The organism is Nonomuraea sp. NPDC049400 (assembly GCF_044466425.1).
Classification (GTDB): domain Bacteria; phylum Actinomycetota; class Actinomycetes; order Streptosporangiales; family Streptosporangiaceae; genus Nonomuraea.
The window spans coordinates 1-55,934 of sequence record NZ_JBITMP010000039.1 but is presented as its reverse complement, the minus strand read 5'-3'; the positions used below and the strand labels follow the sequence as shown (position 1 = coordinate 55,934).

Here is a 55,934-nt window from a genome sequence, read left to right as displayed (position 1 = left end):
GCGCGAGCCCGCCCGGCACCCCGTACGGCCTGGAGTCGGCGAGCCTGGGCGGCCGGTGCGGCCTGTCGAACCAGTCCGCCTCATCGGCGTCTATACGGCGGGCTCGGAACTCGCCGTCGCGCAGGAGAGCGTCATACACAGGATTGGCGGCCTCCAAGGTGGACGGGACCTCCGGAGAGGAGCCGTCCCGCGCGTTGACGGCACCGGTCTCGGCGGCGCGCTCGTAGTCGAGCCACCGCACCCCCTCCGCCACTTGGGGGTTGTAGTGCCCGTCTCGGACGCTCGGCTTGCGCTCGCGGAACACGGCCTGCCTCCTGTCATGCTCGACGACCGATCGTAGAGGCGTCACCGTGGCGGGGAGGGGAAGTCGGCAAGATTCTCCGCAAGAACCACCCGCCGTACCTGCAGAAACAGGGACAAGTAGGGCTCAGGCCACCTGCACCGTGATGGTGTGCCAGCCGGTCGCGCCGTCGGGCGCGGGCGGGGCCTCCTGCTCGGTCTGGGTACGCCCGGCGGCGTCGGTCGCCCGCACCTGGATCGTGTGCCGCCCCGGAGCGGCGTCCCAGTCGATCGACCACTGCCGCCAGGTGTCCGGCCCGGGCACCTCGGCGAGTCTCGCCTGCCGCCACTGTCCACCGTCGACCCGCACCTCCACGGCGTCCACGCCGATGTGCTGTGCCCACGCCACCCCGGCGATCGTGGTGCGCCCCGCCTTCAGGGAACCGCCCGGCTTGGGCACGTCGATCCGCGACTGGGTCTTGATGGGGCCCTTGGCCGCCCAGCCGCGCGGCGTCCAGTACGCCTCATCCCGGTCGAACCTGGTCACCTTGAGGTCCACGACCCACTTGGTGGCCGACACGTACCCGTACAGGCCGGGCACCACCTGGCGCACGGGGAAGCCGTGCGCCACGGGGAGCGCCTCGCCGTTCATCGCGATCGCGAACAGCGCCTCGCGGCCGTCCATGACCACGTCGACCGGGGTGCCGCAGGTGAAGCCGTCGGCCGAGGTGGACAGGAGCATGTCGGCGCCGGACTGGAGCCCGGCCTTGCGCAGCACCTCAGCCATGCGGACGCCGAGCCAGCGGGCGTTGCCGACGTACTCGCCGCCGACCTCGTTGGAGACGCAGGTGAGCGTGACGTCCGCCTCGGTGAGCGGCATCCCCAGCAGGTCTGCGTACGTGAGCTCCACCGGCCGGTCGACCATGCCGTGGATGCGCAGCTTCCAGTCGTCGGGGTTCACCTGGGGGACGATGAGCGCGGTGTCCACCCGGTAGAAGTCCCGATTTTTCGTGATGAACGATGACAAGCCGTTGATGCGGAGATCGGCGCCGGCCGGAATGGGCTTGGCCGGAGTCGCCGGCCTGGGCACGGCCAGGCTCACCCGCGCGGCATCCACCACCCGCCGATCCCCGAGCACCTGCCCGAGCACGGCGCTCCCGAACGCGACCGCCGCCCCTCCGGCGGCTCCCGTAAGCAACCGCCGCCGGTCGAACCCTCGCAGGTCCGCCCCGGCCAGCATCACCGCAGGCCGTTCCGCACCGGTCGCGCTGCTGTCGTCGCCGGTGGCGGGGGATGGCGAGGGCGAGGCGCCCGCCACTCGCCGTCTCAGCCACCAGAGCGTCCAGGCACCGGCCGCCGTCCCGAGGATGGTCGGCAGCGCGTCCGGCACTTCGGCGTCCGGCCGGGTCAGCACCGCCAGCAGGCCGATCGCCCCGAACGCGGCCAACCCCGCGAAGCCGTAGGCGAGCCTGCGCATGGTCAGCATCCCGATGAGGGGCGCGACCACGCCGAGCAGCACCAGCACCACGCCCACGATGAGGACCGTCTTGTCGCTCTCGCCGAACGTCCTGATCGCGAACTCCTTGACCGGAGCCGGCGCGAGATCGACCGTCACATCGCCCACGGCTACCACGGGAGACGTCTCGGGCCTGACGAACGCGGCCGCGAGCTGCGCGATCCCGAGGGCCACGCCCCCGGCCACCAGGCCGATCAGAGCCCGCGCCCAGGCGGGCGCCACCGAGTTACTCTGCACGATTCGACGCTACGCCGCCCGGCCCCGCGCGGTTCTTACGCGGTGGTTACGAGCTGAGCAGCTCCCGCACGAGGGGCGCCAGCGCACGGAAGGCCCGCCCCCGGTGGCTGATCTCGTCCTTCTCCTCCGGCGACATCTCGGCCGTCGTGCGCTCCTCGCCGTCAGGAACGAAGATCGGGTCGTATCCGAACCCGTTGGACCCCCGCGGCGAGGTGACGAGGTGGCCCGGCAGCGTGCCCTCCACCACCCGGGTCTCCCCCGACGGCAGCGCCAGCGCGGCGGCGCAGGCGAAGTGGGCGCTCAGCTTGCCGGCGGGCACGTCGGACACCTGAGCGAGCAGCAGGTCGAGGTTGGCCTGGTCGTCGCCGTGCCGCCCCGACCAGCGGGCGGAGAAGACGCCCGGCATGCCGCCCAGCACGTCGACGCAGAGCCCCGAGTCGTCCGCGACCGCGGGCAGCCCCGAGCCCTGGGCGACGGCGTGCGCCTTGAGCAGCGCGTTTTCCTCGAAGGTGAGCCCGGTCTCGGCGACCTCGCCGATCGAGGGGAACTCCTCGAGCCCCACGATGTCGAACCCGGCCAGGATGCGGCGCAGCTCCGCGATCTTGCCCGCGTTGCGGGTGGCGAGCACAATCTTCATGAGCCCAGGGCCTCCTGCTGGATCAGCGTGAGCTCCTCGCAGCCGGTCACGGCCAGGTCGAGGAGCTGGTCGAGGGCCGAGCGGTCGAACGGGGTGCCCTCGGCGGTCCCCTGCACCTCGACGAAGCTGCCCTCTCCGGTCATCACGACATTCATGTCGGTCTCCGCGGCCACGTCCTCGGTGTAGCAGAGGTCGAGCATCGGCACGGAGCCGACCACGCCGACGGAGACGGCGGCGACCGAGCCGATCAGCGGGTCGCCCGGGCACATCCGGCGCTCGCGCATCCAGGCGACGGCGTCGGCGAGCGCGACGTAGGCGCCGGTGATCGCGGCGGTCCTGGTGCCGCCGTCGGCCTGCAGCACGTCGCAGTCGAGCAGGATGGAGTTTTCCCCCAGCGCCTTGTAATCGACGCAGGCCCGCAGCGAACGCCCGATCAACCGGGAAATCTCGTGAGTCCTGCCGCCGATTTTGCCGCGGACCGATTCTCGATCGTTGCGAGTATTGGTCGCCCTGGGCAGCATGGCGTATTCGGCCGTAACCCAGCCCTGGCCGCTGCCTCTGCGCCACCGGGGCACGCTGTCCTGGACCGAGGCCGCGCACAACACCCGCGTGTTGCCGAATTCGACCAGCACCGACCCTTCGGCATGAGCCAGCCAATGCCTGGTGATGGTAATCGGGCGGAGCTGGTCAGGGTTGCGGCCATCCTGTCTGGACATGCAGATCACCCTATCTCCGCGCCACGACACTCTTGACCAAATGTGTCCGCCACATGGATCCTTACGCAATGACAACGGGGGTGTTGCGAAACCCTGACTTCCTCCGGTTCCTCAGTTCGCATGTAGCGGACGAACTCGGGGCGAATATCTCACGAGTGGCGCTCCCGCTGGTGGCCGTGCTCGCGCTGCACGCCGGCCCGGCGGAGGTCGGCGCGCTGTCAGCGCTGCAGACGGCGGCGTTCCTGCTGATCGGCCTGCCCGCGGGGGTGTGGGTCGACAGGATGCGCAAGCGCCGCGTGATGATGGCCACCGACTTCGCCAGATTCCTGCTGATCGGCAGCATCCCGCTGGTGGCCCAGCTGGGGCTGCTGTCGATCGGCATGATGTTCGTGGTCGCGCTGCTGGCGGGCGCGAGCCAGGTCTTCAACGACGTGGCCGACCAGACGTACCTGCCGGAGCTGGTCGGCACCGGGCAGCTCAGCGACGGCAACTCGAAGCTGGAGGTCGTCCGCTCGGGGGCGTTCCTTGCGGGGCCGGGCATCGGGGGCGCGCTGGTGCAGCTGTTCGGGGCGCCGTCCACGCTGGCCGCCACCGCGCTCGGCTCGCTCTCCTCGGTGCTCCTCCTGGGCTTGATCAAGGCGCCCGACAAGCCTCCCGCGGTCACCGAGCGCACCTCGCTGATGCGCGGCATCAGAGAAGGCCTCGCGTACGTGTGGCGGGACGGGCTGATGCGTATGTTCGTGGCCTCCACGGCGGCCGTCAACCTGTCCACCAGCGCCGTGCTCGGCCTGTCGGTCTTATTCCTGGCCGACGAGGTCGCGCTGCCCCCCGGCGTCGTCGGCGTGCTGCTCATGACCGGCGGCATCGGCGGCCTGATCGGCGGCTTGACCGGCGGCTGGCTGTCCAGGCGGTACGGCACGGCCAGGATGACCTGGCTGGCCGTCAGCGTGGCCTCGCCCTTCGGCCTCCTGTTACCCATGACGCAGGCCGACTGGCGAGTGGTGTGCTTCGCGACCACCTCGATGGCGCTCTCCTGGAGCGCGGCACTGACGAACGTGGGCCAGATCACCTACCGGCAGACCGTGACCCCCGAGCACCTTCTGGGCCGGGTCAACGCGTCGGTGAGGTTCATGGTCTGGGGAATCATGCCGCTGGGCGCGCTGCTCGGCGGGCTCCTCGCCCAGCAGATCGGCGTGCGTGAGGCCCTGTGGGCGATCATGACGGTCAGGCTGCTGGCGTTCCTCCCGCTGCTGTTCTCCCCGCTCCCCCGAATGCGGGACTTCAACGAGCTTCAGGCCAGGTCGTAGACCGCGCCGCTGCGGGCCAGCTCGATCGGGCCCGTGAAGCCTCCTCCCGCCGCCTGCTGCAGCACCGTGCCCTGGTCGTTCCACGGGACGAGGTGGGTGAGCACGAGCCGGCCGACGCCGGCCTTGGCGGCGTGCTCGGCGGCCTGGCGACCGGTCAGGTGCAGGTCGGGAGGCAGGTCGGGGCCCTCGACGAACGACGCCTCGCACAGCATCAGGTCGGCGCCCGCGGCCAGCTTCACCAGCTCGCCGGACTCGCCGGTGTCACCGGAGTACGCCACGGACCTGCCGCCGTGGGACACGCGGAAGCCGTACGCCTCGACCGGGTGGTTGACCAGCCCCGCGGTCAGCGTGAACGGGCCGATCTCGAAGGAGCCCGGAGCCAGCGGCACGAACTCGAAGGCGGTCTCCATGCCCGGCTCGTCCGGCATCCCGTAAGCGGCCGAGAGCCGGCGCGGCGCGTCGGCAGGCGCGTAGACGGGCACCAGGGGGTACGGCGCCTCGGGCCCGTACGTGCGGACCACGTGGTAGCCGCACAGGTCGAGACAGTGGTCGGCGTGCAGATGGGACAGGCAGACCGCGTCCACGTCGTACAGGCCGATGTGGCGTTGGAGCGCACCGAGCGACCCGCTGCCGAAGTCGAGCAACATCCTGAACCCCTCCGCCTCGAGGAGGTAGCAGGACGCGGGGCTGTCGGGCCCGGGGAAGCTGCCCGAGCACCCGACGATGGTCACCTTCATGTGGGCTCCTTTTCCGCGTCACGGCCGTTAGAGGTAGTACCCCCCACTGGTGCGACTTCGACCGCGTCGATCTCCGGGCCCAGGAAACGCCGCCCGAGCCGGGCGAAGAGCAGGGAGTCGCCGGTGGCCAGGAAGCGGTGCCGGGGGGTGGCTTCGCCTCCCGCCGCCAGATCGCGGTCGTGCAGGATCCGGTAGACGTCCTTGGCCGTCTCCTCGGCGCTGGAGACCAGCGTGACCCCGTCACCCACGACGTAGGAGATCGCGCCGGTGAGCAGCGGGTAGTGGGTGCAGCCGAGGATGAGGGTGTCGCAGCCCGCGGCCCTGATGGGCTCCAGGTACTCGCGCACGACCTCGATGAGCTCGTCGCTCATCGTCTCCCCTCGTTCGACGTACTCCACCAGGCGTGGGGCGGCCACGGCGGTGAGGAGCACGTCGGGCGCCGCGGCGAAGGCGTCGTGGTAGGCCATGGAGTCGATGGTGGCCCTGGTGGCGATCACGCCGACCCTGCCGGTGCGGGTGGCTCGCACCGCGCGCCTGGTGGCGGGCTGGATCACCTCCACGACAGGCACGTCGTAGCGCTCGCGCGCGTCGCGCAGCACGGCCGAGCTGGCGCTGTTGCACGCGATCACGAGCATCTTGACGCCGTGCTCGACGAGGTGGTCCATCACCTCCAGGGCATAGGCGCGCAGCTCCGCGATGCGTTTCGGCCCGTACGGCTGGCGGGCCGTGTCGGCCACGTACGTGATCGACTCGTAGGGCAACTGGTCGATGATCGCGCGAGCGACCGTCAGGCCGCCGACCCCGCTGTCGAAGATCCCAATACTCGTGTCCGGCACGCTCTAGAGGGTAGGCGACCTGGGCGATCAACTCTGCGTAAGAATCCTCACATTCGTGGTCGTCAGCCTCTCCCGACCCGGGCCAGCTGGCGCGACTGGGCCACGAGACGGCCGGCGGAGTCGCGTACCTCGACGTCCTCGTCGAACCAGCCGTCCGAGATCAGCCGGCCGCTGCCGAGCAGCGTGAGCCAGCCGGGCGCGGGCAGCGCGCGCAGGTGCCAGGTGAGCTCCACGGTCGGCGCCCAGCCCCGCGCGCCCGCGGAGAACACCACGGGCGGCAGCGCGTCGACGGCGAGCGCCAGCACGTACGGGTCCGGATCCTGGGGTTCGGCCATCCTGAAGTACGCCCGCGACTCCGGTCTGCCGGTCGGCTCGCCCTTCAGCCAGCCGATGGTGGGCGGGTCGAAAAGCAGCTCCATCTGGGCGTTCAGGGTCATGCCCGACTCGGGCTTGGGGGCAGGGAGCTTGACGCACTCGTCACGGCTCGGCATGTCGTCCGCCGGCCTCTCGTAGACCGGCTCGGCCTCGTTCAGCGTGGCCGTCGTGATCAGGCCCTCGATGTGCGCCACGCCGTCCTGCACGAGCGTGGCCCTGGCGAACGCGGCCGTCCTGCCTGCCTTGAGCGGCTCGATCCTGACCTGGGCGGGGCCTGCGATCGGCGCTTTGAGGAACTGCGCGGTCGTGCTCACCGGGTGCTCGAACGGCGAGGCGTCCACCGCCGCGCGGAGCATCACGGCCATCAGGTAGCCGCCGTTGAGCGGTCCGCCGATCGCGTACCCGGGATCGAGACACACGTCGTATGTGCCCTCATCGACCTTGATCGCCTGCGTCGCCTCGTCGAACTTGGTCATCCACGCCTGCCTCAAGTCCAGAACACTATTCTGGCGGCATACTCTAGTGCATCCCCTTATCAGCGCGCCTACCTGCGAAAACGTGATTCGGCTGAGAAAGTTCGATCATGTCGAGTGTCACCGAACTCATCGGTCAGTCCGTTTGGGACTCCAATGGGGTGTGGGTCGGCCACGTGGTGGACATCCGCGTGGTCAAACACAAAGGGGAGCTGCAGCAGAGCCACACCGTCTACGGACTCGTCGTCTCGAGCCTGCGCGCGCCGCTGCTGCTCGGTCTCACCCGCGAGCGCGAGGACCGCCCGGAATGGCTCTCCCGGATTTTGTCCCGCCTGGCCTATGCGGGCTGCACGTTCGTGCCGTGGTCGGCCATCGCGGAGTACGGCGGCGGCGAGGTGCACATCAGCACGCTGAGAAAGGAGCTCACCCGGGTCTGAATATCACTTCAGCACATTGCAAGCGCCCGTCTAGCAACATCAGCTAACTTCTTTGGGGTCCAATGTCCACATTGTGAGTTGAGTGATGTCTGCGAATAATCCCCCCTACGGCCAGGATCCTGACCGGACCACGGCGTACAACTGGAACCAGGGGCAGCAGCCGGAGAACCCCCCGCTGAACTCCGGCCAGCCGTACCCGCCGCAGCAGCAGCCCTACGGCCAGCAGGACACGTACGGGCAGCAGGCGTCCCACGGCCAGCAGCAGCAGCCGTACGGCCCCCAGTCGGCCTACGGGCAGCAGCCTTCCTACGGCGCCCCTTACGGCCAGCAGGGCCAGCAGAATTGGCAGCAGGGCCAGCAGCAGGCGCAGGGTGGCTGGCAGCAACAGCAACCGCAGCAGGGTTGGCAGCAAGAACAGCAAGGTTGGCAGCAGGGCCAGGGCTGGCAGCAGGAGCAGCAGGGTTGGCAGCAGGACCAGCACGCCCAGGGCGGCTGGCAGCAGCAGGGGCCCGAGGGCTTCGGCCCCGCGGAGCCGGCCAAGAAGGGCCGTAAGACGTGGATCATCGCCGCCGCCGCGGCGCTCGCGGTGATCCTGCTCGGCGGCGGCGCGGTGTGGGCAGTGGGAGCCATCGGCGGGGGCGGCACGCAGCCGAACGAGGTCCTGCCCGCCAACTCGATCGCCTACGTCCGGCTCGACATGGACCCGGCAGCGAACCAGAAGGTGGCGCTGTTCGAGCTGGCCAGGAAGTTCACGGTCACCAAGGACTCCTTCACCGGCGAGGACCCGCGCAAGGCGGTGTTCGACATGTTCAACAAGGGCAACGACGCCAAGCTCGACTTCGCCAGGGACGTCGACCCCTGGCTGGGCAGCAGGGTCGGCTTCGCGGCCGTGCCGTCAGGCAAGGAGGAGCCCGACTTCGCGCTGGCCATCCAGGTCGAGGACGAGGCGCAGGCCAAGGCCGGCATCGCCAAGCTGATGAAGGGCGACAAGTACGGCATCGCCTTCCGCGAGGACTACGCGCTGATCAGCTCCACCCAGCAGCTGGCCGACAAGTTCGCGCAGGCCGACACCAGCCTGGCTGACAACACCGAGTTCAACGACGACATGGGCGCGATCGGCGAGCAGGGCGTGCTGTCGTTCTGGGCCAGCATGGGCGGGCTCATGGAGCTGGCCAAGAAGGAGATCCCGGCCGAGCAGGCCGCCGCCGTCGAGCAGATCAAGAACGCCAGGTTCGCCGGCGCGCTGCGCTTCGACAGCGCGTACGTCGAGCTCGCCGGTCTCGTGCGGGGCATGAAGGGCACGGCGCCCGAGGGTGACCTGCCCAAGGCCGAGCTGGGCACGCTGCCCGCCAGCACGGCGGGCGCCCTGTCGGTCTCCGGTCTCGACCAGATCGTCACCAAGCAGTGGGCCGAGCTCCAGAAGCAGGCCGCGGCGACCGGCGGCGCGCAGGTCCAGCAGTTCATCCAGCAGGCTCAGAGCCAGCTCGGCCTGCAGCTGCCCGGCGATCTCGCCACGGTCCTGGGCAAGAACTTCACGATCGCGGTGGACAGCCAGGGCCTGAACAGCAACCAGATCAAGGGCGGCGTGCGCGTCGTCACCGACCCGGCCAAGGCGCAGGCCATCGTCGACAAGGTCCAGCAGGCGATGTCCCAGGGCCAGGGCGGGCCGCAGATCGCCAAGGTCAAGGGCGACGGCGTCTTCACGGTCGCGACGACGGACGAGTACGCCAAGCAGCTGGCGGGTGAGGGCACGCTCGGCGACTCGGAGACGTTCCAGACGGCGGTCGCCAACGCCGATGACGCCAACTACGCGATCTTCGTGGACCTGGACAAGGTCGAGAACCTCTACCTCAAGTCCATGCAGGGCGACGACAAGGCCAACGCGCAGGCGCTGCGGGCCATCGGGATGAGCGGCAGCGTGACCGACACCGAGTCGACGTTCTCGCTGCGGGTCCTGTTCAACTGACGCAGAAGACGAAGAAGGCGGCCGGTCGTCGGACCGGCCGCCTTCTTCGTTGCCTCAGGCCCAGAGCTGGCCCTCAGGCCCAGAGCTGGCCTTCGAGGCGCTCTTCCGCCTCCTCCAGGGTGCCCTCGTAGGCACCCGTGGACAGGTATTTCCAGCCGCCGTCGGCCACCACGAACACGATGTCGGCGCGCTCGCCCGCCTTGACCGCCTTCTTGGCCACCCCCAGCGCCGCGTGCAGCGCCGCGCCGGTCGAGACCCCGGCGAAGATGCCCTCTGCGGCGAGCAGCTCACGCGTGCGCCGCAGCGCGTCGGCCGAGCCCACGGAGAAGCGGGTGGTCAGCACGGACTCGTCGTAGAGCTCGGGGATGAAGCCCTCGTCCACGTTGCGCAGCCCGTACACGAGCTCGCCGTAACGCGGCTCGGCCGCGACGATCTGCACGCCCGGCACCCGCTCGCGCAGGAACCGCCCGACCCCCATCAGCGTCCCCGTGGTGCCGAGCCCGGCCACGAAGTGGGTGACGGCAGGCAGGTCCTCGAGGATCTCCGGGCCGGTGGTCTCGTAGTGTGAGCGCCAGTTGGCCGGGTTTCCGTACTGGTAGAGCATCACCCAGGAGGGATTCTGGGCCGACAGCTCCTTGGCCACGCGTACGGCCTCGTTGGAACCGCCCGCGGCCGGCGAGGAGATGATCTCCGCGCCCCACATGCGCAGCAGCTGGCGGCGCTCCTCCGAGGTGTTCTCCGGCATCACGCAGATCAGCTTGTAGCCCTTGAGCTTGGCCGACATCGCGAGCGAGATGCCGGTGTTGCCGCTGGTGGGCTCGAGGATCGTGCAGCCCGGCGTGAGCCTGCCGTCCTTCTCGGCCTCCTGGATCATCCAGAGGGCGGGCCTGTCCTTGATCGACCCGGTCGGGTTGTGGTCCTCGAGCTTGGCCCAGATCCGCACGTCGGCGGAGGGCGACAGCCGCGGCAGACCGACGAGCGGCGTGCGGCCGACCGAGTCGATCAGCGAGTCGAAGCGCATGTCACCCGCCGGCGACGGCAGGCAGCACGGTCACCGTGTCGCCGTCGGACAGCGGCGTGCCGAGGCCGCCCAGGAAGCGCACGTCCTCGTCGTTCAGGTAGACGTTGACGAAGCGGCGCAGGCTGCCCTCGTCGACCAGGCGGTCCTTGATGCCGGGGTGGCGCGACTCAAGATTGCTGATCAGCTCTTCGAGGGTGGCGCCCTCGGCGTCGACGGCCTTGGCGCCGCCGGTGTAATTACGCAGGATGGTCGGAATGCGAACTTCGATGGCCATCGCGCTCAGTCTCCTCAGGTCAGGTCGTCCCATCGGCAGCAACACCGACGGCTGGGTGGGGATTCCGGGGATTCAGCGCTGACGACAGTCGTACACGACGACAGCCGGAGTGTGCGCGAAGAGGAAGCTCTGCACCGGCCTGACCATCATGGGAGAAACCTTACCTCTTCCTCCGTAATCACTCCGTCGAGGATCCGGTACGAGCGGAACTCGACCTTGTCCTCGTCCCGCGTGGAGACCAGGACGTAGTGGGCGTCCGGCTCGGAGGCGTAGGACACGTCGGTGCGCGAGGGGTACGCCTCGGTGGCGGTGTGGGAGTGGTAGATCACGACGGGCTCCTCGTCGCGGTCGTCCATCTCGCGCCAGACGCGCAGTTGCTCCATGGAGTCGAAGCGGTAGAAGGTGGGCGAGCGCTCGGCGTTCTCCATCGGGATGAACCGCTCGGGAACGCCGTTCTTGCCCGCGATGACGCCACACGCCTCATCGGGGTGGTCCGCGCGGGCATGGGCGACGATCTTGTCAACCAGTTCCTGCGAGATCGACAGCATGCCCGGAAATTACCAGAGCGCGCGGACCAGGCTGTCCTGGAGGTAGGTCAACCAGTCGTAGGTGACGTAGGCCGGGTAACGCGGATCGTCCTCGGACATCATGGCGATCTCGTCGTGCACCTCCTCGGTCACGTCAAGCTTGGTGCCGAGCGTGAGGCGCACGTCGTTGAGCGAGCGCAGCCACGCCTGGGCCTGCTCGGGCGTGAGCTCGGCGCGGCCCGACTTGGCGGTGTCGAAGACGGTCTGGGCGTCGGCCCGTTTGCCGTCGCGCAGCGTGGCCTCGGTGTAGCGGCGGAACTCCGCGGACTCCTGCTCGTCCTCGTACGCCGACGGGAACAGCCTGGCCAGCACCGGGTCGGACGGCGCCTCGCCCCCTCCGATGCCCAGCGCCCGCTCCAACGGGTCGTCGCTGGTCTGCCCCGGCTCCACGATGCCCAGCATCATCGAGACGAGCGAGCGCAGGAGCGAGACCTCCGCGGCCTCGAACTCCGCGATGACGCCGCCACCCTTGCCCGGTGAGAAACCCGATGTCACCCGCGCCGCCTTACTTGACCGAGTCCGGCTGGAGCGTCGCCCACAGGCCGTAGGAGTGGAGAATCTGCACATCGCGTTCCATCTCTTCCCGCGTGCCACTGGACACGACGGCCTTGCCCTTGTGATGAACGTCCAGCATGAGTTTCTCGGCCTTCTCCTTCGTGTAGCCGAAGACCGTTTGGAAGACATAGGTCACGTAGGACATGAGGTTGACGGGGTCGTTCCAGACGATGGTCACCCATGGCAGATCGGGTCGGACGTCCGATGACGGACGCTCAACGGCGATTGGAGCGGTGCTACCCACATCCCCGAGTCTGCCCTATCTGGGCCGTAGTCTTCGAGTCGTGAGGATGACCATGAGCACTGCGTTGCTCACAGATCACTATGAGCTGACGATGCTACAGGCGGCCCTGCGCAGTGGGGCCGCACACAGACGCGCCGTTTTCGAGGTATTCGCCAGACATCTACCGGGTGGCCGGCGCTACGGGGTTGTCGCTGGGACGGGACGTGTCCTGGACGAGCTGGAACGCTTCCGTTTCAGCGAGGAAGAACTCACCTATCTGGCCGAGAACCACGTCGTCGACGACACCACTCTGGCGTTTCTGGCCGATTACCGGTTTTCCGGCAACATCTACGGCTACCGCGAGGGAGACCTCTACTTCCCCGCCTCTCCCATCATGATCGTGGAGGGCACCTTCGCGGAGGCCGTGCTGCTGGAGACCCTCACCCTGTCGATTCTCAACCACGACTGCGCCATCGCCTCCGCCGCCTCCCGCATGACCAACGCCGCGGGCAAGCGGCCGATCATCGAGATGGGCTCGCGCCGCACGCACGAGGGCGCCGCCGTGGCCGCCGCCCGTGCCGCGTACATCTCCGGGTTCGCCTCCACCTCCAACCTGATGGCCGGGCACGTGTACGGCGTCCCCACGGCCGGCACGGCGGCGCACGCGTTCACCTTGCTGCACGATTCGGAGAAGGACGCGTTCGAGGCCCAGATCGCCTCGCTCGGCCGCGGGACGACGCTGCTGGTGGACACGTACGACGTGGCAGAGGCGGTGCGCACGGCCGTCGAGCTGGCCGGGCCCGACCTGGGCGCGGTCCGCATCGACTCGGGCGACCTGGCCGCCGCCGCGCAGGAGGTGCGCGAGCAGCTCGACGCGCTCGGCGCCTTCAGCACCCGCATCCTGGTCACCTCCGACCTGGACGAGTACGCCATCGCCGCGCTCGCCGTCGCCCCCGTGGACGGCTACGGCGTCGGCACCTCCCTCGTGACCGGGTCAGGCGTCCCCACGGCGGCCCTGGTGTACAAGCTGGTGGCGCGGGAGACGGCCACGGGCAAGCTGGAGGCCGTCGCCAAGCGCTCGGTGGGCAAGCCGTCGCGTGGTGGCCGCAAGCAGGCGTACCGGCTGCTGGACGAGGCGGGCCACGTGGAGACCGAGCTGATCACCACCGGCGGCCTGGTCCCCGAGGGCGGCATCCCCCTGCTGCACGAGCTGGTACGCGACGGCGAGGTCGTGGGCAGGGAGCCCCTGTCCGCGGCCCGCGAGCGCCACGCGCAGGCCGTCTCCAGCCTCCCCCTGGAGGCCCTGCACCTCGGCAGGGGGTACGCGGCGATCCCCACGGAGTTCGCCTGACGTATGGTGCTGGGTATGGGGACCGCGTTGATCATCGTCGATGTGCAGAACGACTTCTGCGAGGGCGGCAGCCTGCCCGTGGCGGGGGGCTCCGAGGTGGCGGCGGCGATCACCCGTCACGTGTCCGAGCACGGCTACGACCATGTGGTGGCCACCCGCGACTATCACATCTCCCCCGGCGCCCACTTCTCCGGCTCGCCCGACTATGTCGCGACGTGGCCCTCGCACTGCGTGGCCGGCACCCCGGGAGCGGACTTCCACCCGTCGTTCGACGTGTCGGGCGTGGAGGAGGTCTTCAGCAAGGGCTCCTACGCGGCGGCGTACAGCGGTTTCGAGGGCACGTCCGGCGACGGCGTGTCGCTGGCCGAGTGGCTCAGGCAACGCGGGGTGCACGAGGTCGACGTGGTGGGGATCGCCACGGACCACTGCGTGCGCGCCACGGCGCTCGACGCGGTGCGTAACGGGCTGGCGGTGCGGGTGCTGCTGGACCTGACGGCGGGCGTGGCCCACACGACGACGGAGGCGGCGCTGGCGGAGATGAAGGCCGCGGGCGCCACCCTCCTGGGGGCGCCCGTCGTGGGCTGATCAGCCAGCACTCCTGATCACGAAGCGTATGCGATATGCAACGCTGAGGTCATGTGATATCCATGAGGGCGAACCCTCTCCGGAGCCGTAGTAATACGGAGAGTCACATACTCCTTTTCGTGTGAGGTTTTTCATGCTGGCCGTCTCCCTGGGCGTGGCCTGGCTCGTGCTCGGCCCCCTGTGCCTGTGGCTGCTCGTGCGGGGTCGCGCCGTCGAGCGGGTGGCCGCGGTCGTGGCGCTGGCGCTGCTGGAGGGCGGCACGATCGCCATGGACGCCACCCGTCCGGCCACGCCCGCCGCCCGTGCTGTCGCGGCGCATGCCGAGCCGTCCTGCGACGAGCGCGTGCCGGTGCCCCGGTCCGCGAGGGCGGGGCGCGAGATCGAGCTGACCTGGGCGGCGGTCCCGCACGAGTGCCGGGCGGCCGAGGCCGTCGTGCGCACCAAGGGGCGGAAGATGGCGGTCTGGCTGTACGAAGGGCCGAGCATCGGCGGGCGCGTCCCCGTGCTCGCGGTGCGTCGTCAGCGCGCGTTCACGCTGCCCGTGAACGTCAAGAGCGGGATGGCGACCGTCAGGGTTCCAATACACAAGAAATCGGGTTATGTCCTGACCGATGGGCGCACGGGGCGACGCATCCCGCAGCGCTGATCTGCCGGCGTTCATCCGGGGCTGACGGCTGGTCTAAGGTCATCCGTCGTGACCGAGCCGGACTTCCTGCGCGCCACCCGCGCCTCATACGACGCCATTGCCACCGACTACGCCGAGCTCTTCCGCGAGGAGCTGGCGGGCAAGCCGTTGGACCGGGCGATGTTCGCCGCGTTCGCGGAGCTCGTACGGGGCTCGGGTCCCGTGGCGGACGTGGGTTCGGGTCCTGGGCTGGTCACGGCGCACCTGCACGGCCTCGGGCTGGACGTGTTCGGCGTGGACCTGTCGCCCGAGATGGTCGCGCTGGCCCGGCGGACGCACCCCGGCCTGCGGTTCGAGGAGGGCTCGATGCTCGACCTCGACCTGCCCGACGGGGCGCTGGGCGGCCTCGTCGCCAACTACTCGATCATCCACATCCCCCTGGAGCTGCTGCCCGACGTGTTCGCCGAGTTCCACCGGGTGCTGGCTCCCGGGGCATACGCGCTGGTCGTGTTCCAGGTCGGCGACGAGTCGGGGCGCAGGACGGAGGCGTTCGGGCATGAGATCTCGCTGGACTTCCACCGGCGCCGCCCCGACCAGATCGCCGAGCTGATGACCAAGGCCGGGCTCGTCATGCACGCCACGCTCGTACGAGAGCCCGGGGCGGGGACGAGCGAGCCGACGCAGCAGGCCCTGCTCCTGGCCCGCAAGCCGCCCGCCTGAGCTCAGGTCTTGGCCACCGCCAGCCGCAGCGCGTCGTCGAGCCGGGCGAAGACCTCGAACGCGTGCCGCAGCCCGGTGATCGACAACACCCTGGCCATGACGCCCTGGACCCCGCCGAGCAGCAGCCTGGTCCCCCTGGCTTCGCACTTCTGCAGGACGCCGACCAGCTCGTTCATCCCCATCGAGTCGCAGAACCGCAGCTCCCCGAGGTCCAGGATCAGGAAGGGTCTCGGGGGCAGGTCCCAGATGGGCTCCATGTGCTCGCGCAGCACCGGCAGCGCGTAGACGTCGAGCTCGCCCTCGAGCCTGACGATGACTGCGTTTCGGGTGAGGCCGGAAGTGACGCTCAACGTCGGCTTTCTGGTGGCCTCAGACGACATGGGCAAAGTCCTTCTGCGTATCCCGAGACAAGCCAAGAGTGGTTCTTGCCGTTTCGGTCGAGTTTCTAACAAGAGGGCATGGTTCTGTGGCCAAATGCACAGAGTTACGGAGCGTAGCAGGGACCGGTTTGCCGGGATTTGTGCGGGGGTGGCACGACGGAGGTCGTCCACCACCCGGACGGCGAGCGCAGGAAGGAACGGCAGGCTAGCGGCGCTGGGTGGCCCAGCGGCGGATCATGTCGATCCGCTCCTGGATCTGCTCCGCCGTCGCCTGCGCGATCGGCGGGCCGCCGCACGAGCGGCGCAGCTCCGAGTGGATGACGCCGTGCGGCTGACCCGTGCGGTGGTTCCACGCGCCCACCAGGCCGTTGAGCTCGCGCCTCAGCTCCGCGATCTGCTCGTGCGGCGCCAGGGTCTCCTGCGGCTGCTCCACCTGCTTGCGCTTGGCCGCCTGCTGGTCGGACTGCCGCTTGCGCAGCAGCGTCGCCACCTGGTCGGGCTCCAGCAGCCCCGGCAGGCCGATGAAGTCCTCCTCCTCGGCCGAGCCGATCTCCGCGCCCGTGCCGAACTCGCCCCCGTCGAACAGCACCCGGTCGAACGTGGCCGACGTCTCCATCGTCTCGAACGGGAGCTCGTCGCCCAGGACGTCGGGATTGTCCTTCTGGCGGTTGGCCTGCTCGAGCAGGCTGTCGTCGAGGCCGTCCTCCGGCGGCCGCTTGTTGAGCACGTGGTCGCGCTCCACCTCCATCTCGTTGGCCAGCCCCATGAGGGTGGGCACCGAGGGGAGGAAGACCGAGGCGGTCTCACCGCGCTTGCGGGCGCGCACGAAGCGGCCCACGGCCTGGGCGAAGAAGAGCGGGGTCGAGGTGGAGGTGCCGTAGACGCCCACGCACAGGCGGGGGATGTCGACGCCCTCCGAGACCATGCGCACGGCCACCAGCCAGCGGTCCTCCGAGGCCGCGAACTGCTTGATCTTCTTCGACGCCCCTGGGTCGTCGGAGAGCACGACCGTGGCGCCCTCGCCGGTGATGTTGCGCAGGTGGCGGGCGTAGGCCCGGGCGGTCTCGTGGTCGGTGGCGATGACCAGGCCGCCCGCGTCGGGCACGCCCCTGCGCACCTCCGTGAGACGGCGGTCGGCGGCCTGCATGACCTGGCGGATCCAGTCGCCCTTCGGGTCGAGCGCGGCCCGCCACGCCTGCGAGAGCTGGTCCTTGGTGAGCGGGGTGCCGAGCGTCGCGGCGATCTCGTCGCCCGCCCGGGTGCGCCACTTCATCTCGCCGGAGTAGGCCAGGAAGATGACCGGGCGCACGACCCCGTCGTCGAGCGCGGGACCGTAGCCGTAGGAGTAGTCGGCGACGCTGCGCTTGAGGCCCTCGCCGTCCTCCTCGTAGGCGACGAAGGGGATCGGGTTGTCGTCGGACCTGAACGGGGTGCCGGTGAGCTGGAGGCGGCGGGTGGCGGGCTCGAACGCCTCGCGCACGCCGTCGCCCCACGACTTGGCGTCGCCCGCGTGGTGGATCTCGTCGAAGATCACCAGCGTCTTGCGCGCCTCCGTGCGTGCCCGGTGCAGCGCGGGGTGCATGGCGACCTGCGCGTAGGTCACCGCGACGCCCATGTAGTCGCGCGAAGTGGCGCCCTGGCTGTTCTTGAACTCGGGGTCGATGGCGATGCCGACCCGCCCGGCGGCGTCGGCCCACTGGCGCTTGAGGTGCTCGGTGGGCGTGACGATGGTGACCGCTCTGATCACCCCGTTGGCGAGCAGCTCGCTGGCGATCCGCAGGGCGTAGGTCGTCTTCCCCGCGCCCGGCGTCGCCACGGTGAGGAAGTCACGCGGCTCGCGCCTGAAATAGAGGTCGAACGCCTCCTGCTGCCAGGCACGCAGTTTGGGCGCGGTGCCCCACGCGGCTCGGTCTGGATAGGAAGGCGAAAGGTGGGACGCGGCGAAGGTGCTCACCGCATCACCTCTGGGGTTCGTGTGCTTCGCTTTCTCACAGTGACCCAAGGGTAATCGGGCCCACCGACAAGACGTGCCGTGAGCCGAGGATTCTGGCCAAGGTCATCTCCACGTGCTATGCGGCTTATCTCATACTCGTCATCACCGCGTCCAGCGCTTGTCTGCGAGCGGTTTCCTCGGGTTGGAGCAGCCCAACGAGCAGCACGCCATCGCCGCCCCGAGTGAGCAGAGTCACTCGAAGGAACGCCGGCCGGTTGACCACGTCCTGATATTCCGCCCGCAGCGCCCGCGTGCGGCCTCCGGGCAGCTCCTTGTTCTCGACGACGGTCACCCGGTCGCCCTTGAGCAGCAGCCTGGAGTAGAGCTCCGCGGCCTCCGCCGTGGCCTTCTCGGCGTTCTCCACGGGCCCGGGGACGGGCCTGGCCATGACGAGCCCCCCGCCACCGTCCCTGATCACCGACGTGAACCCCGTCACCGGCGCCACCGCCCCCTGGCGCCACCCCTGCGGCAGCGTCACCGTCACCCCGGCCAGCGAGTCGCTCAGCCGGCCCGTCTCCGCCGGCGGCGCGGTGATCCGCAGCACGACCGCGCTCGTCCCCGCGACCAGTCCCGCTCCGGCCAGCACCGCCGCCGTCACGCCTGACCACCGCCGCCAGGCCCGTCCCGGCGCGCCCCTGCGCCGCCCCGGGTCCGCCGGGGTGCCGCGGAGCCGGGCGGAGGGCGGAAGCGAGTCCCAGGGATCCTCATCGCGCTCTACGGCGCGCTCCGCGGTCCTGCGGATCCGCGGGTTCCATGGCTCGTCCGGTTCGAGATCCAGCGGGTGGGGCTCGCCGCGTGCCGGCTGGAGGTCGAGCGGGTGGGGCTCCCGCCGTACCGGCTCCGGCTCCAGGTCCGGTACGGCCTCCAGGGGGCCCGTGCGCCCGCGCCGCGGCTCCTCCTCATGAGGCGGGCCCCACGTGTAGCGCGGAGGAGTGCGGCGATGCCTCGGGCCGGGCTGAGGCGGCCAGACGCGACGATCATCCTCCATGGCACCTCCCTGCCCGCTGTCCTATCACTCCTCGGAACGGAGGTCAGGAGAACCGTGAGCGGTGTGACAGGAGAGGTGGAATTCAGCGGGTGCGCCCGGCGAGCGCGGTGGCGCTCAGCGCGATGGCCGCCATGAGGAGCGAGATCACGACGAACCCGGTGGCGATCTGGGCCGGGGAGTGCCCGATCAGGTTGACCAGCGCGCCGCCGACCCCGACCGACAGCGCGGATCCGAGCATGTCCGTGACCGACAGGGCAGCGGAGTTCGCCCCCTGCTCGTTCACCGGCGATTGCTTCAACGCCGTCACGCTGACGGTGGTCATGCCGTACCCCATCCCGAACCCGGCCACGATCCACGCGGGCACCGAGATCCACCCCGTCACCCCAGGAAGCACGGAAAACAGACATATGAGGATCGCGACGGTGACGCACCCCGCACCCAGCCGGATCCTCTTGTACGCCTCCCCCTCCTGCCTGCTCTGCAGGTACGACCCCGCGGACCACCCCAGCGCCCCGGTCGTCAGCGCGATCCCCGCATAGCTCGGATCAAAGCCCTTCACCTCTTCGAGCGCCAGCGGGATGAAGTTGTTCACCCCGAAGAAGGAGGCCGAGAAGAATCCGCGCATCAGGATGGTCGTCGCCAGCCCGCGCCCGAACCGCAACGCTCTGGGCGGCAGCAGCCGGTACAGCCCGTAGACGAGGAACACGAGGCCCGCCACCGTCTCGACGGTCCCCGGCACCGGCTCCACGTGCAGCCGGTCGACCCCGTGCAGCAGCACGGCGGATCCGCCCGCCGTGGCGGTGGCGGCCAGCGTCATCGCCAGCGGCTTCGACCGCGGCCCCCGCGACGGCTCGGCCTCGGACGAGGACGGCATGCGCAGCGCGGGCACGAGCATCGCCAGCGCGGGCACCACCAGCGGGATGATCCCGAAGAAGACGTAGCGCCATCCCCAGTGCACGGCCACGAACCCGGCCACGGCCGGTCCCACCATGGCGGGCACCACCCAGGCCGCGGAGACGGCGGCGAACACCTTGGGCCGCAGCCCCGCCGGGTAGACCCGCGCGATCATCACGAGCAGCGCCACGATGGAGGCCCCCGCCCCCAGCCCCTGCACGGCCCGCGCCGCGAGGAAGAGCCCCGCCGACTGCGCCGCCCCGGCCAGCGCCATGCCCGCCACGAACAGCACCACCCCGGTCAGGAACGGCAGCTGGTAGCCGCGGCGGTCCGACCAGAGGCCCGCCACCACGTTCGCGAACAGGCTGGCGATGAGGAAGGCGGAGATGCTGATCCCGTAGAGATAGAGCGCGTTCAGCTCCTTCGCCACCGTCGGCATGACGACTGCGACCGACATGCCCTCGAAGGCGACCAACGTGATCGTCAGGACGATGCCGACCGTCGCGGTACGGAATTCGGGCGCGAGGATGCGCGTGGGCGTGTGTGGAGTGTCGAGTGCCTTCGGTCCTGTCACCTACACATCGTAATTTGTCGGACACCTACGCCACTGAGGTGTGCCGGTACACCGCCCACATCTGGTGCATCCGCTCCGCCTGCTCCCGCGTGAACTCCGACATGCACCGGTCGTAGGCGTAGTCCATGAAGTTGTGCGTGGGGTCGGTGCCCGGATTCGTACAGGTGTCCTTTTCCGGCGGGCAGCCCACGGTCGGTCTGGCCTCCATCGGGGTGTCGTCGATGCCGTCGCCGGGCGCGGCGCACCCGTTCTCGAACGGGTGGAAGAGGCCGAACCAGTGCCCGGTCTCGTGCACGCCGGTGAAGCCGCGGTTGTAGTCGGCCAGCGTGCCGCCGGGCAGGCTGCGCCAGTCGATCACGACGCCGTCGAGGCCGGGGGACTCGGCATACCAGAAGGGGTAGCTCGAGAAGCCCAGCATCTGGGTGCTGAGCTGGGCGATGTAGAGGTTGAGCGTGCGGGCGTCGCCGCGGTGCAGCTTCTCCTTCATCGGCCGCTCGTTGCCGACGGGATCGGCGAACCACAGGGCGTTCTCCTCGAACGTGACGCCCTCGAGCTTGAAGCGCACGCCGGTGTCCACGCCGCCGTGGCCACCGCCGTACGCGGAGTTGAGCGCCTCGATCTGGGCCTCGACGTCCTTGTCGGAGATCGGCCGCTCGCCGCCGGTGATGACGTGGACCCAGGTGGGCACGGTGATCTGGGCGGGCGGCGTGCGACCGGCCAGCTTGCCGGCCACCTCGGCCATGACCCTGGCCACGTCTTCCGGCTTGGGCGAACGTGGCCACGGCACCCGCAAGGCATGGACGGCGCAGTCCGCCGCCGGCGCGGCCTCGAGCCGGAGCGGGGGTGTGGACCCGGCCGCGAGCAGGCATGCCAACGAGACGGCGGTCACGCGCCGGGCCATGCGATCCCCCACTACGACGTGAGCTGGTCTGGCTACCGACCGTAACTCGACGCCGAGGGATTACCGCTCAGCAACACTCACTGCTTGTCGTCGCCGCCGTTGCCGCCACCCGGGGGCAGGCCCTCGTAGATCTCCTTGCACTCCGGGCAGACCGGGTATTTCTTGGGATCGCGGCTGGGCACCCAGACCTTGCCGCACAGGGCACGGATGGGGGTGCCCGTCACCATGCTCTCGGTGATCTTGTGCTTGTCCGCGTAGTGGGCGAACCGCTCGTGATCGCCGTCGCCGTGCGACGTCCGCGGCGTGGTCTCCTGCTCTGGGAGGATCTTCGTGCTGCTCACCCCACCGAGTTTATGCCCGCCCGCGCCTGGTCCCCCACACAGCGGTACGGCCCCCGCCGCGTGGCGAGGGCCGTACGTGAAGCCGGGGATCAGCCCACGTGGACCGGCGCGCCCTCGGTCTTCCTGCCGGCCTTGACGAACAGCGTCAGCACGGCGGTCAGCACCGCGATGCCGGTGCTCACCAGGAAGGCCACGTGCATGCCGTCCATGAAGGCGTTGTGCACGGCGTCGCCGATCTGCTGCGGCACACCGGGCGGCACGGCGCCGAACGCGGCGGCCTTCTCCAGCGCCGTCATCTGCGGGGCCGGGATCGCCTGGGCTGCCGGACCGAGGTAGCCGGGCAGCTTGTCGGAGATCTCACCGGCCATCACGGCGCCCAGGATCGCGGTGCCGAGCGCGCCGCCGACCTGCATGGCCGACTGCTGCACGCCACCCGCGACACCGGTCAGCTGCACCGGGGCGTTGCCCACGATGATCTCCGTGGCGCCCACGAACACCGGCGACATGCCGAAGGCCAGCAGCAGGAACGGGATGCCACTCTCGATGAACGACGCGTCGATGCTGAGCCGGGACATGAGGAACATCGAGAACGCGGTGATCAGCAGGCCCGCCGCCATCGTGATCTTCGGTCCGAGCTTGCCGATCGCCATGCCCGCCAGCGGCGAGGCGAAGATCATGCCGGCGCTCATCGGCAGCATGCGCAGGCCGGCCTCCAGCGGGGACAGGCCGTGCACGCCCTGGAAGAAGAAGCCCAGGAAGAACATCGCGCCGAACATGGCGAACGCGACCATCATCATCAGCACGGTGCCGATGGAGATCGACAGGTTCCTGAACAGCGACAGCGGCACCAGCGGCTGGGCGGCCCTGCTCTGCCAGAAGATGAACGCGCCGATCAGCACCGCGAACACGGCCACGAAGGTCAGCGTCGTGCTGTCGCCCCAGCCCCACTCGGGAGCCTTGATGATCGTCCAGATGAGCGAGAACATCGCGCCGGACAGCAGCAGCACACCGAGCCAGTCGATCCTCCCCATGACCTGCGCGCGGTTGTCCTTGATCAGGATGGTGCCCAGGACGAGGGCGACGAGGCCGACGGGGGCGTTGATGAAGAAGACCGTCTCCCAGCTCGCGTTCTCGACGAGCAGACCGCCCACGATCGGGCCGGCGGCGCTGGACAGGCCGATGATCGCGCCCCAGGCCCCCATCGCCTGGTTGAGCTTCTCACCGGGGAACGCTCCACGCAGCAGCGCCAGGGCGGCCGGCTGGAGCAGCGCGCCGAACAGGCCCTGCAGCACGCGCAGGGCGATCAGCGCGCCGACCGGCGACAGCCCGGGAATGATGTCGGCCAGTTCGGCGCTGAGTCCGATGCCCACCGAAGAGAGGGCGAAGCCGGCCACACCGATCAGGAAGACGCGCTTGTGCCCGAACAGGTCGCCCAGCTTGCCGGCGGTGATCAGGAACACCGCCAGCGCCAGCAGGTAACCGCTGGTCACCCACTGCAGATCGGACAGCGAGGCCTTGAGGTCGGCCTGGATGGACGGGTTGGCGATGCCCACGACCGTGCCGTCGAGCATGACCATGATGACGCCCAGGCTGACCGCCAGCAGCACCAGCCACGGGTTGCTGCCTGTCCCCGTTTTGGCGGGGCCGAGCGACGACGGCGCGTCGACCGCCTTCGCGTGAGCCATGAAGTCCCCCTAAGTCAGCCCCCACCGGGGCATAGATCTCGCAAACGATAGGTAATCTATGTCAGAGGATGACTTATCACAATCCATTTTTTATCGTCACCGTATGACTTATGGCACACTGTGACAGAAAGGTTTCGAGGGAGTGGCCGCTGTGGGTCTTCGGGAACGCAAGAAGGAGAAGACGCGCCTGGCGATCCTCGACGCCGCGCTCGACATGTTCCTCGAACAAGGATACGAGTCGACCACGGTGGAGCAGATCGCGGGGGCCGTCGAGATCTCTCCTCGCACCTTCTTCCGCTACTTCACCAGCAAAGATCACTTGGTGCTGTGGTTCCATGACCACGGCCAGGAGATCATGCTCGAGACCCTGGCGTCCCGCCCCGAGGACGAGCCGGCGTTCACGTCGCTCATGCACGCGATGCGCGCGGTGCTGAACGACATCGCAAGCTCAACGCCCGACGAGACGGAGAGGTTCCTGAAGCTGCGACGGCTCCTGGAGGACCATCCGCGCCTGGTCGGGCTGTCGGTGGCCAGAGGCGCGGAGACCGAGCGGCGCCTGGTCGAGGCGATCGCCGCCCGCCGGGGCGTGGACCCCGACGAGGACCAGCTCTCGCACCTGATCGTCGCGTTCGCCTCGTGCACCATGCGCGTCGGCTTCGAGTGCCCGCGCCGCGACGCCACCGTGCCGGAGATCACGCGGCGGATGGCGGAGACCATGGAGCTGGCCGAGCGCTCGCTGCTGCCCGGCTGGGACCGCTGAGGTCAGTTCATCGTCGGGTCGTCGGGGCAGGTCGCCACGAAGGCCAGCTCGCCGCGCTGGCGTCGTAGCACGTGCCGCCAGAGCGCCCGGGGATCGGCGTGAAACGTGTCGCCGGCCTCGGAGTCGACGACGTACCAGGCGCCTTCGGCGATCTCGCTCTCCAACTGGCCGGACGACCACCCCGCGTAGCCCGCGAAGATGCGCATCTGCGCGATCTCCCCCTGCAGGATCTCGGGCGGCGCGTCCAGGTCCACCGTGCCCAGCCGGGAGACGGCCGGAGTGCCCGCGTGCAGCCTGCGCCAGCCGAGCGGCTCCTCTCCGCTCGGGACCGCCGCCAGCGCGAGCGCGCTGTCCGTCTGCACGGGCCCGCCCTCGAAGAGCACCGACGGCCCGGTCACCAACGGATCCCACACGGGCAGCACCTGGGTCACCGAGATGTCGCTCGGCCTGTTGAGCACCACACCCAGCGTCCCGCCGTCGCTGTCGTGTTCGAGGATCAGCACGACACTACGCCGGAAGTTGGGGTCGTCGAGAAGCGGCGTCGCCACCAACAAACCGCCGACGTAGATCGCTTCCGCCATACCTCCATCATGAAGGGTCCGGGGCGGTCCGCGCTCCCCCCGGCGCTCGATGTTACTTTTCGTGCACGCTTGGGCACCTTACGTAGCAAAGATCACACGCGGGAGGAGCTCAATGGGCACAAACACAGGTCTCGTCGTGGCCGCTCTCACGATGTGCGGCGCACTGTTCCTTCCCCACCGCGCGGAGGCGTGGCCGTGGCCGGACCGCGGCGACGACCCGTTCGCGCTAACCGTGGACGACGTGGCCTGCCGCTCGGGGCGTGCGGAGGTCACGCTGCGCAACCTGACCTCCCAGCCCGTACGCTTCGACGTCAAGGCCGACGGGGTGAGCGTGGCGACCGGCTCGATCGCGGCCCGCAAGACGGTCTCCAGGCAGGTGCGGGTGCGCAAGGGCAGCGCGGCCGAGATCGAGGCGTACTCCGTCGCCGGCCACCAGCCGGCGGATCTCGTCGACTCCAGCCGCGTCACGAACGACTGCCCCTGGGGTCACCACCGCGACAATCTGCCCTTCACTGGTCCGCCCACCGACCTCCTGGCCAAGCTGGCCATGGCGGGCGGCCTGATCGTGATGGGCGGCATCCTGTGGTGGTACGGGTCCATCTGGCCGCGCTCGACCCCCTAAGACCCCTCCGGCATCTCCCGTACGACGAACGCCCCGGCCCTGGCCGCGGCCAGCGTGCGCGACACCGAGTGCTCGGCGTCCTCCCGGGTCACCGGCTCCCTCGTGACCACCAGGCGGTAGTAGAGCGGCGCCGAGATCGCCCGGATCACCTCCCCGCCGTCCGTGCCCTCGGGCAGCTCACCCCGCTTGACGGCCAGCTCCACGACGCTGGCCCACTCCTCGATCCGGCGCAGATAGAAGGAGCGCAGCGCGGCGGCGGCCTGCTGGTCGCTGGTGGCGGCGGCGATCACCGCCTGGAACGTGGCCCCGAGCCGCCCGTCGCTGATCGCCCCCAGGACGGACAGGGCGTTGGCCCGCAGGTCGCCCTCGACGCCACCCGTGTCGGCATGGGGTGTGGACTGGTTGGCCAGCTCGGTCATGAGGTCGGCGACCAGGCCCGCCCTGCTCCCCCAGCGCCGGTAGACCGTGGTCTTGCCGACGCCCGCCCTGGCCGCCACCTGGTCCATGGTCAGGCCGTGGAAGCCGTGCTCGACCAGCTCATCCTGCGTGGCCTCCATGACGGCCGCGCGCACCCGCGCCGTACGGCCACCGGGCCGCACGGTTCCCGCCGAACGGGAAGGTTGGTCCATCTAATCTCCTTGTCGCAACGTTCCATTTTAACGGAACTTCCATTCCATTAAGGATCCACATCGCGTTTCCCCCACCTCCTGGACGCGGATTTGGGGTGATCGGTTCCACCTCAAGATTCGTTCGGCAATACCGAACGCAACTGCGCTAAGGTGCGGTACGTGGGAGAGACGATTCAGTCGGTCGAGCGGGCCGCCGCGATCCTGCGCCTGCTCGCCTCAGGGCCGCGCCAGCTCGGGGTGGCCGAGCTGGCCAGGGCACTGGGCCTGCCCAAGGGCACGCTGCACGGCATCCTGCGCACGCTGGTCCACGTCGGGTTCGTCGAGCAGGACCAGACCAGCGGGAAGTACCACCTCGGCGCCACCCTGCTCCATCTGGGCAGCAGCTACCTCGACGTCAACGAGCTGCGCACCCGCGCCATCAACTGGGCCGACGCGCTGGCGGGGCGCAGCAGGGAGAGCGCGTGGATCGGCACCCTCCACGAGGGCCACGTGCTGGTGATCCACCACGTCTTCCGGCCCGACGACAGCCTGCAGACCCTTCAGGTGGGCACGTACCTGCCGACGCACGCCAGCGCGCTCGGCAAGGTGCTGCTCGCCCACGACCCGTACGGCGAGGCGCCCGTGCCGCCGCTCCAGCCGTACACGAAGCACACGATCGTCGACCCCGCGGCGCTGGAGCAGGAGCTCGACCTGGTCAGGACGCGTGGCTGGGCGGCCGAGATGGAGGAGCTGACCGAGGGCGAGGTGGCCATCGCCGCGCCCATCAAGGACCCGCGGGGCCTGGTGGTGGGCGCCATCGGCATCCGCGGCGCCGTCGAGCGGCTGGCCGCCGACGGCGCCCTGCACATGGAGTTCGTCTCGTACGTACGGGACGCCGCCCGCGCGATCACCCGCTCACTTGAACATCCCTAAGGCCAGGAAATAGCATTCGTTCGGCATTGCCGAACCTGAACCAAGCGAGGAACCCCGTGCCTCGACCGCACTACGTCGCAGCCATCGACCAGGGCACCACGTCCAGCCGCTGCATCGTCTTCGACCAGGCCGGCAACATCATCTCCGTCGCCCAGCGCGAGCACCGCCAGATCTTCCCCAAGCCCGGCTGGGTGGAGCACGACGCTGACGAGATCTGGCAGGCCGTGCAGCGCGTGCTCGCCGAGGCGGTCAGCGGCGCCGGCATCGAGGACGGCCAGATCGCCGCGCTCGGCATCACCAACCAGCGCGAGACCACCGTGCTGTGGGAGCGGGCGACGGGCCGGCCCGTCTGCCCGGCGATCGTCTGGCAGGACACCCGCACGGACCAGCTGACCCGGGCGCTGGCCGAGCACGAGGGGCTGTTCAAGGAGAAGGCCGGGCTGCCGCTGACGACGTACTTCTCCGGGCCGAAGATCCGCTGGCTGCTGGACGCCCATGGGCTGCGGGAGCGGGCCGAGCGCGGCGAGGTGCTGTTCGGGACGATGGACAGCTGGCTGCTGTGGAACCTCACGGGCCGCCACGTCACCGACGTGACCAACGCCAGCCGGACGATGCTGATGAACATCCACACGCTGGCCTGGGACGACGAGCTGCTCGCGGCGCTGGGCGTGCCCCGCGCGATGCTGCCGGAGATCCGCCCGTCCGCCGAGGTCTACGGGCACACCGCGGCCGGCGTGCCGGTCGCCTCGGCGCTCGGCGACCAGCAGGCGGCGCTGTTCGGGCAGACGTGCTTCGCGCCCGGCGAGACCAAGAGCACCTACGGCTCGGGCAGCTTCCTGCTCATGAACACCGGCCAGGACCCCGTCGTCTCCAAGCACGGCCTGCTGACCACCGTCGGCTACCAGATCGGCGACGGCCCCGCCACCTATGCCCTGGAGGGCGCGATCGCGGTCACCGGCTCGCTGGTGCAGTGGCTGCGCGACAACCTGGGCCTGATCTCCAGTGCGGCCGAGATCGAGACGCTGGCCAGGACGGTCGACGACAACGGCGGCTGCTACTTCGTACCGGCCTTCTCGGGGTTGTTCGCGCCGCACTGGCGGTCGGACGCGCGCGGGGTGATCGCGGGGCTGACCGGGTTCGTCAACAAGGGGCACATCGCGCGGGCCGTGCTGGAGGCCACGGCGTGGCAGACCCGCGAGGTGGTCGACGCGATGAACGCCGACTCTGGGCTCGACCTGACCACGCTGCGCGCCGACGGCGGCATGACCGCGAACAACCTGCTCATGCAGACGCTCGCCGACGTGCTCGCGGTGCCGGTGATCCGCCCCATGGTGGCCGAGACGACCGCCCTCGGCGCCGCCTACGCCGCCGGGCTGGCGACCGGCTACTGGCCCGACGTCGACAGCCTGCGCGCCAACTGGCACAAGGCCGCCGAGTGGCGCCCGGCCATCCACGAGGCCGCGCGCGAGCACGAATACCGCAACTGGAAGAAGGCCGTGGCCCGCACCCTCGACTGGGTCGAGCAGTAGGGAGTTCAGACATGAGGACCACGACCTGCGCGGACCGGGCGGAGACCCGCGAGGAGCTCGCCCGCACCGCCTACGACCTGCTCGTCATCGGCGGCGGCATCCTCGGCACGTCGGTGACCTGGATGGCCGCGCAGGCCGGGCTGCGGGTGGCGATGGTCGACGCGGGCGACTTCGCCGGCGCCACCTCCAGCGCCTCGTCCAAGCTCGTCCACGGCGGCCTGCGCTACCTGCAGACCGGCAACGTCAGGCTGGTCGCCGAGAACCACCGTGAGCGCCGCGCCCTGGCCGCCGACATCGCGCCGCACCTGGTCAAGCCGCTGACGTTCCTGGTGCCGATCTACAAGGGCGGGCCGCACGGAGCCGCCAAGCTGGGCGCGGGGGTGTTCCTGTACTCGGCGCTGTCGGTGTTCGGCGACGGCATGGGCAAGGTGATCACGCCTCACCAGGCCATGGCACGCGTCCCGGCCCTGCGTAGCGAGGGGCTGCGCGCCGCCGCCGTCTACGGCGACCACCAGATGAACGACAGCCGCGTCGCGGTCATGACCGTACGGGCCGCCGCGGACGCGGGCGCCGTCGTCCTCAACCACGCCGAGGTCGTCGGACTGCGCAAGACGGGTGGCGATGTCGCGGGCACCGTGACCGGGGCCGACCTGCGCGACCGGCTCGACGGGACCGAGTTCGGCGTCTCCGCCCGGCTCGTGCTGAACGCCACCGGGCCGTGGGTGGACCACCTGCGGCGCATGGAGGACCCGGACGCGGCGCCGAGCATCCGGCTGTCCAAGGGCGCCCACCTGGTCCTGCGCCGCCACGAGCCGTGGAAGGCCGCGCTGACCACGCCGATCGACAAGTACCGGGTGTCGTTCGCCATCCCGTGGGAGGACCACCTGCTGCTCGGCACCACGGACGAGGCGTACGAGGGCGACCCGGGCGCGGTGGGCGCCACCGAGGCCGACATCGCCCAGATCCTGGACGAGGCCGGCCACGCGGTACGCGACTCCCAGCTCAGGCGCGAAGACATCACCTACGCCTTCGCCGGGCTGCGGGTGCTGCCCGGCGGGCCGGGCCAGGTCGCGGCGGCCAAACGGGAGACCGTCCTGACCAGGGGCTCGGGCGGCATGCTCTCGGTGGCGGGCGGCAAGTGGACCACCTACCGCCACATCGGCAGGCACGTCCTGGACACGCTCGCCCACCTGCCGGGGCAGCCGCTGGGCGACGACCTGGCCGACATCCTGCCCGCCGTGCCGCTCCCCGGCCTGGCCAGCCCCGACGCGGTGGCCATGCGGCTGTGGACCGACCGCGACCCGGGCGCGCGCATGGACCCGCTGGTGGCCAGGCACCTGGCCACCCACTACGGCTCGATCGCGTTCGACCTGGCCCGGCTCATCCGCGAGGACCCCGCGCTCGGGGAGCGCATCCATCCGGACGGTCCCGACATCTGGGCCCAGGCGGTCTACGCGCGCGACCGCGAGTGGGCGGCCACGGTGGACGACGTCGTACGCCGCCGCACGACGCTCACGGTCCGCGGCCTCGACACGCCTGACGTACGGAGCCGCATCGCCGCCCTGCTCACCTGAGCCTGATCTGGGCAGGGGACAGTCATGTGCACTCCGATGAACGAAGCCCTGATCCGGCACTTCCGCGACCTGCGTGATCGTGACCACGGCGGGGCCGTCACACGGGAGGACAAGGAGCGCGTGTTCGTCACGGCCACCGAGCTGCTCGACCCGGTGGCCCGCAGGGCACTCGACGAGGTCAACGCCGACCTGCTGCTCGGCACCGGCGAAGTGGTGGGCAGCGGGGTCACCCGGTCGCGCGAGGGCGGTCTGAACGCGATGTGGTCGCTGACGTGGCCGGAGCAGCGCGCGTGCCACGTCCAGCCGATCGCCGTCGTGGCCCACTACGGATGCGACTTCCACCACCCGCACCTGCGGGGCAACACGGTCGGCGACTGGCCGATGAACGTCTTCGACGCGGCGGACGCGGAAGCGCAGCTCGACACGTTGCGGGTGATCGCCGCGGGCGACGCCCACAACCTGGTCTTCCAGGAGAGCTACCGCCTCATGCCTGCCATCACGGCCCAGGCCCCGTAACCCGAGCCCCCTTCACACCGGCTCAGGGTGCTCGATGGGTGCAGGCTGTGCCGAACGGGCAGACGTGCGAAGCACGACGACGACCCCCACGCGTCACCGCACAGCCCATCCCCCGCTGCCGGGCACGGACCGAGGCGATGGCGTACTCGCCGGTGCGGCGGGGTGGCGCCGAGCCCGCCCCGCCGCAGCCGGATGACTGCCTTTACGCCTCGGTGAAGCCACGCGCACGACCACCGGCGGATTCGCGCACGGCGGCGGCGACGGCAGCTGCCACGTCGGGGTGGAACACGCTGGGGATGATGTAGTTGGGACCCAGCTCCTCGGGCGTGACGACGGCGGCGAGGGCGCCGGCGGCGGCCAGCAGCATCTCCTGCGTCACCCCGCCCGCCTGCGCGTCCAGCAGTCCGCGGAAGACACCGGGGAAGGCCAGCACGTTGTTGATCTGGTTGGGGTAGTCGGAGCGCCCCGTGGCCACCACGGCCGCGTGCTCGCGGGCGTCGTCGGGCGACACCTCGGGCTCCGGGTTGGCCAGCGCGAACACCACCGCGTCCTTGGCCATCGTGGCGATGTCGTCACCGGTCAGGATGCCCGGCGCGGAGACCCCCACGAAGACGTCGGCGTCCTTGACCGCCCCCCGCAGATCGCCGGAGTAGCCCTCGGCGTTGGTGTGGTCGGCGATCCAGCGCAGCGACTCGTCCAGGTCGTCGCGCCCGCGGTGCACGGCCCCCAGGTAGTCGCAGACGATCACGTTGCGGGCGCCGGCCGCCAGCAGCAGCCGCAGCACCGCGTTGCCGGCCGCGCCCGCGCCCGCCATGGTGATCTTGACGTTCTCGATGCTCTTGTTGACCACCCGCAGCGCGTTGGTGAGGGCGGCGAGCACGCAGATCGCCGTGCCGTGCTGGTCGTCGTGGAAGACGGGGATGTCGAGCAGATCGCGCAGCCGCCGCTCGATCTCGAAGCAGCGCGGCGCGCCGATGTCCTCCAGGTTGATCCCGCCGAACCCGGGCGCGATCACCTGCACCGTGCGGACGATCTCGTCGACGTCCTGGGTGTCGAGGCAGATCGGCCAGGCGTCGATGCCCGCGAACCGTTTGAACAGCGCCGCCTTGCCCTCCATCACCGGCAGCGCGGCCTCGGGGCCGATGTTGCCCAGCCCCAGCACGGCGGAGCCGTCGGTGACGACGGCCACCGTGTTGCGCTTGATGGTCAGGCGCCTGGCGTCCTCCTTGTTGCGCGCGATGGCCATCGACACGCGCGCCACACCCGGGGTGTAGGCCATGGACAGCTCGTCACGGTTGCGCAGCGGCACCTTCGACTTCATCTCGATCTTGCCGCCGAGATGCATGAGGAACGTGCGGTCGGACACCTTGTGGATGACGACGCCCTCGACCGCCTCAAGCTGGTCGACGATGCTCTGGGCGTGGTCGGTGTCCCTGGCCGCGCAGGTCACGTCGATGCGGAGCTTCTCATGGCCCGCGTTGCTGACGTCGAGGGCGGTAACGACGCCCCCTGCCGACTCTACGGCGTGGGTGAGCTGGCTGACGGCCTTGCCGCCGGCCGGAACCTCGAGACGCACGGTGATGGAGTACGACACACTCGGGACGGTCGCCACGTCAATCGCTCCTTCGGGACTGACCAAGAATTCCCCCATGATAGGGCTCCCCAGGTCAATCCAGTGACTCGGCCGCCCTGACGATCAGATCGACGCATGTCGGAACGGGGATTGTGGTGCTGTCGATCACGAGGTGATATTGACAGGGGTCCGTCGGATCAACCCGGTAGAAGTGGCGCACGTAGGCCGTCCTGGCGCGGTCGTTGTCCTCGATGATCTTGCGGGCCTCGCGCTCGCTCAGCCCCCCGAGCGTGGCCGTCTGCCGGATCCTGCGACTGACCGGCGCGTCGAGCCTGACGTGCAGCGCGCCCGGGTGGTCGGCCAGCACCACGGCTCCCGCCCGCCCGAGGAACACGCCGCCCTGGTCGCCGGCCATGTCCTTGAGCATGCGTTCGGTACGGCGGACGAACTCCTCGGGCGCGATCGGCATCGCGCCCGGCACGTACATGTCAACGCCGCCGAAGGTGACCGTGGGCAGCCGCATCGCCCCTGAGAGCAGCCTGCCGAGGCCGTGTTCGGCCCGGTCGTCGTGGGCCAGCGCCTCCTCCAGCGTGCAGCCCAGTTCCTGGGCCACGGCGCTGGGGATGGCGCGGTCGACGAAGGGCACACCGAGGCGCTCCGCGACGGCCGGGCCGATCTGGCTGCCGGCCGTGCCGTATGTCGCGGATATGGTGACGACCCGCATACACCCAGGTTAGAACAGCGCGCTGGCCAAAGCTCTACGGGCCTTCGCCAAAGATGGGTCTTCGGCCGGCAATGCGTCGAACAAGCCGAGCAGGTGACGCCTGGCCTTGTCGCGCTCGTCGCCCGAGGTGCGCTTGACCACGGCGATGACGCGGGCGAAGGCCTCGTCGACCGAGCCGGACAGCATCTCCAGGTCGGCGGCGAGCAGCTGCGCGTCGAGGTCGGCCGGATCCTGGAGGCGCCGCTGGACGTCGGCGGGGTCGACGGCCTCTGTGCGCTTGATCAGACTGACGCCCGCGAGGCCCATCTTGGCGTCCTCGTTGCCCGGCGAGCGGGCCAGCAGCCGCTGGTAGGCCGCCGCCGCCGCGTCGAGGTCGCCGTTCTCGACGGCCTGCTCGGCGGCCAGGATGTCGGGGTCGACCGGCGGCCCCGCGGGCGCCTCAGGACCGCCGGGCGCCGTCTGGGGCCGGGCGTCGGGGTTGGCCTGGTAGAACTGCTCGACCGCGCCCATCAGCTCGTCGAGCCAGCGGCGCACCTCCTGCTCGGGCAGCACCTGCTGGAAGCCGGTGACGGCCTGCCCCTGGAAGATCGCCAGCACGGTCGGCACCGCCTGCACGCGCAGCGCCTGGGCGATCTGCGGGCTGGTGTCGACGTTGACCTTGGCCAGCACGGCACTGCCGCCGAGGTCGCCGACCACCTTCTCCAGCACCGGGCTGAGCTGGGCGCTGCCCGGCGCTCTCGGTGACCACAGGTCGAGGACCACGGGCACGGTCATCGACTTGTCGATGACCTCGGTCGTGAACGTCTCCTCGGTCACGTCGACGACCGAGGCCGACGAGGCCGCCTGGGGACCTGCCGCCTCCCGCCGGGCCTGCGCCTCAAGGGCCTGCTTGCGCGCGCCCAGGTCAATCGCTCCGTAGAGCGACCCGGGCCTAGAGAAGTCCGCCATGCTCTTCATCTTGCCGCATCGTCGAGGTGACGAAGTCACCCGCCGCCACCCGGAGGGTGCGCAGTTGGGTGAACATCTGGTGGAGTTCGTCCTCGGCGTACATCGTCAGGCCGAACTCGGCGTCCATCAGGTCACGGGTGGCCCGCTCCACGACGCCCCTGCCTGCCTGGGTGATTTCGGCGAGCACGCCGCGCCCGTCGCGCGGGTTGGGCAGCCGGGTGACGAGCCCGGACTTCTCCAGCCTGTCCACCGTGTTCGTGACGCTCGTGGGGTGGACCATGAGCCGTTCGCCGATCTTCGACAGCGGGAGCGCCCCGGTCTTGCTGAAGGTGAGCAGGACCAGGGCCTCGTACCGGGCGAAGGTCAGGTCGTACGGCTTCAGCAGCGCGTCGAGCTGCGACAGCAGGATCTGGTGCGCTCTCATGATCGATGTCACCGCGGCCATGGCGGCGGAGGGCCCGAAGTGGGCACGCCAGCTCTCCGCGGCGCGGTCGATGGGGTCGAACGGCAGGTTGAGCGGCTTGGGCTGTGACACAGCCATACGCTAGCGCGCCGGTCATCCCGGTTCGTCCGGTGACCTGGAGCGACAGGCATCCCCGGTCGACCAAGAATCCGGACGCCAATCATCACGCTCAGTTATGGTTCTCGTACGCATGGTGACGCGGAAGCCAAGTCCATCGGCCTGTGGGGACAGGCCGGGCTGATCGTTTTCCGTCTTGCCGAGGGGCACGGGGGGTGCTTGATGTACGTCAACGGGGAAAAGGGTGCGTGAGCACGCGGGCGTTTCACGAGAGGAGCTGAAGCACAGCGCGGCTGTCACGGTTGCCGTGCTCATGGCTCTCGGCCTGGTCGCGGCGTGGAACGTCCTGATACCCGGCGTGGACGCTTGGGAGAACATCGTGGCCGCCGTCATCGGCTCGCTGCGGTTGACCGGGCCCGTCGCCGCCGCCTTCGCGGCCTGGGTGGCGATGCGCAAACGCAGGGCGTTGCGTGGGCGCTCGCTCACGACGTGGCGGGCGCTGAAGGCGCCGCTGGCGATCGTGGTGGTGGTGATGGGCTCGTTCGCGGCGACCGTGCTGGTGCTGGCGGTGAAGACGGTGCTCACCGACCAGGCGGGGCGGGTGAGCCTGTCCGGCCTCGGCATGGGCATGGCGGGGCTGGCCCTCTACTCGGTGATCGGGTGGGTGGCCGGGTGGGTGCTGCCCAAGGCGTTCACACCGCCGCTGGCCGGGCTCGCCTGTTACGGATTGTTCTCGTGGCTGGCCGACGACCGCGGCTGGGCCGACAAGCTGGCGCCCGGCACCGGGGAGCCGTACGACCTGTTCCAGGGGCTGAGCGGGGCGGCGTTCTTCGACCAGACGATCTGGCTGCTCGGCATCACGGCGGCGCTGCTGCTCGGCTGGGCGGCGCTGGTGACCAGGCAGGCCCTGGTGCTGGCGTGCGCGCTGCTGTCCGTGCTGGCCGCCGGGACCGGCGTGGCCCGGGTGCTGGCCGAGCCGAAGCCGGCCGCGGCCGTGGACATCGCCTACAGCTGCCAGGACTGGCCGATCACCGTGTGCGTGCATCCGGGGATGCGGGCGGGGCTGACCGAGCTGGGCGCGACGTTCACGCAGATCGCCTCGCGACTGGCGGGCACGCCCGCGGCGTTCACGCGGGTGGAGCAGCGGCCGCTGGAGGAGGAGCTGAAGCCGTCGAACGGGCTCGCTCCCATCCACGTGCCCGACCTCTCCGCGGGGTTCGCCGAGGAGGCCGCGTACGAGTACATCGAGTCCCTGGCCGCCCGCTGCCCGGGCACGGTGGCGGACGGTTACCGGGAGATCGTGATGGCGTGGCTGCGCGGGGAGCCGCTGCCCGGGGGCCCGCTGCCCGAGCACCAGTACGCGGCGTCGTGGTTCTCGTGGCTGACCGAGCACCAGCGGAGGGAGTGGTTGCGGATGTTCTACAGCGACTTCCAGAACTGCGGGCTGTCGAGCACGCACTTCGGCGGAGGCCCGGCACGGGCGCACGTGGCGCCGGCGTCGGTCCGCCCGACGCCGGAGTCGAGCCACGTGTACCCGGTGTACCCGGAGAGCGAGGGCACGCCGAACGCGGCGCCCGGCAAGTCCATGGCCGGCTTGGGAACCTCGACGGACTGATGACGGATTGGAAGATGTCACCAAACGGCTGGCAATGATGATCGCCGCGCGGGTAGTCATGCTCGCATGACGACTTCCCGTACGACGCCGCCCTGGGTGACCCCCGAGCGGCGCCGCAGGTGGCGATATGTGGCAGGACTGCTCGTCCTGGCGGTCCTGCTCGTCGTGGGCGGCCGCCTGGCCTGGACCTGGCTCAACCCGCTCGGCGAGCGCTCCATCGACCGCAGCCAGCCGGTGCTCCTCGAGTCAATCAAGGACCTGAGCCGCTTCGAGGCCGCGACGGGGAACTTCCAGGTGGTCGTGGACCTGGAGAAGGACGCCAACTTCCTGCCCGACGCGATCAAGGGCACCCGCACGCTGTTCGTCGGGGCGGGCGGGGTGGACGCGTACGTCGACTTCTCCGGCCTGGCCACGAACGCGGTGACGGTCTCGGAGGACCGCACCCAGGCGACCGTGCGCCTGCCCCGGGCGCAGCTGGAGAAGCCGAACCTGGACAACAGCCGGTCCTACGTGTTCGCGCAGCAGCGTGGCCTGTTCGACCGGGTGCAGGACTTCCTGTCCGGGTCGCCGGGCGATCAGCGGGAGCTCTATCTGCTGGCGGAGAAGAAGATCACGGAGGCGGCGGTCGCGAGCGACCTGCGCGCCAGGGCGGACGCCAACACCAAGGCGATGATGTCGGGCCTGCTGAAGTCGCTCGGGTTCACCAAGGTCACGGTGAAGTTCACGGACGAGCCCTAGTGCCTCACGGGCGCCTTAGTCACTCTGTGCACCCTCCTAAGTACATCCCTATGTGCCCTTACGTCCGGAGATAAGGCATCCGTCCGATGTGGTGGGGAGGGCCTTAGGAGGAGTCTTAAGAGTGCAGGGAAGAAGAAACACGAGCACTAGGGGCACCCCCATGAACGCCGAACTCGAATACTCCGTGATGCAGTACCACGCCTCCGAACTGCGGCGGGCGGCCGCCGAGGAGCGGCGCGTGCGGGAGGCCAGGAAGGGCCTGCGGTCCGAGCGCCGCCACCGCTCGGTCCTCGCCAAGCTCCTCTCCTCATGACCGCCCACAAGCAGCCCGGCCGCATCCTCCCTCGCGGCCGGGCTGAACAGCCCCCGTAAGGGGGCGGCGTCACGGGTTCATGACGCCGATGTCGCGATGCCCCGGTCCATTCCTGGTCGGACCGGGGCGTCGCGCTTGGTAAGGGCCTCCAGCTGCCGTAGCAGCTCCGCCATCGCGTCCTCGCGCCACACCCGGTCCGGCGACCCGTCGGGCGCCGTGACCCAGTGGCTCCATTCGCCGGAGTCGGCGTCGACGGTCCTGTGCCCGCGCGCGGCCAGGACCTCCAGCGCGGTCGCCTTGCCGGTGCCCGGCATCCCGGTAAGACCTTCGCCATGCGGCGGGACTAACCGGCCGGTACGGTGATGACGGCTTTGCCGCGCACCTGGCCGCGCAGCAGGAGACGGATGGCCTCAGGGGCCTCGCTCAGCGGGAACGTCCTGTCGATGACGGGCGTGAACTGGCCCGAACCGGCGAGCTCCGCCAACTCCCGCAGGTCCGACTCCCGGGAGAATGCGAAAAGTACTCGGAGCCGCTGGCGGGCGAACGGCGCCAGCACGGCGGTACGGAGCGTACGTTCCAGGCCCGATAACCACCGTCCGCCGCCTTCGCCGCCGACGATGACCAGCGTTCCCCGAGGGGTGAGGGCGCGACGGAGACGGGACAGCGGGCGGTTGCCCGCCGTGTCGACGATGACGTCGTAACGGCGCCTCCCGTCGGTGAAGTCCTCGCGCGCGTAGTCGACGACCTCGGCCGCGCCGATCGACCGTACGAGGTCCGCCTTCGCGGCGCTGCACACCCCGGTGACCTCCGCGCCGAACGCCTTGGCCAACTGCACCGCGTACGTCCCCACTCCCCCGCCGGCCCCGATGACCAGCACCTGCTGCCCCGCCCGCACCCGCGCCTTGTCGCGCAGCGCCTGGAGGGCGGTGATGGCCGAGGTCGGGACGGCCGCCGCCTGCTCGAAGGTGAAGTTCTCCGGGATCGGCATGAGCCTGTCGTCGCGGGCGCAGGCGTACTCGGCGAAAGCGCCGCCGCCGCACGTGCCGAAGACGCGGTCGCCCGGCCGGAACCGGGTCACGTCCGAGCCCACCGACTCGACCGTGCCCGCGACGTCCATGCCGAGCCCTCTGGTCTTGGGGGCGCGGAGCCCGATGGCGGGGCGCATCACGTACGGCACGCCCTCCATGAGATGCCAGACGCCCATGTCGAGGCCGGCCGCGTGCACGCGTACCAGGACGTCGTGCCGGCCGGGCGCCGGACGTGCGGTGTCCACATATTTCAGGACATCGGCGGACCCATACGTGTCGCGCACGATCGCTTTCATGACGTTTCTCCGTCCGGATAATGGAACACGTCATCGAGCGGGACCCCGAACACCCGCGCGATCTGGAACGCCATCTCGAGCGACGGCGAGTAGCGGCTCTGCTCGATGGCGATGATGGTCTGGCGCGTCACCCCCACTCTTTCCGCCAGCTCCGCCTGCGTCATCTCGCCGTGCGCGAACCGCAGGGCCCGGATCGAGTTGGTGACCTTGGTGGGCTTCACCATGACGGCAGGCCCCGGCGATAGGCGACGATCTTCAGCACGGAGCCCAGGACGCTCGACAGGACGAAGGCCAGGTAGATCACGTTCGCGATCCAGAAGTGGTCCACCTCGGCCATCGCCATCCACAGCGCCGCCAGACCGCCCAGCACGAGGCACCACTGGCCGGTGTACTCGCCGTACCGATGGATCTCTCTGTCGCGCTGGTCCTTCTTGCCTATGTCCCTGGGGGCGGCCATCGAGACCGCGATGTGCAGCACGATCGACGCCACGATCGCGCCCCCGATGGTCCACAGCAGCGTGGCCGCGTACGGCACCTCGGTGATGGCGACGCTCCGGGCCCTGCCCAGGATGATCGCGACGTAGGTGCCGTACGCGCAGGCCGAGACCACCGCCATGATCCACGCACGTTTCTCTTCGGGTGCCATGTCCCGAATGTAAAACAACTACGACTTGATGTCTAGAATTCTTTACATCGCAAGCCGCAGAAAAGGCGGCCGGATGACCGGCCGCCCGAGCGCCTCTTACTGCTTGGGGACGCTGATGAGCAGGGCGTCGCCCTGGCCGCCACCGCCGCACAGGCCCGCGGCGCCCAGGCCGCCGCCCCGCCGCTTCAGCTCGTACGCCAGCGTCAGCACGATCCGCGCGCCCGACGCCCCGATCGGGTGGCCCAGGGCTATGCCGCCCCCGTTGACGTTCACCTTGTCGAGAGGGATGTCCAGCTCCTTGACGGACTGCAGGACCACGCTGGCGAAGGCCTCGTTGATCTCCACCAGGTCCAGGTCGGCGGCCGTCACGCCCTGCTTGGCCATCGCGTGCTTGATGGCGTTCGCCGGCTGGGACTGCAGGGACGCGTCGGGGCCCGCCACGTTGCCGTGCCTGCCGATCTCGGCCAGCCACTCCACGCCCAGCTCCTCCGCCTTGGCCTTCGACATGACCACGACGGCGCACGCCCCGTCGGAGATCTGCGAGGCCGAGCCCGCCGTGATGGTCCCGTCCGCGGCGAAGGCCGGGCGGAGCTTGGCGAGGGTCTCCGGGGTCGTGTCACCGCGCACGCCCTCGTCCTCACGGACGACCAGCGGCTCGCCGCGGCGCTGCGGGATCTCCACGGGGACGATCTCGTCCTCGAAGACGCCGTTCTTGATGGCGGCGGCGGCCAGCTGGTGGGAGCGGGCCGACAGGGCGTCCTGCTCCTCGCGGCCGATGCCGAGCCGGTCGTTGTAGCGCTCTGTCGACTCGCCCATGGCGCACTGGTCGAACGCGCAGAACAGGCCGTCGTGGGCCATCGAGTCGACGACCTCGGAGCCGCCGTACTTGACGCCCTTGCGCAGTCCCGGCAGGAGGTGGGGGGCGTTGGTCATGGACTCCATGCCGCCGGCCACCACGATGTCGAACTCGCCCGCGCGGATGAGCTGGTCGGCCAGCGCGATGGCGTCGAGGCCCGACAGGCAGACCTTGTTGATGGTGATGGAGGGGACGGTCATCGGGATGCCCGCCTTGACGGCGGCCTGGCGGGAGGGGATCTGCCCCGCGCCGGCCTGGAGCACCTGGCCCATGATGACGTACTCGACCGCTTCCGGCGCCACCCCGGCGCGCTCCAGGGCCGCCTTGATGGCGATGCCCCCGAGCTCCACGGCCGGCAGTCCGGACAGGGCTCCCAGAAGTTTGCCGATGGGAGTGCGAGCTCCGGCCACGATGACGGAACTGGACATGACAACGGCCTCCTACGCACACGTCGGGTTCTTTGACACCATACCCACGAGTAGCCGCACGCTCGCTATGGAGGTGGACCACACATGTTCATGCGGATAGACCACATCGGTATCGCATGCAGGGACCTCGAAGAGAAGATCGCGTTGTTCTCGGAGACGTTCGAGCTGACCGTCGTCGCACGGGAGGTGAACGAGGAGCAAGGCGTGAAAGAAGCCATGCTGCACATTGCCGACGGCGAAGGCGGGGGCTCCTACATCCAGCTCCTGGAGCCTCTCTCCGACGACTCACCCGTGGGGAAATTCCTGGCCAAGCGGGGCGAGGGCGTCCACCACGTGGCGTTCGGCGTGCCCGACATCACCGACGCCATGGCTAAGATCGGCGAGAAGGGTGTGAGGCTGCTGGACGAGCGTCCCAGACACGGGTCGATGGGCTCCCAGATAGCGTTCCTGCACCCCAAGGACGTGGGAGGAATGCTGACGGAGTTGGTCCAGGCGGCCAAGCACTAGAAAAGGCACAAAACACGCATATGTAACTAGTCACGCAGAAAGTTGGACGGGGCTTCGCAGGTGGCACCAGCGGAGTACGCTTGACCTTCCACCGGACATGGAGCCTGCCGCGAGGCACAGGCTCCTGGATCGGATGCCCCGAACCCCCCGTCCGGCCCGTGTAGCCGTCTCGACAACCCAGGATCGAGCCTCCATGCAGTCCGACATCGACGCCCAGCTCAACAACTTCTTCGAGGACGCCCCAGCACGCGAGTTCGACGTGGTGCTCCGTGGTTACGACCGGCATCAGGTCCACGACCATCTGAAGCAGCTCGACGGGGAGCTACGCCAGGCCCGCGAGCAGGTCACGAGCCTGCAGCGCGATCTGTCCGACTCCCAGCGCCAGCTGCAGGAGCAGGAGCGCCCGACCTACTCCGGCCTCGGCGCCCGCATCGAGCAGCTGCTCCGTCTGGCTGAGGAGCAGGCCACCGAGCTCGTGCAGGCCGCCAGGTCCGAGGCCAACGAGATCAAGGCCGCCGCCAAGGTCGAGGCCGCCGATCTGCGCGCCGCCGCCGAGGCGGAGGCCGCCGACAAGCGCGCCCAGGCCACGCGGGAGAGCGACGAGATGCGCACCGCCGCCGAGCGGGACGCCGAGGAGATCCGCTCCACCGCCCGCCGCGAGGCCGACGAGCTGACCAACACCACCGAGCGCGAGGTCGCCAAGCTGCGGGCCACCGCCGACCACGAGGTGGCCGAGAAGCGGGCCGACGCCGAGCGCGAGATCGCCAAGCTCCGCACCACCACCGAGCGCGAGGTCGCCCAGCTGCGGGCCTCCACCAAGCGCGAGCGCGACGAGGTGCTCACCACCGCCAAGCGGCAGGCCGACGAGATGCGCGCGCAAGCCCAGCGGGTGCTGGAGGAGTCCGAGGCCAAGCGGGCGCAGGACGAGGCCGAGTTCGAGATCCAGCTCGCCGCCCGCCGCGAGGAGGCCGAGCGCCAGGAGGCCGAGCGCCACGCCACGGCGCAGGCCGCCACGCAGAAGCTGGTCGCCGAGGCCGAGCAGCGGGCCGCCACCGCCGAGTCGCGGGCCACCAAGGCCACCCAGCAGGCCGAGCAGACCCGCCGCGAGGCCGACCTGCACGCCAAGCAGCTCGTCGCCAACGCCCGCAAGAGCGCCGAGACCATCGTGGCCGAGGCCAAGTCGAGCGCCGAGACGATCGTCACCGAGGCCAAGAGCGAGGCCGAGCGCACCCGCACGGCGATGCAGCGCCAGGTCGACGAGCTCACCCGCCAGCGCGACAGCATCACCAGCCACCTGGCCCAGCTGCGCCAGCTGCTCGGTGGCGCCCCCCTGCCTGGCGCGGACCCGGAGCCCGCGGTCACGGCCGCCCCGCCGAAGCCCGCGCTCGCCGCGCCCTCAGTCGTCGAGGCCCCGGCCCCGACGCCCGCCCCCAAGGCCGAGACCAAGTCCGAGGACGACGCCGAATGGTGGCAGGAGTAGCCGCCTGGCCACCCACGGGGCTGCACACGGGGGCTGAATAGCAGGTCGGAGAGAGCCTGGCGATCACCTGGTCGCTAGGCTCTCCCTTTGCCATCAGCCTGTACAAGGTTTGCCGCCGACCTTCCCCGGGAGTCACCTTGTCCGCGGACGCCGAGCCCACCGCCGCCACCACCACCGCAGAAGAAGAGCCTCAGAAGAGCGCGGAGAAGGAAGCGACCCGGGCTCAGGAGAACGACGACGACGCCGCGCAGCCGTACGGGCTGCCCGGGAAACCACTCGCCCGGGGCCCCTTCCTGTTCGGGCTGGTCGGCGGGCTGGGTGTGCTGACCGCGATCGCGATCGCCCAGATGGTCGTCAATTCGCTGAGCACGATCATCCTGATCGTGGTGGCGATGTTCCTGGCCGTCGGCCTGAACCCCGCCGTCGAGGCACTCCAGCGGCGCGGGCTGGCCAGGAGGGGCGCGATCTCGATCGTGTTCGCCGGGGTCATCGTGGCGTTCGCGCTGTTCGGCCTGGCCGTGGTGCCGCCGGTGAGCCAGCAGCTGTCGGAGTTCGTCGCGGCGGTGCCCGGCTACGTCACCGAGCTCGGCAGGAATCCCACGTTGCACCAGCTCGACGCCGACTACCAGATCCTGGCGCAGCTCAAGACGTTCGTGACGAGCACGCTGGGGCCCTCGCTGGCCAGCGGGATCATGGGCGCGGGGCTCGTGGTGCTGAACGGCGTGTACACCACGGTGACGCTGCTGGTGCTCATGCTCTACTTCCTCGGCTCGCTGCACACGATCAAGGACTACCTGCTCAAGCTCGTGCCGGCCACGCGGAGGGCCCGGACGCGGGCGATCAGCGAGGAGATCCTCACCGGCATCGGCGGGTACGTCGCGGGCAACGTGCTGATCTCGGTCATCGCGGGCATCCTGTCCTGGATCTTCCTGTCCCTCGCCGGCGTCCAGTACGCACTCGCGCTCGCCCTGGTCGTGGCGCTGACGGACCTGATCCCGCTGGTGGGCGCCACGATCGGCGCGATACTCGTGTCCGGCGTCGCGTTCCTGCAGTCGGTGCCCGCCGGCATCGCCTGCGTGATCTTCTTCCTGGTCTACCAGCAGGTCGAGAACTACTTCATCTATCCGAGGGTGATGAAGCGCTCGGTGGACGTGGCGCCGGCCGTGACGGTGATCGCCGCGCTGTTCGGCGGCGCGCTGCTGGGCATCGTGGGCGCGCTGCTGGCCATCCCGGTGGCCGCGGCGATCGCGCTGATCATCCGCGAGGTGGTCGTGCCGCGCCAGGACCGCGCCTGAGGCCCTTCGGAGGGAAGAGGCGTCCATGTCCCCGCCGTACCCCGGGAACCCGCCACGCTTCGGCTGAGGTCCCTTGAGAGGGAAGAGGAAGACGAGGTGCCTCCGTTGGTCAGCGGACGGCTTCCCGTTGAGGGGCGCACGCCTGAGTGCGGCCGCCGGCCAGCGTGGCGGGACCGCTCAGGAGCGCGCGCCGGAGAAGGGACGACGTGGGTGATCAGTCGCGGGAGCCGCCGAGGCCGGTCTTGAGAAACTCGGACACCGCCGCGTTGAACGCCTCCGGCTGCTCGACCGCGCTCAGATGGCCGGCCTTTGGGATGATCTCCAGCCGCCCGTCGGGCACGGCGCGTACCATCGCCTCGGCCTCGGCGGGCGGCGACAGCTCGTCCTCCTCCCCCACGACGACCAGCAGCGGCGCCTTCAGCGTGCTCAGCGTGTCGAACGAGTCGGGACGGGCGGCCATGGCCCGTTGCGCCCAGGCGACGGCGCCCGGCGGCGCGGACTGCACCAGCCCTTTGACGCGCCCGAACACCATGGCCCGCCGCTCCTTGGTCGTCGGCCCGATGAGCCCAGGAAGCACCTCGGTGACCAGCACCTCGCTGCCGTCGGACAGCACGGCTTGGGCGATGCGCTCCCGGTTGTCCCTCGCCGCGGGCGGATCCGCGCCGGCCTTGGTGTCGGCCAGGATCACACCGAGCACCCGGTCGGGATGCCGGCGACAGAACGCCATGGCCACATAGCCGCCCATGGACAGCCCGCCGACCACCGCCCTGTCGATGCCCTCGTCGTCGAGCAGCCTGGCGACGTCGTCGGCCATCAGGTCGATGGACGGCTCGTCGTCGCCCAGCCGTGACCCGCCGAAGCCGCGCAGGTCGGGCGTGATGACCCGGCATGCCCTGGCCAGACCCTCCCGCTGGGCGAGCCACATGGCCGACGACAGCGGGAACGCGTGAAGCAGCACAACCGGGAGCCCGGTCCCGGACGATCTCGTGTAGAGCTGCACGGACCACACGGTAACCCGGTTCCCGGCGCCAAGCACTCAATGTCGTATGCCGATATCACCTATAACGCTGACCGCATCCGTAATAAGCAGCCATAAAGGCGGCATTTCGCCAATGTCCGCTATAAATCTGGCATTGGCGCTCGGACTTCAGATGGCCGTGGCGCCGCCGTCCACGAACAGCACCTGACCCGTGATGTACGCCGAAGCCGAGCTGGCCAGGAACACGGCCGGCTGAGCCATCTCCGCCACCGTCCCCCAGCGCCGCATGGGCACACTGGCGACCGTGGCGGCGCCGGCGGTCTCGTCCTCCCAGAGGTTGCGGTTGAGGTCGGTGGCGGTCCAGCCAGGGCACAGGGCGTTGACCCGCACCCCCGACTGTGCCCACTCCACGGCCAGCGTCTTCGTCAACGCCACCAGCCCCGCCTTGGCGGCGGCGTAGGGTGCCAGGAAGGGCGCGCCGAGCGCCGCCACGGAGGCCACGTTGATGACCGTGCCCTCGCCCCGACCCAGCAGATGGGGGGCGACCGCGTGGCAGACGGTCATGGCGGAGTCGAGGTTGAGCCGCATCAGCTTGTCCCATCCCGACAGCCGCAGGTCCTTGAACTCGACCAGGAAGTTCGAGCCGCCCGCGTTGTTGACCACGATGTCGAGGTGCCCGAGCCCGTCGATCGCCGCCGTCACGGCCCCGGCGGCGGCCTCGCGGTCGGTGAGGTCGGCGGGGATGACGACCGCGCGCCTGCCCAGGGCCTCGATCTCCTTGCCCACTTCGGCCAGGGTCTCGGCCGACCGGGACACGAGCGCCACGTCGGCCCCCGCCTCGGCGTACGCGAGCGCGATGGCCCGTCCGATCCCCTTCGACGCCCCCGTGACCAGGGCTTTCTTACCGGTGAGAGCAAACGCGTCCACAGTGCCTCCTCGCTCGAAACCGAATAAGATTCTACGGATTGAGCCGCGGCTGCGCGAGGGCGAGGCGGACGGAAGCCGGCGCGGGACCGTGAAGGCCCCGCGCCGGCGATCACTCAGCGAACCGCTCTGGGATCAACCCAGGCCGCCGAGCCAAGTGTCGAAGAAGTCGGCGATGTCGTCACCGAGTTTCCCGCCGCGGAAGCCCAGGTGCGTGGCCGCCCCTCTCTTGGTGTTGGGCTCGATCTCGATCTTCTCCGGCTTGAAGATCTGCTTCTCACCCTGGCCGGAGCCGCCGCGCGGGAGGTTCGACGGCGGTCTACCCTCCGGATACATCCGGCCGTTGCCGTAGACGCTGTAGGACTGGGTCGGCTGGACGGTGCCGTCGTTCCGGTAGACCTGGCTCGGCCGTGGCTGTGCCGGCTGCCGGTTCGCCCTGGGCGGCGCCTGCCGCTGCGTCGACCTGTGGCTGGTCGGACGCCGCGCCGGGCGCGAGCGAGCATGCTGGATCCCTCTGGGAAGGTGGCCGTTCCGCCGGTTGTACCGCTGACGGTTCAGCACTCTCCGCTTCGCGGCCGCCGCCTCGCGAGCCGCCTTCCTCGCCGCTCTGCGGTTCGCCACCGCGGCTCGTCGCCTCGCCGCGGCCTCCCGAGCCCGCCTGGCGGCCTCCGCCGCCCGCCTCCTGGCCGCCGCCGCGGCACGCTTCCTGGCGGTCTCCGCGGCCCGCCTTCTGGCCTCCTCCCTGGCCCGCTTCCTGGCGGCCTCCAAGGCCCGCTTCCTTGCCTCCTCCCTGGCCTTTCTCCTGGCCTCCTCCAGAGCCTTCTTCCTGGCGATCTCCCTTGCCCGGCGGATCGCCGCCTGCCTGGCGGCGCGCTGGGCCGCCTTCTTGGCGAGGTAGCGGGCGCCGAACCTGACGCCGACGGCGACCACGACCCAGACCCACTGCCCGTCAGGGTCCGCCATGGTGACGGGGCTGTTGTTGGCGTAGGCGTAGGCGTTGAGCTGCTGCGGATCCACATCGTCGATGATCGGGTCCACCGACATGAACCGGCCGAGCTTGGGGTCGTACTCGCGGGCGCCGAGGTGGACGAGCCCGGTCGTCGCGTCCTTCGTGCCGCCGACGAACCCGCGCTGGCCCGGCCACCATGGCGGTGGCGAGCCCCGGTCCTCGCCGAACGGCGTCGTCCTCCGTACCGCCAGATCGCCGTTCCCGGCGTTCACCGCGGCATGCGCGGTGCCCTGGTGGTCGTTGACCAGGAAGTACACCTGGTTGTCCGGCGTGCGTACCGCGATGGGCTGGTCGTTGACGGTGTAGTAGCGGGTCTGCTCGACGACGTCCTTGGCGTAGTCGAAGCGCAGCTCCATGTCGTCGATGTAGAGCGTGGCGTCGGTCGGTGTCTTGCGGACGAGCCGGTCGCCCTCCGCGTCGTACACGAACGACGTCGTCTTGCCCGCCTCCGTCACCGACTCCAGGTTGCCTTCGGCGTCCCAGACCAGGGTCTGGTCCGAGGTGCCGACCTTGCGCCTGGTGGTGTTGCCCGCGGCGTCGTACTCGAACAGGTCCGGCCCGACGCTCTGCAGCGCGTGCGGCTGCTTGCCGCCCGCCTGCGGGTAGGTGTAGTCGCGGACGGTCTCACCTGCGCCGCCCCAGGCGTGCTTGGTCTCCTTGGTCCGGTTGCCGGTGGAGTCGTAGGCGTAGCTGACCGCGTACGGGGCCACACCGCCGATCTTGTCGGACTGCGGGCTGCCGCCGGCGCAGTCGTCGGTGGCCGTCCAGGCCGAGGTCAGGCGGCGCAGATGGTCGTACTTGAAGCACTGCGTGTCCTGGCCGCTCGCCTTGTCGGCGATCTTGGTGATGTTGCCGACCCCGTCGTAGGTGTAGTTGATGTCGAGGTCGGTCTTGGCCGCGCCTTCCCGGTCCAGCCGCATGCTGGTCAGCCTGCGGGTGGCCTCGTCGTGGGTGTAGGTGAGCCAGGTCTTCTTGCCCGCCTCGCCCAGCTCGTACTGCAGGGTCTCGCCCATCTTGGAGTAGCGGGCCGCACCCACGTACGCCGACAGGCCGGTGACCTTGGTCGTCTGGCCGAGCTCGTCGTAGGTGTAGACGACCTGCTCCTCGGCCAGTCCGCCGACGCCGGGGAAGCTGACCGACTGGACCTTGTCGTCGGCCGTGTAGCGGGTGTTGAGCTGGTAGGAACCGGCGAGCTTGCCCTCCCGTTCCGGGATGGTGACCGTCTCGCGGAGCGGGCGGTAGTCGACGTCGATGGCGTTGATCTCGGCCTTGTACGCCTGCCCGCCCACATACCGGATGCTGGCGTTCGTGTGGCCCTTGGCCAGGGCGTCGTACTTCCATTCGGCCAGCAGCGGGCCGGTCGCGGAGTTCTCGCGCAACTCCTTCTGGCGGCCCAGCTCGTCGTAGACGTACCACAGGGTCTTGCCGCGGGAGTCGGTCGTGCTGACGACCTCGTCGGCGTCGTTGTACGTCATCGTCGTGACGCCCTTGTCGGGGTCCTCGGTCTTGATCTCCCGGCCGCGCATGTCGTAGTGGTGGCGCCACACGTTGCCGGCCGAGTCGGTCACCGTGGACAGCCGGCCGGCGGCGTCGTAGGTGTACTTGGTGGCCTCGTACTCGCCTGTCGGGGTCGCGCCCTTGTACTGGCGCAGCTCGATCAGGCGGTCCTCGGCGTCACCGATGCGGGTGGTCGCCGTGCCGCCCGGCGGCGGCGTCATGTGGACCCGGTCGCCCTCCTGCTTGACCGTGACCCGGTACTTCTCCACACCCTTGGCCTTGAGGATCTGGCCGTTGACCTCACCCGCGCCGTCGAAGGTCGACACGACCTGGTTGGGCACGTCGGTGTCGGCGACCGCGAGCAGATCGGTGGAGGGTGTGCCGGTGGCGAAGTAGCCGGAGTTCGACTTGGACTCCTCGCCCTGGGAGTTGTAGAAGGTGTCGGTGATCGTGCGCCCGTCACGCAGCGCGGGGTCCTGCGTCTGGTCGTCCCTGGGCGCGGGTTCCTGGGTCTGGCGCTCGCGCATCAGGCCGTCGTACAGCTCGTGGCTGGCGGTGTAGCCGCCGTCGGCGCGCAGCGTCTTCGTGGTGACGAAACTGGGGCCGGTGTCCCGCATGACGTAGGAGTACTCGGTGCTGGGCGTCTGTCCGGCCGACTTGCTGCGATCGGCCTGCCAGACCTTGGTCAGCCGGCCGAGCGCGTCGTACTCCATCTCGACGCGGCGGTTGTTCGCGTCGATGTCGGCGACGGGTTCGCCCCAGGCCGGCTCGACGATCGTACGGTCGGTGTGGCCGAGCTGGTTGGTCTCGGTGACCTCGGTCGGGAGGACGCCCGTGGCCGGGGTGTAGGCGGTCACGGACTTGGTGCCGACCGCGTCGGTCTCGCTGGTCTCGCGGCCGTACACGTCATACGTGTGCGTCCTGTCGGTGATCGTCGTGCCGTCACCGGAGACGACCTGCTGGACCGAGGTCACGTCGCCCTTGCTCGGGGCCTGGCCGTACGCCTTGCCGTCGTACTGGACCTTCTGGTCCGAGATCACCTCCTCGGCGGCCAGCGTGGAGACGGCGGTGCCGCAGCTCGCTGCGACCTTCTGGATGCGGCTGGTGTAGTCGAGCAGCCAGCTCGTGTCGTTGCGGGCGTAGGTGTAGCGGGTGCACTGGTCGTCGTCGGGCGTGGCCAGGTCGCCCTTCTCCTCCACCTGGGTGAGCAGGCCCTTGGTGTCGTACGTGCGCTCCTCGCCGGTCCGCCGCCAGGTGCCGCCGGGCAGCGCGGTACGGGTGACCGCGGACTTGGCCTCGACCACGTGCGCGGCCTTGGTGACGCCGCCCTGCGTGGACTCCGCGGTCTTCACCGACCACGGCTGCTCGGCGCTCGCGCTCAGGATGGCCCCGCCGTCCCCGTCGTACAGGATCTCCTCGCGCTCGAAACCGGAGTACTGGTCGAGGTCGTCCAGCTTGACGCCCTCGGAGTCCTCGACCTGCGCGCTGCGCTTCGAGCCGTCGGCCTGCTTGTCACCGTCCATGCCCCGGAAGTAGCGGAACTCCGTGAGCGTGCGCTTGGTGTCCTGACCGTCTCCCTCGCGCACCCGTACCCGGCCGAACCCGCGGAAGTCCGACCACGTGCGGTGCTCGGGCTTGACGAGGATGTTGTCGGCGTAGTGCCAGGCGGCGCCGCCCAGGTATTCGTAGTTGGTGACCACGTTGGGCGAGCCCGCGACGCGGTCCACCTCGATCATCTGCGACACCACGTACTTGTGGAACCAGTCGGTGACCTCGGCCTCGTTCAGCGGCGCCCAGCGCTGCGGGAAGCAGAGCTTGGTGTTCTTGTCGGCCGCCGGCAGTGCGCCGGCCGTGCATTCGACGGGGGCGTAGTTGATCCGCAACTCGCCGCCGGTCCCGTTGTTGACCGACTGGACGCGCCACTTGACCATGGGGGCGCGGCCCTCGGTCGCGTCCACCCGGTTGGGGAGCTGGACGCCGACGAACGTGGTCTTGGGCGCCGTGATCGTGCCGCCCACGTGACCGGTCTGCTGGACCGAGGCCAGCCAGAGCGACGGGCTGAGGCCGTCACCCGTGGCGGGGAACTGGTGCGTCAGCGCCCAGGAGTCGACGTTGCTGTACGCGCTCCCGGACAGAATCTGCGTGGTGACCTTGGTCAGCCGCTTGCGGGTGAAGAACGTCGGGGCCAGGCGGTCGGTGCACTGCACGCCCGCGTTGCAGATCTGGTCGAACGGCACGTCCGGCCAGTGGCTGGCAGTCTCCTTCTTGAGCTGGTCGGCGGCGCAGGTGATCGTGCCGCTGGGCAGGCAGCGTTCGGCCACGTCGAACACCACGCGGGCAGCCGGCGCCTTGGTGAACAGCTCGCTCTGCAGGTAGCCGTAGTCGATGCGGGTGAGGTAGCCGCCGCGTACGTACTGGGTGCCCAGTTCCGGCTTGGAGTTGCGGCCGTAGTAGTTGGTCTCGCGTTCGTACCAGTACGTGGTGGCGTTCCCGTGGGTGTCCACGGCGAAGTCGAGGTTCCATCGGTACGCCTGCTGGCACCAGGCGTTGGCCGGGGTGCTGGAGTAGCAGGGCTCGCCGCTGTTGTTGCCGAACACCGGCACCGTCTGGACCGACTTCGTCTCCGGCTTGCCGCTCGCCCAGCCGGGAAGCCGGTTCAGGCCGAAGGTGTACTGGGTGCCGTCGGCGGTGGTGACCCGCCAGTACTCGCCGTTGTTGTCGCCGTTGACGGCACCGGTGAGGTACTCGATGCGGGTGCCGTCGTCGCGCTTGGGCCGCCACTGTTTGGTCGTGGCGTCCTTGATCAGCTCGACGGCCGAGCTGCCGAGCGAGAGGGTCGCGTTGTCCTGGTCCCAGCACAGGTCGCCGGTCTTCTTGCCGTCGATCATGCAGGACTTGTAGCGGCGCTCGATGAAGCCGCCGGGGTTGAGCTCGAAGCCCTCACCCGCCCAGGACGCCTGGTTGTTGGTGGAGGCGGTGCGCCCGTCCACGCTCTGGGAGGAGTAGCCCAGCGAGATCTCCGGCTCCTCGCCGCCCAGCGCGGGCGGGGTGCGCATGTCGTAGCCCCAGGTGAAGTCGCCGGTCTGGGTGCCGACGCTCCAGTCCGCCGAGGGGCCCAGCGAAGTGGCGGAGTGGTCGCCGGACGGCCCGGAGGCGGCGGCGGTCAGGGCGTACAGGCCGTTCGTCTCGAAGTCGGCGGTCAGCGTGCCCGCCTTGACGTCGTTGTCGCTCTTGACGGGCTGGGGCAGGGCACAATTGCTCGCCTTGGCGTCGAGCGCGCACTCCTCCAGTTTGACCAGGTGCAGGCGGGCACCGTAGTCGCCGCCGTAGGCGTGGCGGAAACCGGAGTAGTCGACCTGCAGGCGGGTCTTCCCGGACGCCTTGGCCGCCGCTACGCCCTGGCCAGGGGAGACGCGCAGCGCGAGGCCGAGCCGGTCGGTTTCGAGCAGCTCGACCTTGACCGGGTCGGCTGCGGCGACGGCCTTGGCGTCCTTCTGCGGGGCGAGCTTCACCGGGAAACCGGCCGCCAGGGTGCTCGTCCCGCTGCCGCCTAACTCCGCCGCCTGGGCTTTGGGCCAGGTGACGCCTGGTGGCGCCTTCCACGCCTGTTTCTCGACGGGATCGGCCAGCGGGGGCAGGACCGGGACCTTCCCGCCCTTGACCGGCGTCTCCTTCTGCACGGACGGGGCCGACCGGGACGCCGCCTGCGCGGGCATGGCGTACGCGACCGGCATGACGAGGACGATGGAGAGCACTGCCGCGAGCCTGCGGGGCCAGGACGACTCGGGCTTGGGCTCCAGGAAACGGTTCCAGTAGGGGTCGGGAATGTCGGGTTCTTCGGGTTGCTGAGCTCGGTTCCAGCGGGATTCGGGCAGGTCTAACTCACTCGGCAGGTCCATGAACCTCTCCCAGTCGGGGTGCTGATCGGGACTTACTGGGTGGTGACTAGCGGTGCTGAACTGGAATCACTGGGCGGCTAGCTGGGCGATCTGCTCGGCGCTCAGCGCGCCGTCATACGTGCGGACGTCGTCCACGGCTCCTGGCCAGTAGCCGGTGAAGGCGCCCGCGCTCTTGGTCCGGCCCAGTTGCAGCGGGCCGGTGGCGTTCCACGCGCTGACGTGGTCGGTGATGGTGGTGGTGGAGAGCCGGCCGTTGACGTAGATGCGCAGCTCGCCGGCCAGCGCGTCGTAGACGCCGGCGATGTGCGTCCACTCCAGCGCGTTGGGGATGGCGTCGGAGCGGGTGCGTACGAGGGCGGCGGTGTCGGTGTCGGCGGCCCGCATGCCGAGGGTCCACCGCTGCTGTTCCTTGTCGAAGCCGAGCTGGAACCCGGCCGCCCTGCTGCCCGGCTGGGCCACGGCCGCGGTGTCGGCGGTCGGCAGGTAGTCGAGCTGGGTCCAGGCGGCGACGGTGAAGCTCGACCTGGTGTTGACGGCGGCGGCAGGGGTCTGGGCGTAGCCGTTGACGCCGTCGAGCGCGAGCGCGCCGTCCAGCCAGCCGGAGGTCCACGACGCGCCCCCGGCGAGGGTCGCGGCCGAGGACCGGCCCGAGGAGTCGGCGGCCGACGTGCCCGACTCCTCATCCAGCTGCCAGTGGCCGACCAGCGTGGCGGCGCTGTTGACCAGGTCGGCGACCTCGTCGTCGAACATGGCCCGGCCGTAGACGCGGACCTCGTCCACGTCGCCCGGCCAGGTCTCCGCCGCCGCGCCGTTGACCTTGCCCCTGCCGACGGTGAGCGGCCCGGTGGCGTTCCACGGCTGGGTGAAGGCCACCGAGGACTCCAGCTTGCCGTTGACGTAGAGCGAGATCTGGCCCGCCGCGGAGTCGTAGACGCCGGCCAGGTGGGTCCACTCGTTGAGCCTCGGGGCGGCCGCGGAGAGGGCGCGGACGGTCGTGGCGCCGTCGGCGTCCGCGCCCGCCCGGGTCAGCGCCCATCGGTCGTCGGGCTTGGAGTACTGGAGCGCGAAGCCACCTGTCCTCGCGCCTTCCTGGGTGACGACGGTGGCGGTGGCGCCGTTGCCCGTCAGACGGGCCCAGGCGGTGACGGTGAAGTTGCGGCTGGTGTCGGTCACGGGGCCCGAGGTCTGCGCGTACGCGTTGGCCAGGCGCAGCCCCATGCCGGTCCTGCCGGTCGTCCACGTGGCCCCGTACAGGGTCGCGGGGTGGGCGTTCGCGGCGTCGGCGGCCACGGTGCCCTCCCCCTCGTCCAGCGCCCAGTGGCCGCTGGGCGCCTTGCCCGCGTTGACGTTGAAGACGTACGTGCGGATCGGGCCGAGCTGGCCCGCGCGGTCCTTGCTCCGGACCGACAGGACGTTCGGGCCGTCGTGGCGCGGGGTGAGCGCGATCGTGGCCCTGCCGTCCGCCCCGGGAGCGACCTCCGTCCTGGGGGTGGTGTCGAGCCCGTACACGTACGTGGCCACGTCGGTGACGCCGTTGGGGTCGAACGTGAACGTGCCCGCCAGTCCGACGCCGTCGCTCCAGGTGTCCTCGGGGAACTGGGGCGAGGTCACGACCGGTTCCCTGCCGGGTGCCGTGGCGTCCACGGTGGCCTCGCACCAGGGGCTCCAGGCGCTGGCGGCCCTGCCGTCCTCAGCGCGCACGCGCCAGCGGATGAGCGCGCCGTCGGCGTACAGGCTGCTCGGGATCGTCGCGTAGTAGGCGGAGCCGGACGAACCCGTCGCGGTGACGTACTCGCCGGTCTTCGTCCCGGCGGCGTTGTACCACTCGAAGCGGCCCTTGACCGAGTTGTCGGCGTCCTTCAGCTTGGCCCACAGCTTCGGCGTGGCCGTGCTGATGACCGGTCGCCCCTCGCCCGAGACGCAGGGGCCGCCCGGGTCCGACCACGTGTCCGCGGCCACCGGGGCGGTCGGGATCGAGTTGTACTCGATGACGGCGACCGGGTTGTTCTTGAACTTCTTCCAGGCCCAGACGTCGGTCTCGCTGGTGGCATAGAGACCGATGGTCATGGTGTTCCACTTCTTGGCGGCGGCGTCGGCGGCCCACGACGTGACGTCGAACTCCACACCGCCGGGCAGACAGGACGAGCTGTAGCCCTTGGCCACGTTCACCGTGGAGAGCAACCTGGTCTTCGTCGGCGGGTTGCTCCAGGTGGTGCTCTTGCCGATCGCGCTGGTCCCCCAGGCCTCCACCTTGCGGGCGCTGCACGAGTACGACCACGTCTCGTACGTGCGCAGCGTCGCCTTGATGATCTGCTTGCCGTGGATGGTGGAGCCGGTGGCCATCTGGAAGAACGAGCGGTTCGTCTGGGAGGAGCTGATGCGGCCGACGCGGGCGATGTCGCTGGAGTTGAGGTAGTTGGAGTTGGGCCAGTTGCTCCAGATCGCCGTCCACGAGCCGCGCGCGGCCGAGAAGTACGGGTCCAGGTAGACGGGGAACTTGGTCTTCGGGTCCGCCAGCATCTTCCTGTCGGGCTTGAGCCGCAGTTGCTTGCCCGCCAGCTCCACACCCATGGTGGCCTCGCGGGCCTCGGGCGAGCGGCCCTCCTTGAGCGCCTGCGGGCTCGTGATCCCCTCGGAATCCCACATCTTCGGCGTGGGCGCGATGAAGATCGTCCCTCCGCTCTCGTCGAGGGCCTCCAGGTTGCCCGCCTTGTCCGCTTTCACCGACAGGCCCCGGGCGGCGAGCGGGTAGCTCAGCTCGGTCAGGTTCGCCACGGCCGCCCGCGACTTGACGACCAGCAGGTGCGAGAAGCCGTCCACGTCCGCCGTCACCTGAAGGTCCACGCCCGGCATGACCTCGGGGTAGGTCGCGGTGTCGCCGTTCAGCGTGGGCTTGGGCAGGGCGCCCTGCCAGCCGAGCTCGAGGGACTTGGCGCCGCGCGACAGGCGGGCGAGCGGGGCGGTGCCGCCGCCGGAGAACGTCAGGCCGGCCGCCGTGGCGACCGGCTCCACCGCGCCGTCGGGGCGCAGGCGGAGCGTGGTGTCCACGGGGACCCAGCCGCCGGCCTTGCGTACGCGTACCGGGCGGACGTGCTGCTCCAGGGTGAACGTGCCGTCGGGCTTGGCCCAGACCTGGCGGGTCTCGCTGCGCAGCGACTCGACCTCGACCGGCTTGCCCTGCGTGCGGGCGAGCGCGAGAGCGGATTCGTCGGGCGGCCGGCCTTTCTGCGGGACAGCGTCCCGGACGGTCTGTGCCTCCGCGCGAGTCACCGGATCCGGGACCGCCAAGATCGTTAACGATAACGCCGCCGCAACCAACCCACGCACTGCCCGCATACGTCCTCGCCCAAGGTGAGCAGGGATTACGCGCGGGACGGACCAGCCGCCCGGCGTCTCCACGATCTTCGGTTGACGATCGGATTTTCACCCTGGTCGCGGGACAGGTCCAGAGTTTTGCTCATTCTGCTCAAAATTTCCTTCAGGGCTGCAACCCGTCCGGAAATTTCCGTCAGGCGTGCCTCAGACCTCCGTCGGCAGCGGCCACGCGGCTGGATTGACCCGCTTGACGATCTCGTTCAGTGCGATGCGGACGTACGGCTCACCCACCCACAGATGCTTGGCCCCGTCCACCCCGATGACCTCGGCCTGCGGCACCCGCGCGAACCGCTCACGGGCCTCGTCGGGCCGCAGGTAGTCGTCGAACTCGGGCACGAGCGCCACCAGCGGCCGTCCGAACCGCGCCCAGGCGTCCAGGTCGTCGTCCGTGGCCCTGTGCAGCGGCGGCGAGAGCAGGATGGCCCCCTCCACCAGCGGGTCGTGCGCCCACTTCAGCGTCAGCTCGGTGCCGAACGACCAGCCGACCACCCACACACGCGGCAGGTCGTGGTATTCGGCGTATTCGAGCGCCGCCGCGACGTCGAACCGCTCGCCCTCGCCCCCGTCGAACGTGCCCTCCGAGGTGCCGCGCTCGGACGAGGTGCCCCGGGTGTTGAAGCGCAGCACGGCCAGGTCGGCGAGGGCGGGCAGCCGGTTGGCGGCCTTCTTGTAGACGTGGCTGTCCATGAACCCGCCATGTGTGGGCAGCGGGTGCAGGGTCACCAGCGTCGCCACGGGAGCACGGTCGAGTGGCAGGGCCAGCTCGCCGACCAGGGTCAGGCCGTCGCCCGTGTGCAGCTCGATCGGCTCGCGCCGGGCGGGGAGCACGGTCGCCGCGCGAATCTCCAACATGGGTCCTAATCAGTGTTAGCGAGTCGCCTTGCGGCAGACTCGGTGGTTGGTAGCCGTCCGGCAGGTGAGCACTTGCGCGTCCTGGACTTCGAGTCC

54 protein-coding genes (1 of these 54 running past the window's edge) are annotated in these 55,934 nt (G+C 70.0%); 19 read left to right on the top strand and 35 right to left on the bottom strand.

Annotated elements, in window-relative coordinates:
- From ACIBVN_RS42505 to rph, 4 genes are all read right to left on the bottom strand, one after another.
- On the bottom strand, positions 1–304 hold the start of the coding sequence (locus tag ACIBVN_RS42505) for a toxin glutamine deamidase domain-containing protein (protein WP_397145974.1). It extends 542 nt beyond the left edge of the window; only the first 304 of its 846 coding nucleotides appear in the window; the start codon lies at positions 302–304; its stop codon lies off the left edge, out of view.
- A gap of 123 nt (positions 305–427) precedes the next feature.
- On the bottom strand, positions 428–2,032 hold the full coding sequence (locus tag ACIBVN_RS42500; protein WP_397145973.1) for a molybdopterin-dependent oxidoreductase: 1,605 nt from the start codon (positions 2,030–2,032) through the stop codon (positions 428–430).
- A gap of 46 nt (positions 2,033–2,078) precedes the next feature.
- A complete protein-coding gene (rdgB, locus tag ACIBVN_RS42495; protein ID WP_397145972.1) occupies positions 2,079–2,669 on the bottom strand; it encodes an RdgB/HAM1 family non-canonical purine NTP pyrophosphatase in 591 nt (196 codons plus the stop codon).
- On the bottom strand, positions 2,666–3,385 hold the full coding sequence (gene rph / locus ACIBVN_RS42490) for a ribonuclease PH (RefSeq protein ID WP_397145971.1): 720 nt from the start codon (positions 3,383–3,385) through the stop codon (positions 2,666–2,668). Before rph ends, rdgB begins: the two co-directional genes overlap by 4 nt.
- Before the next feature lie 53 nt (positions 3,386–3,438).
- On the opposite strand from rph, the gene ACIBVN_RS42485 reads away from it, so the two are divergent.
- On the top strand, positions 3,439–4,692 hold the full coding sequence (locus ACIBVN_RS42485; RefSeq protein ID WP_397145970.1) for an MFS transporter: 1,254 nt from the start codon (positions 3,439–3,441) through the stop codon (positions 4,690–4,692).
- Here ACIBVN_RS42485 and ACIBVN_RS42480 read toward each other — a convergent pair.
- From ACIBVN_RS42480 to ACIBVN_RS42470, 3 genes are all read right to left on the bottom strand, one after another.
- On the bottom strand, positions 4,677–5,429 hold the full coding sequence (locus ACIBVN_RS42480; RefSeq protein ID WP_397145969.1) for an MBL fold metallo-hydrolase: 753 nt from the start codon (positions 5,427–5,429) through the stop codon (positions 4,677–4,679). The two genes, ACIBVN_RS42485 and ACIBVN_RS42480, sit on opposite strands and share 16 nt — an antisense overlap.
- Positions 5,426–6,265 carry a glutamate racemase gene (gene murI, locus ACIBVN_RS42475; RefSeq protein WP_397145968.1) on the bottom strand — a complete coding sequence of 280 codons (840 nt, stop codon included), beginning with the start codon at positions 6,263–6,265 and terminating at the stop codon, positions 5,426–5,428. Before murI ends, ACIBVN_RS42480 begins: the two co-directional genes overlap by 4 nt.
- Positions 6,266–6,327: 62 nt before the next feature.
- On the bottom strand, positions 6,328–7,116 hold the full coding sequence (locus tag ACIBVN_RS42470) for a thioesterase family protein (RefSeq protein WP_397145967.1): 789 nt from the start codon (positions 7,114–7,116) through the stop codon (positions 6,328–6,330).
- 107 nt (positions 7,117–7,223) lie between these two features.
- Between ACIBVN_RS42470 and ACIBVN_RS42465 the strand changes: the two genes are divergently transcribed.
- Together ACIBVN_RS42465 and ACIBVN_RS42460 are read left to right on the top strand one after the other, a co-directional pair.
- On the top strand, positions 7,224–7,550 hold the full coding sequence (locus ACIBVN_RS42465) for a hypothetical protein (protein WP_397145966.1): 327 nt from the start codon (positions 7,224–7,226) through the stop codon (positions 7,548–7,550).
- A gap of 85 nt (positions 7,551–7,635) precedes the next feature.
- Entirely contained in the window at positions 7,636–9,516 is a 1,881-nt protein-coding gene (locus tag ACIBVN_RS42460) for a DUF3352 domain-containing protein (RefSeq protein ID WP_397146024.1), read from the top strand.
- Positions 9,517–9,589: 73 nt separating this feature from the next.
- On the opposite strand, the gene ACIBVN_RS42455 is transcribed toward ACIBVN_RS42460, so the two are convergent.
- The 5 genes from ACIBVN_RS42455 to clpS all read right to left on the bottom strand — a co-directional run bounded on the left by ACIBVN_RS42455 (position 9,590) and on the right by clpS (position 12,197).
- A complete protein-coding gene (locus tag ACIBVN_RS42455; RefSeq protein WP_397145965.1) occupies positions 9,590–10,537 on the bottom strand; it encodes a PLP-dependent cysteine synthase family protein in 948 nt (315 codons plus the stop codon).
- A 1-nt stretch (position 10,538) separates the two neighbouring features.
- Positions 10,539–10,811 carry a MoaD/ThiS family protein gene (locus ACIBVN_RS42450; protein ID WP_349450451.1) on the bottom strand — a complete coding sequence of 91 codons (273 nt, stop codon included), beginning with the start codon at positions 10,809–10,811 and terminating at the stop codon, positions 10,539–10,541.
- 146 nt (positions 10,812–10,957) lie between these two features.
- Positions 10,958–11,359 (bottom strand): M67 family metallopeptidase, encoded by a 402-nt coding sequence (locus ACIBVN_RS42445; protein WP_349450452.1) that lies wholly within the window; start codon positions 11,357–11,359, stop codon positions 10,958–10,960.
- Between the two features lie 9 nt (positions 11,360–11,368).
- Positions 11,369–11,893, bottom strand: coding sequence for a DUF2017 domain-containing protein (locus tag ACIBVN_RS42440; protein WP_344987029.1), 525 nt, complete (start codon positions 11,891–11,893; stop codon positions 11,369–11,371).
- A gap of 10 nt (positions 11,894–11,903) precedes the next feature.
- Positions 11,904–12,197, bottom strand: coding sequence for an ATP-dependent Clp protease adapter ClpS (clpS, locus tag ACIBVN_RS42435; RefSeq protein ID WP_090935661.1), 294 nt, complete (start codon positions 12,195–12,197; stop codon positions 11,904–11,906).
- A 46-nt stretch (positions 12,198–12,243) separates the two neighbouring features.
- On the opposite strand from clpS, the gene ACIBVN_RS42430 reads away from it, so the two are divergent.
- The 4 genes from ACIBVN_RS42430 (at position 12,244) to ACIBVN_RS42415 (ending at position 15,457) form a co-directional block, all read left to right on the top strand.
- Positions 12,244–13,527 carry a nicotinate phosphoribosyltransferase gene (locus ACIBVN_RS42430; RefSeq protein WP_397145964.1) on the top strand — a complete coding sequence of 428 codons (1,284 nt, stop codon included), beginning with the start codon at positions 12,244–12,246 and terminating at the stop codon, positions 13,525–13,527.
- 15 nt (positions 13,528–13,542) lie between these two features.
- Positions 13,543–14,112, top strand: a complete 570-nt coding sequence (locus tag ACIBVN_RS42425; protein WP_397145963.1) for a nicotinamidase — start codon at positions 13,543–13,545, stop codon at positions 14,110–14,112.
- Between the two features lie 133 nt (positions 14,113–14,245).
- Positions 14,246–14,758, top strand: a complete 513-nt coding sequence (locus ACIBVN_RS42420) for a hypothetical protein (protein WP_397145962.1) — start codon at positions 14,246–14,248, stop codon at positions 14,756–14,758.
- A 48-nt stretch (positions 14,759–14,806) separates the two neighbouring features.
- Positions 14,807–15,457, top strand: coding sequence for a class I SAM-dependent DNA methyltransferase (locus ACIBVN_RS42415; RefSeq protein ID WP_397145961.1), 651 nt, complete (start codon positions 14,807–14,809; stop codon positions 15,455–15,457).
- Positions 15,458–15,459: 2 nt separating this feature from the next.
- Here the strand turns inward: ACIBVN_RS42415 and ACIBVN_RS42410 are convergent, their stop codons facing one another.
- The 7 genes from ACIBVN_RS42410 to ACIBVN_RS42380 form a co-directional block, all read right to left on the bottom strand.
- Positions 15,460–15,837 carry an STAS domain-containing protein gene (locus ACIBVN_RS42410; protein ID WP_349450456.1) on the bottom strand — a complete coding sequence of 126 codons (378 nt, stop codon included), beginning with the start codon at positions 15,835–15,837 and terminating at the stop codon, positions 15,460–15,462.
- A 205-nt stretch (positions 15,838–16,042) separates the two neighbouring features.
- Positions 16,043–17,791 (bottom strand): DEAD/DEAH box helicase, encoded by a 1,749-nt coding sequence (locus ACIBVN_RS42405; protein ID WP_397145960.1) that lies wholly within the window; start codon positions 17,789–17,791, stop codon positions 16,043–16,045.
- A 124-nt stretch (positions 17,792–17,915) separates the two neighbouring features.
- Positions 17,916–18,818, bottom strand: coding sequence for a hypothetical protein (locus ACIBVN_RS42400; protein WP_397145959.1), 903 nt, complete (start codon positions 18,816–18,818; stop codon positions 17,916–17,918).
- Positions 18,819–18,900: 82 nt separating this feature from the next.
- Positions 18,901–20,286 carry an MFS transporter gene (locus ACIBVN_RS42395; RefSeq protein ID WP_397145958.1) on the bottom strand — a complete coding sequence of 462 codons (1,386 nt, stop codon included), beginning with the start codon at positions 20,284–20,286 and terminating at the stop codon, positions 18,901–18,903.
- A gap of 25 nt (positions 20,287–20,311) precedes the next feature.
- Entirely contained in the window at positions 20,312–21,187 is an 876-nt protein-coding gene (locus ACIBVN_RS42390; RefSeq protein WP_397145957.1) for a zinc metalloprotease, read from the bottom strand.
- A 77-nt stretch (positions 21,188–21,264) separates the two neighbouring features.
- Positions 21,265–21,528: a DUF3039 domain-containing protein gene (locus ACIBVN_RS42385; protein ID WP_397145956.1), complete on the bottom strand. Its 264-nt coding sequence runs from the start codon at positions 21,526–21,528 to the stop codon at positions 21,265–21,267.
- A gap of 89 nt (positions 21,529–21,617) precedes the next feature.
- Positions 21,618–23,213 carry a DHA2 family efflux MFS transporter permease subunit gene (locus tag ACIBVN_RS42380; protein ID WP_397145955.1) on the bottom strand — a complete coding sequence of 532 codons (1,596 nt, stop codon included), beginning with the start codon at positions 23,211–23,213 and terminating at the stop codon, positions 21,618–21,620.
- Positions 23,214–23,364: 151 nt separating this feature from the next.
- Here ACIBVN_RS42380 and ACIBVN_RS42375 point away from each other — a divergent pair, with 151 nt between their 5' ends.
- The gene (locus ACIBVN_RS42375) at positions 23,365–23,973 is read left to right on the top strand and encodes a TetR family transcriptional regulator (protein WP_397145954.1); all 609 of its coding nucleotides are present in this window, start codon (positions 23,365–23,367) and stop codon (positions 23,971–23,973) included.
- A gap of 2 nt (positions 23,974–23,975) precedes the next feature.
- Here the strand turns inward: ACIBVN_RS42375 and ACIBVN_RS42370 are convergent, their stop codons facing one another.
- Positions 23,976–24,554, bottom strand: a complete 579-nt coding sequence (locus ACIBVN_RS42370) for a YqgE/AlgH family protein (protein ID WP_397145953.1) — start codon at positions 24,552–24,554, stop codon at positions 23,976–23,978.
- Positions 24,555–24,666: 112 nt separating this feature from the next.
- Between ACIBVN_RS42370 and ACIBVN_RS42365 the strand changes: the two genes are divergently transcribed.
- Entirely contained in the window at positions 24,667–25,176 is a 510-nt protein-coding gene (locus tag ACIBVN_RS42365; protein WP_397145952.1) for a hypothetical protein, read from the top strand.
- Here ACIBVN_RS42365 and ACIBVN_RS42360 read toward each other — a convergent pair.
- Positions 25,173–25,805 carry a TetR/AcrR family transcriptional regulator gene (locus ACIBVN_RS42360; RefSeq protein WP_397145951.1) on the bottom strand — a complete coding sequence of 211 codons (633 nt, stop codon included), beginning with the start codon at positions 25,803–25,805 and terminating at the stop codon, positions 25,173–25,175. The two genes, ACIBVN_RS42365 and ACIBVN_RS42360, sit on opposite strands and share 4 nt — an antisense overlap.
- Positions 25,806–25,964: 159 nt before the next feature.
- On the opposite strand from ACIBVN_RS42360, the gene ACIBVN_RS42355 reads away from it, so the two are divergent.
- The 4 genes from ACIBVN_RS42355 to ACIBVN_RS42340 are packed head-to-tail and all read left to right on the top strand — an operon-like array spanning position 25,965 to position 30,336.
- The gene (locus ACIBVN_RS42355) at positions 25,965–26,717 is read left to right on the top strand and encodes an IclR family transcriptional regulator (RefSeq protein WP_397145950.1); all 753 of its coding nucleotides are present in this window, start codon (positions 25,965–25,967) and stop codon (positions 26,715–26,717) included.
- Between the two features lie 56 nt (positions 26,718–26,773).
- Complete coding sequence (gene glpK, locus ACIBVN_RS42350; RefSeq protein WP_397145949.1) at positions 26,774–28,246, top strand: glycerol kinase GlpK; 1,473 nt, start codon at positions 26,774–26,776, stop codon at positions 28,244–28,246.
- Between the two features lie 11 nt (positions 28,247–28,257).
- Complete coding sequence (locus tag ACIBVN_RS42345; RefSeq protein WP_397145948.1) at positions 28,258–29,820, top strand: glycerol-3-phosphate dehydrogenase/oxidase; 1,563 nt, start codon at positions 28,258–28,260, stop codon at positions 29,818–29,820.
- 36 nt (positions 29,821–29,856) lie between these two features.
- Complete coding sequence (locus ACIBVN_RS42340; RefSeq protein WP_397145947.1) at positions 29,857–30,336, top strand: hypothetical protein; 480 nt, start codon at positions 29,857–29,859, stop codon at positions 30,334–30,336.
- A gap of 202 nt (positions 30,337–30,538) precedes the next feature.
- On the opposite strand, the gene ACIBVN_RS42335 is transcribed toward ACIBVN_RS42340, so the two are convergent.
- Genes ACIBVN_RS42335 through ACIBVN_RS42320 form a run of 4 tightly spaced genes read right to left on the bottom strand, consistent with a single transcriptional unit; the run spans position 30,539 to position 34,122 of the window.
- Entirely contained in the window at positions 30,539–31,948 is a 1,410-nt protein-coding gene (locus ACIBVN_RS42335; RefSeq protein WP_397145946.1) for an NAD-dependent malic enzyme, read from the bottom strand.
- Between the two features lie 55 nt (positions 31,949–32,003).
- Complete coding sequence (locus ACIBVN_RS42330) at positions 32,004–32,633, bottom strand: AAA family ATPase (protein ID WP_397145945.1); 630 nt, start codon at positions 32,631–32,633, stop codon at positions 32,004–32,006.
- 9 nt (positions 32,634–32,642) lie between these two features.
- Entirely contained in the window at positions 32,643–33,581 is a 939-nt protein-coding gene (locus ACIBVN_RS42325) for a tetratricopeptide repeat protein (protein WP_397145944.1), read from the bottom strand.
- Positions 33,565–34,122 (bottom strand): MarR family winged helix-turn-helix transcriptional regulator, encoded by a 558-nt coding sequence (locus ACIBVN_RS42320; protein WP_397145943.1) that lies wholly within the window; start codon positions 34,120–34,122, stop codon positions 33,565–33,567. Before ACIBVN_RS42320 ends, ACIBVN_RS42325 begins: the two co-directional genes overlap by 17 nt.
- Positions 34,123–34,345: 223 nt before the next feature.
- Between ACIBVN_RS42320 and ACIBVN_RS42315 the strand changes: the two genes are divergently transcribed.
- The 3 genes from ACIBVN_RS42315 (at position 34,346) to ACIBVN_RS42305 (ending at position 36,767) form a co-directional block, all read left to right on the top strand.
- A complete protein-coding gene (locus ACIBVN_RS42315; protein WP_397145942.1) occupies positions 34,346–35,716 on the top strand; it encodes a hypothetical protein in 1,371 nt (456 codons plus the stop codon).
- A gap of 66 nt (positions 35,717–35,782) precedes the next feature.
- Complete coding sequence (locus ACIBVN_RS42310; protein ID WP_397145941.1) at positions 35,783–36,454, top strand: DUF4230 domain-containing protein; 672 nt, start codon at positions 35,783–35,785, stop codon at positions 36,452–36,454.
- Positions 36,455–36,614: 160 nt separating this feature from the next.
- Complete coding sequence (locus tag ACIBVN_RS42305; RefSeq protein ID WP_397145940.1) at positions 36,615–36,767, top strand: hypothetical protein; 153 nt, start codon at positions 36,615–36,617, stop codon at positions 36,765–36,767.
- A gap of 77 nt (positions 36,768–36,844) precedes the next feature.
- Here the strand turns inward: ACIBVN_RS42305 and ACIBVN_RS42300 are convergent, their stop codons facing one another.
- The 5 genes from ACIBVN_RS42300 to ACIBVN_RS42280 form a co-directional block, all read right to left on the bottom strand.
- The gene (locus tag ACIBVN_RS42300) at positions 36,845–37,081 is read right to left on the bottom strand and encodes a hypothetical protein (RefSeq protein ID WP_397145939.1); all 237 of its coding nucleotides are present in this window, start codon (positions 37,079–37,081) and stop codon (positions 36,845–36,847) included.
- 29 nt (positions 37,082–37,110) lie between these two features.
- Positions 37,111–38,091, bottom strand: coding sequence for an NAD(P)-dependent alcohol dehydrogenase (locus ACIBVN_RS42295; protein ID WP_397145938.1), 981 nt, complete (start codon positions 38,089–38,091; stop codon positions 37,111–37,113).
- Positions 38,088–38,315, bottom strand: coding sequence for a helix-turn-helix transcriptional regulator (locus ACIBVN_RS42290; RefSeq protein ID WP_397145937.1), 228 nt, complete (start codon positions 38,313–38,315; stop codon positions 38,088–38,090). Before ACIBVN_RS42290 ends, ACIBVN_RS42295 begins: the two co-directional genes overlap by 4 nt.
- Positions 38,309–38,737 (bottom strand): hypothetical protein, encoded by a 429-nt coding sequence (locus tag ACIBVN_RS42285; protein ID WP_397145936.1) that lies wholly within the window; start codon positions 38,735–38,737, stop codon positions 38,309–38,311. Before ACIBVN_RS42285 ends, ACIBVN_RS42290 begins: the two co-directional genes overlap by 7 nt.
- 96 nt (positions 38,738–38,833) lie before the next feature.
- On the bottom strand, positions 38,834–40,021 hold the full coding sequence (locus ACIBVN_RS42280) for an acetyl-CoA C-acetyltransferase (RefSeq protein ID WP_397145935.1): 1,188 nt from the start codon (positions 40,019–40,021) through the stop codon (positions 38,834–38,836).
- Between the two features lie 84 nt (positions 40,022–40,105).
- On the opposite strand from ACIBVN_RS42280, the gene mce reads away from it, so the two are divergent.
- From mce to ACIBVN_RS42265, 3 genes are all read left to right on the top strand, one after another.
- Positions 40,106–40,528, top strand: a complete 423-nt coding sequence (gene mce, locus ACIBVN_RS42275) for a methylmalonyl-CoA epimerase (RefSeq protein ID WP_349450482.1) — start codon at positions 40,106–40,108, stop codon at positions 40,526–40,528.
- Positions 40,529–40,721: 193 nt separating this feature from the next.
- On the top strand, positions 40,722–42,008 hold the full coding sequence (locus tag ACIBVN_RS42270; RefSeq protein WP_397145934.1) for a DivIVA domain-containing protein: 1,287 nt from the start codon (positions 40,722–40,724) through the stop codon (positions 42,006–42,008).
- Positions 42,009–42,145: 137 nt separating this feature from the next.
- The gene (locus tag ACIBVN_RS42265; RefSeq protein ID WP_397145933.1) at positions 42,146–43,303 is read left to right on the top strand and encodes an AI-2E family transporter; all 1,158 of its coding nucleotides are present in this window, start codon (positions 42,146–42,148) and stop codon (positions 43,301–43,303) included.
- A gap of 214 nt (positions 43,304–43,517) precedes the next feature.
- Here the strand turns inward: ACIBVN_RS42265 and ACIBVN_RS42260 are convergent, their stop codons facing one another.
- The 5 genes from ACIBVN_RS42260 to ACIBVN_RS42240 all read right to left on the bottom strand — a co-directional run bounded on the left by ACIBVN_RS42260 (position 43,518) and on the right by ACIBVN_RS42240 (position 55,835).
- Complete coding sequence (locus ACIBVN_RS42260) at positions 43,518–44,303, bottom strand: alpha/beta fold hydrolase (protein ID WP_397145932.1); 786 nt, start codon at positions 44,301–44,303, stop codon at positions 43,518–43,520.
- A gap of 147 nt (positions 44,304–44,450) precedes the next feature.
- A complete protein-coding gene (locus ACIBVN_RS42255) occupies positions 44,451–45,209 on the bottom strand; it encodes an SDR family NAD(P)-dependent oxidoreductase (protein WP_397145931.1) in 759 nt (252 codons plus the stop codon).
- 132 nt (positions 45,210–45,341) lie between these two features.
- Positions 45,342–51,611, bottom strand: a complete 6,270-nt coding sequence (locus ACIBVN_RS42250) for an RHS repeat-associated core domain-containing protein (RefSeq protein ID WP_397145930.1) — start codon at positions 51,609–51,611, stop codon at positions 45,342–45,344.
- 66 nt (positions 51,612–51,677) lie between these two features.
- On the bottom strand, positions 51,678–54,899 hold the full coding sequence (locus tag ACIBVN_RS42245; RefSeq protein WP_397145929.1) for a LamG-like jellyroll fold domain-containing protein: 3,222 nt from the start codon (positions 54,897–54,899) through the stop codon (positions 51,678–51,680).
- A 231-nt stretch (positions 54,900–55,130) separates the two neighbouring features.
- Entirely contained in the window at positions 55,131–55,835 is a 705-nt protein-coding gene (locus tag ACIBVN_RS42240; protein WP_397146023.1) for an alpha/beta hydrolase, read from the bottom strand.
- Positions 55,836–55,934: the final 99 nt, after the last annotated feature.

What these genes read in the sequence shown, in the direction of transcription:
- rdgB (WP_397145972.1), bottom strand. Translation starts at nt 2,669, where the DNA reads ATGAAGATTGTGCTCGCCACCCGCAACGCGGGCAAGATCGCGGAGCTG.
- rph (WP_397145971.1), bottom strand. Translation starts at nt 3,385, where the DNA reads ATGTCCAGACAGGATGGCCGCAACCCTGACCAGCTCCGCCCGATTACC.
- ACIBVN_RS42485 (WP_397145970.1), top strand. Translation starts at nt 3,439, where the DNA reads ATGGATCCTTACGCAATGACAACGGGGGTGTTGCGAAACCCTGACTTC.
- ACIBVN_RS42480 (WP_397145969.1), bottom strand. Translation starts at nt 5,429, where the DNA reads ATGAAGGTGACCATCGTCGGGTGCTCGGGCAGCTTCCCCGGGCCCGAC.
- ACIBVN_RS42470 (WP_397145967.1), bottom strand. Translation starts at nt 7,116, where the DNA reads ATGACCAAGTTCGACGAGGCGACGCAGGCGATCAAGGTCGATGAGGGC.
- ACIBVN_RS42465 (WP_397145966.1), top strand. Translation starts at nt 7,224, where the DNA reads ATGTCGAGTGTCACCGAACTCATCGGTCAGTCCGTTTGGGACTCCAAT.
- ACIBVN_RS42460 (WP_397146024.1), top strand. Translation starts at nt 7,636, where the DNA reads ATGTCTGCGAATAATCCCCCCTACGGCCAGGATCCTGACCGGACCACG.
- ACIBVN_RS42455 (WP_397145965.1), bottom strand. Translation starts at nt 10,537, where the DNA reads ATGCGCTTCGACTCGCTGATCGACTCGGTCGGCCGCACGCCGCTCGTC.
- ACIBVN_RS42450 (WP_349450451.1), bottom strand. Translation starts at nt 10,811, where the DNA reads ATGGCCATCGAAGTTCGCATTCCGACCATCCTGCGTAATTACACCGGC.
- ACIBVN_RS42445 (WP_349450452.1), bottom strand. Translation starts at nt 11,359, where the DNA reads ATGCTGTCGATCTCGCAGGAACTGGTTGACAAGATCGTCGCCCATGCC.
- ACIBVN_RS42430 (WP_397145964.1), top strand. Translation starts at nt 12,244, where the DNA reads ATGACCATGAGCACTGCGTTGCTCACAGATCACTATGAGCTGACGATG.
- ACIBVN_RS42425 (WP_397145963.1), top strand. Translation starts at nt 13,543, where the DNA reads ATGGGGACCGCGTTGATCATCGTCGATGTGCAGAACGACTTCTGCGAG.
- ACIBVN_RS42420 (WP_397145962.1), top strand. Translation starts at nt 14,246, where the DNA reads ATGCTGGCCGTCTCCCTGGGCGTGGCCTGGCTCGTGCTCGGCCCCCTG.
- ACIBVN_RS42410 (WP_349450456.1), bottom strand. Translation starts at nt 15,837, where the DNA reads ATGTCGTCTGAGGCCACCAGAAAGCCGACGTTGAGCGTCACTTCCGGC.
- ACIBVN_RS42400 (WP_397145959.1), bottom strand. Translation starts at nt 18,818, where the DNA reads ATGGAGGATGATCGTCGCGTCTGGCCGCCTCAGCCCGGCCCGAGGCAT.
- ACIBVN_RS42390 (WP_397145957.1), bottom strand. Translation starts at nt 21,187, where the DNA reads ATGGCCCGGCGCGTGACCGCCGTCTCGTTGGCATGCCTGCTCGCGGCC.
- ACIBVN_RS42380 (WP_397145955.1), bottom strand. Translation starts at nt 23,213, where the DNA reads ATGGCTCACGCGAAGGCGGTCGACGCGCCGTCGTCGCTCGGCCCCGCC.
- ACIBVN_RS42370 (WP_397145953.1), bottom strand. Translation starts at nt 24,554, where the DNA reads ATGGCGGAAGCGATCTACGTCGGCGGTTTGTTGGTGGCGACGCCGCTT.
- ACIBVN_RS42365 (WP_397145952.1), top strand. Translation starts at nt 24,667, where the DNA reads ATGGGCACAAACACAGGTCTCGTCGTGGCCGCTCTCACGATGTGCGGC.
- ACIBVN_RS42360 (WP_397145951.1), bottom strand. Translation starts at nt 25,805, where the DNA reads ATGGACCAACCTTCCCGTTCGGCGGGAACCGTGCGGCCCGGTGGCCGT.
- ACIBVN_RS42345 (WP_397145948.1), top strand. Translation starts at nt 28,258, where the DNA reads ATGAGGACCACGACCTGCGCGGACCGGGCGGAGACCCGCGAGGAGCTC.
- ACIBVN_RS42340 (WP_397145947.1), top strand. Translation starts at nt 29,857, where the DNA reads ATGAACGAAGCCCTGATCCGGCACTTCCGCGACCTGCGTGATCGTGAC.
- ACIBVN_RS42330 (WP_397145945.1), bottom strand. Translation starts at nt 32,633, where the DNA reads ATGCGGGTCGTCACCATATCCGCGACATACGGCACGGCCGGCAGCCAG.
- ACIBVN_RS42325 (WP_397145944.1), bottom strand. Translation starts at nt 33,581, where the DNA reads ATGGCGGACTTCTCTAGGCCCGGGTCGCTCTACGGAGCGATTGACCTG.
- ACIBVN_RS42320 (WP_397145943.1), bottom strand. Translation starts at nt 34,122, where the DNA reads ATGGCTGTGTCACAGCCCAAGCCGCTCAACCTGCCGTTCGACCCCATC.
- ACIBVN_RS42310 (WP_397145941.1), top strand. Translation starts at nt 35,783, where the DNA reads ATGACGACTTCCCGTACGACGCCGCCCTGGGTGACCCCCGAGCGGCGC.
- ACIBVN_RS42305 (WP_397145940.1), top strand. Translation starts at nt 36,615, where the DNA reads ATGAACGCCGAACTCGAATACTCCGTGATGCAGTACCACGCCTCCGAA.
- ACIBVN_RS42300 (WP_397145939.1), bottom strand. Translation starts at nt 37,081, where the DNA reads ATGCCGGGCACCGGCAAGGCGACCGCGCTGGAGGTCCTGGCCGCGCGC.
- ACIBVN_RS42295 (WP_397145938.1), bottom strand. Translation starts at nt 38,091, where the DNA reads ATGAAAGCGATCGTGCGCGACACGTATGGGTCCGCCGATGTCCTGAAA.
- ACIBVN_RS42290 (WP_397145937.1), bottom strand. Translation starts at nt 38,315, where the DNA reads ATGGTGAAGCCCACCAAGGTCACCAACTCGATCCGGGCCCTGCGGTTC.
- ACIBVN_RS42285 (WP_397145936.1), bottom strand. Translation starts at nt 38,737, where the DNA reads ATGGCACCCGAAGAGAAACGTGCGTGGATCATGGCGGTGGTCTCGGCC.
- ACIBVN_RS42280 (WP_397145935.1), bottom strand. Translation starts at nt 40,021, where the DNA reads ATGTCCAGTTCCGTCATCGTGGCCGGAGCTCGCACTCCCATCGGCAAA.
- mce (WP_349450482.1), top strand. Translation starts at nt 40,106, where the DNA reads ATGTTCATGCGGATAGACCACATCGGTATCGCATGCAGGGACCTCGAA.
- ACIBVN_RS42270 (WP_397145934.1), top strand. Translation starts at nt 40,722, where the DNA reads ATGCAGTCCGACATCGACGCCCAGCTCAACAACTTCTTCGAGGACGCC.
- ACIBVN_RS42250 (WP_397145930.1), bottom strand. Translation starts at nt 51,611, where the DNA reads ATGGACCTGCCGAGTGAGTTAGACCTGCCCGAATCCCGCTGGAACCGA.